At 41.1% G+C, this 57,671-nt stretch carries 51 protein-coding genes (2 of these 51 only partly in view); 17 read left to right on the top strand and 34 right to left on the bottom strand.

The window, feature by feature from the left end; translation table 11 throughout:
• From FD716_RS04150 to FD716_RS04125, 6 genes are all read right to left on the bottom strand, one after another.
• Window positions 1–156, bottom strand: the beginning of a protein-coding gene (locus tag FD716_RS04150) for an RnfH family protein (RefSeq protein WP_139851098.1). Its footprint begins 171 nt before the window's first position; the window shows 156 of its 327 coding nt (coding positions 1–156); it begins with the start codon at window positions 154–156; its stop codon lies off the left edge, out of view.
• Complete coding sequence (locus FD716_RS04145) at window positions 156–1,238, bottom strand: hypothetical protein (protein WP_215895447.1); 1,083 nt, start codon at window positions 1,236–1,238, stop codon at window positions 156–158. The genes FD716_RS04150 and FD716_RS04145 overlap by 1 nt, the downstream gene beginning before the upstream one ends.
• Before the next feature lie 161 nt (window positions 1,239–1,399).
• Window positions 1,400–2,245, bottom strand: a complete 846-nt coding sequence (locus FD716_RS04140; RefSeq protein WP_139851096.1) for a class II glutamine amidotransferase — start codon at window positions 2,243–2,245, stop codon at window positions 1,400–1,402.
• A 100-nt stretch (window positions 2,246–2,345) separates the two neighbouring features.
• Window positions 2,346–3,116: a GNAT family N-acetyltransferase gene (locus tag FD716_RS04135; protein ID WP_139851095.1), complete on the bottom strand. Its 771-nt coding sequence runs from the start codon at window positions 3,114–3,116 to the stop codon at window positions 2,346–2,348.
• A 130-nt stretch (window positions 3,117–3,246) separates the two neighbouring features.
• Window positions 3,247–4,152 carry an acetylglutamate kinase gene (gene argB / locus FD716_RS04130; RefSeq protein ID WP_139851094.1) on the bottom strand — a complete coding sequence of 302 codons (906 nt, stop codon included), beginning with the start codon at window positions 4,150–4,152 and terminating at the stop codon, window positions 3,247–3,249.
• A 10-nt stretch (window positions 4,153–4,162) separates the two neighbouring features.
• Window positions 4,163–5,587: a phosphomannomutase/phosphoglucomutase gene (locus FD716_RS04125; RefSeq protein ID WP_139851093.1), complete on the bottom strand. Its 1,425-nt coding sequence runs from the start codon at window positions 5,585–5,587 to the stop codon at window positions 4,163–4,165.
• 329 nt (window positions 5,588–5,916) lie between these two features.
• Between FD716_RS04125 and FD716_RS04120 the strand changes: the two genes are divergently transcribed.
• Together FD716_RS04120 and rimI are read left to right on the top strand one after the other, a co-directional pair.
• Window positions 5,917–6,543 (top strand): riboflavin synthase subunit alpha, encoded by a 627-nt coding sequence (locus FD716_RS04120; RefSeq protein WP_139851092.1) that lies wholly within the window; start codon window positions 5,917–5,919, stop codon window positions 6,541–6,543.
• A gap of 89 nt (window positions 6,544–6,632) precedes the next feature.
• Window positions 6,633–7,094, top strand: a complete 462-nt coding sequence (rimI, locus tag FD716_RS04115; protein ID WP_139851091.1) for a ribosomal protein S18-alanine N-acetyltransferase — start codon at window positions 6,633–6,635, stop codon at window positions 7,092–7,094.
• 56 nt (window positions 7,095–7,150) lie between these two features.
• Here the strand turns inward: rimI and FD716_RS04110 are convergent, their stop codons facing one another.
• The 3 genes from FD716_RS04110 to FD716_RS04100 form a co-directional block, all read right to left on the bottom strand.
• On the bottom strand, window positions 7,151–7,972 hold the full coding sequence (locus FD716_RS04110) for an arginyltransferase (protein ID WP_139851090.1): 822 nt from the start codon (window positions 7,970–7,972) through the stop codon (window positions 7,151–7,153).
• A 19-nt stretch (window positions 7,973–7,991) separates the two neighbouring features.
• Window positions 7,992–8,726 (bottom strand): leucyl/phenylalanyl-tRNA--protein transferase, encoded by a 735-nt coding sequence (gene aat / locus FD716_RS04105; protein WP_139851089.1) that lies wholly within the window; start codon window positions 8,724–8,726, stop codon window positions 7,992–7,994.
• A gap of 186 nt (window positions 8,727–8,912) precedes the next feature.
• Entirely contained in the window at window positions 8,913–9,566 is a 654-nt protein-coding gene (locus tag FD716_RS04100; RefSeq protein WP_139851088.1) for an OmpA family protein, read from the bottom strand.
• A 254-nt stretch (window positions 9,567–9,820) separates the two neighbouring features.
• Here FD716_RS04100 and FD716_RS04095 point away from each other — a divergent pair, with 254 nt between their 5' ends.
• The 6 genes from FD716_RS04095 (at window position 9,821) to FD716_RS04070 (ending at window position 14,263) form a co-directional block, all read left to right on the top strand.
• Window positions 9,821–10,738, top strand: coding sequence for an acyltransferase (locus FD716_RS04095; protein WP_139851087.1), 918 nt, complete (start codon window positions 9,821–9,823; stop codon window positions 10,736–10,738).
• Between the two features lie 48 nt (window positions 10,739–10,786).
• Entirely contained in the window at window positions 10,787–11,836 is a 1,050-nt protein-coding gene (locus FD716_RS04090) for a preprotein translocase subunit SecA (RefSeq protein ID WP_139851086.1), read from the top strand.
• 121 nt (window positions 11,837–11,957) lie between these two features.
• Window positions 11,958–12,689 (top strand): septum site-determining protein MinC, encoded by a 732-nt coding sequence (gene minC / locus FD716_RS04085; protein ID WP_139851085.1) that lies wholly within the window; start codon window positions 11,958–11,960, stop codon window positions 12,687–12,689.
• A 63-nt stretch (window positions 12,690–12,752) separates the two neighbouring features.
• Window positions 12,753–13,565, top strand: a complete 813-nt coding sequence (gene minD, locus FD716_RS04080; RefSeq protein WP_139851084.1) for a septum site-determining protein MinD — start codon at window positions 12,753–12,755, stop codon at window positions 13,563–13,565.
• 2 nt (window positions 13,566–13,567) lie between these two features.
• Window positions 13,568–13,840 (top strand): cell division topological specificity factor MinE, encoded by a 273-nt coding sequence (gene minE, locus FD716_RS04075; protein WP_139851083.1) that lies wholly within the window; start codon window positions 13,568–13,570, stop codon window positions 13,838–13,840.
• Between the two features lie 135 nt (window positions 13,841–13,975).
• Complete coding sequence (locus FD716_RS04070; RefSeq protein ID WP_139851082.1) at window positions 13,976–14,263, top strand: PA4642 family protein; 288 nt, start codon at window positions 13,976–13,978, stop codon at window positions 14,261–14,263.
• A gap of 63 nt (window positions 14,264–14,326) precedes the next feature.
• Here the strand turns inward: FD716_RS04070 and FD716_RS04065 are convergent, their stop codons facing one another.
• Window positions 14,327–14,710: a VOC family protein gene (locus FD716_RS04065; protein ID WP_139851081.1), complete on the bottom strand. Its 384-nt coding sequence runs from the start codon at window positions 14,708–14,710 to the stop codon at window positions 14,327–14,329.
• Window positions 14,711–15,420: 710 nt separating this feature from the next.
• The gene (locus tag FD716_RS04060; protein ID WP_139851080.1) at window positions 15,421–18,516 is read right to left on the bottom strand and encodes a DNA translocase FtsK; all 3,096 of its coding nucleotides are present in this window, start codon (window positions 18,514–18,516) and stop codon (window positions 15,421–15,423) included.
• Between the two features lie 269 nt (window positions 18,517–18,785).
• On the opposite strand from FD716_RS04060, the gene trxB reads away from it, so the two are divergent.
• The 3 genes from trxB to dut all read left to right on the top strand — a co-directional run bounded on the left by trxB (window position 18,786) and on the right by dut (window position 22,667).
• Entirely contained in the window at window positions 18,786–19,745 is a 960-nt protein-coding gene (gene trxB, locus FD716_RS04055; protein ID WP_139851079.1) for a thioredoxin-disulfide reductase, read from the top strand.
• A gap of 373 nt (window positions 19,746–20,118) precedes the next feature.
• A complete protein-coding gene (locus FD716_RS04050) occupies window positions 20,119–22,158 on the top strand; it encodes a UvrD-helicase domain-containing protein (protein WP_139851078.1) in 2,040 nt (679 codons plus the stop codon).
• A gap of 56 nt (window positions 22,159–22,214) precedes the next feature.
• Window positions 22,215–22,667, top strand: a complete 453-nt coding sequence (gene dut / locus FD716_RS04045) for a dUTP diphosphatase (RefSeq protein WP_139851077.1) — start codon at window positions 22,215–22,217, stop codon at window positions 22,665–22,667.
• 133 nt (window positions 22,668–22,800) lie between these two features.
• On the opposite strand, the gene bfmS is transcribed toward dut, so the two are convergent.
• Both bfmS and bfmR read right to left on the bottom strand, forming a co-directional pair.
• Window positions 22,801–24,435, bottom strand: a complete 1,635-nt coding sequence (gene bfmS / locus FD716_RS04040) for a sensor histidine kinase BfmS (protein ID WP_139851076.1) — start codon at window positions 24,433–24,435, stop codon at window positions 22,801–22,803.
• A 43-nt stretch (window positions 24,436–24,478) separates the two neighbouring features.
• Complete coding sequence (bfmR, locus tag FD716_RS04035) at window positions 24,479–25,195, bottom strand: response regulator transcription factor BfmR (protein WP_139851075.1); 717 nt, start codon at window positions 25,193–25,195, stop codon at window positions 24,479–24,481.
• Window positions 25,196–25,776: 581 nt separating this feature from the next.
• Between bfmR and FD716_RS04030 the strand changes: the two genes are divergently transcribed.
• The 3 genes from FD716_RS04030 to FD716_RS04020 all read left to right on the top strand — a co-directional run bounded on the left by FD716_RS04030 (window position 25,777) and on the right by FD716_RS04020 (window position 30,822).
• A complete protein-coding gene (locus FD716_RS04030) occupies window positions 25,777–28,602 on the top strand; it encodes a ribonucleoside-diphosphate reductase subunit alpha (protein ID WP_139851074.1) in 2,826 nt (941 codons plus the stop codon).
• Between the two features lie 681 nt (window positions 28,603–29,283).
• On the top strand, window positions 29,284–29,400 hold the full coding sequence (locus FD716_RS04025; protein WP_215895446.1) for a preprotein translocase subunit YajC: 117 nt from the start codon (window positions 29,284–29,286) through the stop codon (window positions 29,398–29,400).
• Window positions 29,401–29,538: 138 nt separating this feature from the next.
• Window positions 29,539–30,822 (top strand): ribonucleotide-diphosphate reductase subunit beta, encoded by a 1,284-nt coding sequence (locus FD716_RS04020; protein WP_139851072.1) that lies wholly within the window; start codon window positions 29,539–29,541, stop codon window positions 30,820–30,822.
• Window positions 30,823–31,063: 241 nt separating this feature from the next.
• Here FD716_RS04020 and FD716_RS04015 read toward each other — a convergent pair.
• From FD716_RS04015 to FD716_RS03955, 12 genes are all read right to left on the bottom strand, one after another.
• A protein-coding gene (locus tag FD716_RS04015; RefSeq protein ID WP_139851071.1) for an IS3 family transposase occupies window positions 31,064–32,283 on the bottom strand; the annotation gives its coding sequence in 2 pieces (ribosomal slippage) (window positions 31,064–31,956 and window positions 31,956–32,283; 1,221 coding nt in all).
• Window positions 32,284–32,480: 197 nt separating this feature from the next.
• The gene (locus tag FD716_RS04010; RefSeq protein WP_139851070.1) at window positions 32,481–33,461 is read right to left on the bottom strand and encodes a hypothetical protein; all 981 of its coding nucleotides are present in this window, start codon (window positions 33,459–33,461) and stop codon (window positions 32,481–32,483) included.
• A gap of 16 nt (window positions 33,462–33,477) precedes the next feature.
• Window positions 33,478–33,828, bottom strand: a complete 351-nt coding sequence (locus FD716_RS04005) for a hypothetical protein (RefSeq protein ID WP_139851069.1) — start codon at window positions 33,826–33,828, stop codon at window positions 33,478–33,480.
• A 388-nt stretch (window positions 33,829–34,216) separates the two neighbouring features.
• Window positions 34,217–35,545, bottom strand: coding sequence for an MFS transporter (locus FD716_RS04000; RefSeq protein WP_171476984.1), 1,329 nt, complete (start codon window positions 35,543–35,545; stop codon window positions 34,217–34,219).
• 821 nt (window positions 35,546–36,366) lie between these two features.
• Window positions 36,367–37,071 (bottom strand): arsenical resistance protein ArsH, encoded by a 705-nt coding sequence (gene arsH / locus FD716_RS03995; protein ID WP_139851067.1) that lies wholly within the window; start codon window positions 37,069–37,071, stop codon window positions 36,367–36,369.
• Between the two features lie 5 nt (window positions 37,072–37,076).
• A complete protein-coding gene (gene arsB, locus FD716_RS03990; protein ID WP_139851066.1) occupies window positions 37,077–38,117 on the bottom strand; it encodes an ACR3 family arsenite efflux transporter in 1,041 nt (346 codons plus the stop codon).
• Between the two features lie 7 nt (window positions 38,118–38,124).
• Window positions 38,125–38,598, bottom strand: coding sequence for an arsenate reductase ArsC (locus FD716_RS03985; protein ID WP_139851065.1), 474 nt, complete (start codon window positions 38,596–38,598; stop codon window positions 38,125–38,127).
• Window positions 38,599–38,604: 6 nt separating this feature from the next.
• Window positions 38,605–38,925, bottom strand: coding sequence for a metalloregulator ArsR/SmtB family transcription factor (locus FD716_RS03980; protein WP_139851064.1), 321 nt, complete (start codon window positions 38,923–38,925; stop codon window positions 38,605–38,607).
• Window positions 38,926–38,982: 57 nt separating this feature from the next.
• A complete protein-coding gene (arsC, locus tag FD716_RS03975; RefSeq protein ID WP_139851063.1) occupies window positions 38,983–39,417 on the bottom strand; it encodes an arsenate reductase (glutaredoxin) in 435 nt (144 codons plus the stop codon).
• A gap of 218 nt (window positions 39,418–39,635) precedes the next feature.
• Window positions 39,636–40,337 carry an alpha/beta fold hydrolase gene (locus tag FD716_RS03965; RefSeq protein ID WP_139851062.1) on the bottom strand — a complete coding sequence of 234 codons (702 nt, stop codon included), beginning with the start codon at window positions 40,335–40,337 and terminating at the stop codon, window positions 39,636–39,638.
• Window positions 40,338–40,351: 14 nt separating this feature from the next.
• Window positions 40,352–40,666 (bottom strand): AzlD family protein, encoded by a 315-nt coding sequence (locus tag FD716_RS03960; protein ID WP_139851061.1) that lies wholly within the window; start codon window positions 40,664–40,666, stop codon window positions 40,352–40,354.
• The gene (locus FD716_RS03955) at window positions 40,663–41,373 is read right to left on the bottom strand and encodes an AzlC family ABC transporter permease (RefSeq protein WP_139851060.1); all 711 of its coding nucleotides are present in this window, start codon (window positions 41,371–41,373) and stop codon (window positions 40,663–40,665) included. The genes FD716_RS03960 and FD716_RS03955 overlap by 4 nt, the downstream gene beginning before the upstream one ends.
• A 177-nt stretch (window positions 41,374–41,550) precedes the next feature.
• Here FD716_RS03955 and FD716_RS03950 point away from each other — a divergent pair, with 177 nt between their 5' ends.
• The gene (locus FD716_RS03950) at window positions 41,551–42,417 is read left to right on the top strand and encodes a LysR family transcriptional regulator (RefSeq protein ID WP_139851059.1); all 867 of its coding nucleotides are present in this window, start codon (window positions 41,551–41,553) and stop codon (window positions 42,415–42,417) included.
• A gap of 55 nt (window positions 42,418–42,472) precedes the next feature.
• On the opposite strand, the gene FD716_RS03945 is transcribed toward FD716_RS03950, so the two are convergent.
• The 4 genes from FD716_RS03945 to gabT form a co-directional block, all read right to left on the bottom strand.
• A complete protein-coding gene (locus FD716_RS03945; RefSeq protein WP_139851058.1) occupies window positions 42,473–42,940 on the bottom strand; it encodes a hypothetical protein in 468 nt (155 codons plus the stop codon).
• Between the two features lie 131 nt (window positions 42,941–43,071).
• Window positions 43,072–43,872 carry a thioesterase family protein gene (locus tag FD716_RS03940; RefSeq protein WP_139851057.1) on the bottom strand — a complete coding sequence of 267 codons (801 nt, stop codon included), beginning with the start codon at window positions 43,870–43,872 and terminating at the stop codon, window positions 43,072–43,074.
• A gap of 231 nt (window positions 43,873–44,103) precedes the next feature.
• On the bottom strand, window positions 44,104–45,552 hold the full coding sequence (locus FD716_RS03935; protein ID WP_139851056.1) for an NAD-dependent succinate-semialdehyde dehydrogenase: 1,449 nt from the start codon (window positions 45,550–45,552) through the stop codon (window positions 44,104–44,106).
• On the bottom strand, window positions 45,549–46,832 hold the full coding sequence (gene gabT / locus FD716_RS03930) for a 4-aminobutyrate--2-oxoglutarate transaminase (protein ID WP_139851055.1): 1,284 nt from the start codon (window positions 46,830–46,832) through the stop codon (window positions 45,549–45,551). Before gabT ends, FD716_RS03935 begins: the two co-directional genes overlap by 4 nt.
• Before the next feature lie 391 nt (window positions 46,833–47,223).
• On the opposite strand from gabT, the gene pdxR reads away from it, so the two are divergent.
• Window positions 47,224–48,720, top strand: coding sequence for a MocR-like pyridoxine biosynthesis transcription factor PdxR (gene pdxR, locus FD716_RS03925; RefSeq protein WP_139851054.1), 1,497 nt, complete (start codon window positions 47,224–47,226; stop codon window positions 48,718–48,720).
• 526 nt (window positions 48,721–49,246) lie between these two features.
• Here pdxR and FD716_RS03920 read toward each other — a convergent pair.
• Window positions 49,247–50,671, bottom strand: coding sequence for an amino acid permease (locus FD716_RS03920; protein ID WP_139851053.1), 1,425 nt, complete (start codon window positions 50,669–50,671; stop codon window positions 49,247–49,249).
• 364 nt (window positions 50,672–51,035) lie between these two features.
• On the opposite strand from FD716_RS03920, the gene FD716_RS03915 reads away from it, so the two are divergent.
• Window positions 51,036–52,126, top strand: a protein-coding gene (locus FD716_RS03915) for an IS4-like element ISAba1 family transposase (RefSeq protein ID WP_088631513.1) whose coding sequence is annotated in 2 segments (ribosomal slippage) — window positions 51,036–51,576 and window positions 51,576–52,126 — 1,092 coding nt in all. Because the reading frame shifts where the segments join, the coding sequence is not laid out codon by codon here.
• Between the two features lie 374 nt (window positions 52,127–52,500).
• On the opposite strand, the gene FD716_RS03910 is transcribed toward FD716_RS03915, so the two are convergent.
• The 4 genes from FD716_RS03910 to acpP all read right to left on the bottom strand — a co-directional run.
• Complete coding sequence (locus tag FD716_RS03910) at window positions 52,501–54,678, bottom strand: TonB-dependent siderophore receptor (RefSeq protein WP_139851052.1); 2,178 nt, start codon at window positions 54,676–54,678, stop codon at window positions 52,501–52,503.
• A gap of 57 nt (window positions 54,679–54,735) precedes the next feature.
• Window positions 54,736–55,194 (bottom strand): DUF2946 domain-containing protein, encoded by a 459-nt coding sequence (locus FD716_RS03905; protein WP_267285303.1) that lies wholly within the window; start codon window positions 55,192–55,194, stop codon window positions 54,736–54,738.
• A 382-nt stretch (window positions 55,195–55,576) separates the two neighbouring features.
• Window positions 55,577–57,406, bottom strand: a complete 1,830-nt coding sequence (gene ilvD, locus FD716_RS03900) for a dihydroxy-acid dehydratase (RefSeq protein WP_139851050.1) — start codon at window positions 57,404–57,406, stop codon at window positions 55,577–55,579.
• A gap of 259 nt (window positions 57,407–57,665) precedes the next feature.
• Window positions 57,666–57,671: the end of an acyl carrier protein gene (gene acpP / locus FD716_RS03895; protein ID WP_086190352.1), read on the bottom strand. 231 nt of this gene lie beyond the right edge of the window; only the last 6 of its 237 coding nucleotides appear in the window; the start codon falls outside the window, past its right edge — the gene reads right to left on this strand; its stop codon occupies window positions 57,666–57,668.

Below are 57,671 nucleotides of genomic sequence, written 5' to 3'. Positions count from 1 at the left end.
CCCAAAACGATAATCTTCTGGCAAATTTACTTGCGTGACAATACCGCTTTGCTCAATCGCATCGCTTAGGGTCATGTGTTCCTGAAACGGCACTTCAATATAAAACTGCTGCTCAGGCGTGACATAAGCCACCCAAACTTTTAAAGGCTTCGGCATTACAGCAGTTGCCCGATATACGCAATTATTGCCACGATAATCGCCAAGGGTAAGATCACCCGCACAGCAATACGCCATACGTTATATAGCAACTCATTATTAAAGTTCATGGCCTTACGTAGATGGCTAATTTTCATCATCCAACCCACGAAAATTGAATAGCCCAAGCAAATCACTAAGCCCAGCAACATAAGTACTGAGTTCAAAATACCGTGAATCGCTGGAAGCAGCCATACCAGCAAACCTAGTACCAAAATCGCATACTGAATCAGCACATTGACTTGACGATGTTGGAATTGCTCTCTGGCCATTTGAATCAACAACGCCACGGCAAATATTGCAGTCAATAACAAGCTAACTGCTGGAATTTGAGCGGCAACACCGAAATAACCAAATGCAATCACTGCGAGTAATTGCGCAATCCAAATTGGAAGCGCGGTATGACTGGCCGCCTGTTGTTGCTGTACATTCAACAAACTATTTTGCCAATATAAACCTAAGCCTAGACCGGAAGCGACTAAGGCAAGAATCGTGGCACTGCCCCACTCACTAAACTCTACCGCAGTCAGATGCCAAGGCTGTAAATCTGTACCAAAAACATTAGCCACGACCAAAGAGGCAATCACCCCTAGACCTGCCAATAGAATCAAAATTGGTCGCGCAATAAAAGACAGTGCCAAGGCAAGCAACATTGCGATTGCAAGCACGATCGTGCTATCAAGCGCTAGCGCTGTAAACGGTACACTTAACTTAGTGATATTCGATAAAATTCCACCGGCTAGAAATGGAATGAAAATAATCGCCAACCAAGCAATACCACGCCATCTCGGTGATACATCGGCATCACGGGTGAGGCTTGAAAGTGCATTGAGTGCTGTGGTCTTAGAACGCTTCGCCAAAGCAATTTCTAGATATGCAATTGGCAATGACAGCAATAACATGCTGACCAACCACAATATCCAAAAATCAATCTGACGATCGATTTGTAAACCTAGACTCGGTGCAAGCCCAGCAATAATGATAAAAGATAAACAAAATGCCATGAGCGGCGATAACCATCGAGACATCGTATTGTCCTGCATGACGTGTACCCAGTTAAAATCTAGCGCTATTTTGCCTTTGTCATAGGGGAAAATCAAAGCTTAGCGCTAAAAAACCATTGCAAAAGCCAAAGATGCGGCTAAAAGCGCGTAATTCAAGCTGACCTGAAGCAAAATTTTGTCTTTGACGAGATCGAGTTGCTTTAGTGATCGGCTTTAGTAATGCGTTTTAAACTTGGATCTTGTTGTTCTCGCAGCAAGCGTTCAATCTTGGTCACGGTTCTTTGCACCGGCTTGCCATCTTTAAATAAGATCAGCTCACCGGGCAAAAAGGAATGCCAATGTTCATTGTGCGTCAACGGTTCGGTGGTAATCACCGCAACACGGTCTTCTGGCGTAGTAACTTCACTAAAATCGACTTCTACATCGATATCAATCAACTGTGCAGGCTGAAAAGGATATTCACGTACCAACCAATGTAGTTTTGTCGTATTAAAACTAAATAGAGCTTGTCCATTCGACAGGCAAAAATTCAATGTTCCATATTCAGCAATTTGCGGGGAAATTTCAGCAAGTGTATTAAAAATTTGTTCTAAATCAGGTTCAATATAGCCAAAGCGCTCAACCAGCTGATCGAGTAAATAGCAAAAAGCCCACTCACTGTCGGTATTTCCAACTGGGGTAAATCGTGCAGACAGACTTGGATGAAATTGATGTAAATCACCGTTATGCGCAAAAATCCATTGTCTTCCCCACAGCTCACGGCTAAAAGGATGCGAGTTTTCCAGCGTGATCTTGCCTTGGGTCGCTTTACGGATATGTGCAATCACATTGCGTGATTTGATCGGATAATTACGTACAAACTCTGCAATCGGAGACTCTACAGCGGATTGATTATCCACAAATAAACGACATGCTTTGTCTTCAAAAAAAGCGATACCGAAACCATCAGAATGATCAGATGTAATTCCTGCGCGTTGAGAAAAGCCACGGAACGAAAAGGTAATATCCGTTGGCGTAGCACAATTCATTCCTAATAGTTGGCACATAATAATTCATATAAAAAACAGCTTTTGGTATTGTGCATCAGTCCCCGAGCGCTTGCAAATCTCTTTATTTGCAAACTTTTTTAAAAAACCCTAGGCCACACTACATCATTTTTTTCAGCACAATTTTTTTCATTACATCCGAGACTTGCATAACAACCAAATAATCCAAGCAATTAAAATGTTTGTCATGAAATGCCTGAGTCGAAAGTTTTGCCTGCATCTCTAAATAAACCTGAAACAATTTGGGAATTCGTTCATCTTGCGGAAAACTACAAGCTGGTGGCTTGGGCTCATAGACCTCATGTGCCACTACCTGAACTTGCCTGTTTTCAGGTAATTGCTGAATCTGTTGATGAGTATGATATACACGTGCAAGATTATCTTTTAAATGAATACTCACACAACCAATCAAATGCTTGGCTTTCATTTTCCATAAAACCGTAGGCAGTAAATTCAACCATAAAATCGACAGTGCCCGTCCATTACGATAACGTGGATGCACACAAGTTCGGCCGATTTCAACAATATTCGACAACTGCGAAAATGCGGATAAATCAAATTCTTGCGCACTATAGCTCTGGTTGAGCTGATGGCCCTGAAACAGTCTGAGTCGGGTATAAGCAACAATTTCATTGCTCCATTTATCGCGTAATACCGCATGTTCACAATCTAAATCATATAAGTCTTGATCTAAGCCATTTTCAAATTGAATGCCAAACTGCTTAGAAAATTGTTCTGCGCGAAATTGTTGAACTTGTTTTAATTGTTTTAGATCTTCAACCCATTCAAATCGATATTGAGATTGGTTTTTTTTAGGGCGGACTAAAGGAAAGCTTAAGTTTTGTCGGTATTGATTTAGTTTTGCAAACATAGCGAGGACTCCATTTACTTTTAATAAAGCTATGCAATCCTCATGACAAGATCATGACTAAAAGATAAAGATTAAAATAAGCCACCGTAGTGACTCATTTTTCTGTTTAATTTTTTTATTTAGCTATTGATTATTTGGCTGTCCTCGTACGATTACTAATCAATGTGCCGACACCATGATCGGTAAAAATTTCCAATAAAGTTGCATGAGGAACACGACCATCAACGATATGTGCACTCACAACGCCACCTTTGACTGCATCTAGTGCACAACTCACTTTGGGAATCATTCCGCCATAGATCACACCGGTTTCAATTAAGCGATCAACTTCTTGAGTGCTGAGTCCTGTCAGTAGATTTTTGTTCTCATCCAAGACCCCTGCAATATTGGTCAGTAAAATAAGTTTTTCAGCACCGAGTGCTTCTGCAACTTTACCTGCCACCAAATCGGCATTGATGTTATAGGTATTACCTTGCTCATCAACACCTAATGGTGCAATAACAGGAATGAAATCACTGGCACTAAACATTTCCAGCACATCTGTTTTCACCCCAACCACTTCACCGACTTGGCCCAGATCGATCTGTTTTACAGTGCCATCTTCGAGGGTTTTTTGCATAAATAGCTTACGCGCACGAAGCAAATGACCATCTTTACCCGTTAAACCAATTGCGCGACCACCATGTTGGTTAATCAAGTTCACAATCGATTTATTCACGCTACCGCCCAGCACCATTTCCACCACTTCCATGGTCTGTGCATCGGTCACACGCATACCATCAATTCGATCACTTTCACGGCCCAATTGCTTCAGAAATGAGTCGACTTGCGGCCCGCCACCATGTACCACGATCGGATTGAGCCCCACCGTTTTAAGCAAGACGATATCGCGTGCGAATGAACTTTCTAAAATAGGATCGGTCATGGCATTGCCACCGTACTTAACCACCAACGTTTTACCCGCAAAGCGCTGAATATAAGGCAATGCTTCAGTCAAAATTTGTGCTTTGTCCGTGCCGGTATGCTGATGTGGCATTCGCCTCTCCTCAATATGCATTTAAAATGTCTTGTGCGATCTTAGGATAATGATCATTTAACATGGAAACAAAAGTATGGCGAATTTTATCTAAATTGCCTGCGCTGTCCGCATCAAAACGAACTGTAAAAAATTCGCCCGTATTCGAAGCTCGAATAATGCCAAAACCATGGTCAAAATCAAGCCTTACCCCATCAATTTCACTTAATTCTGCATGATATTGCAGACTTAAGCGTGCAATCTCATTGAGAACAACGTTAGGGTCATTGTTATACGTGCTGATGTAGGTATCTTCAGTATAGTAACGTTCTGGATAAGCCGCCAATAGCTCAGACAATGTTTTATTTGGATATTCACTTAAATATTCCATCACCCGCAATGCAGCATATAAGCCATCATCATAACCGAGTCCACGACCATCATTAAATACATAGTGCCCAGCATACTCGCCACCAAAAATCGCCTGTCCTTTAGACTGTGCAATGTATTGGCGTAAAAAACTGCTTCCCGTACGGATCATTTTGGCATGACCACCGAGTTGTTCAATACTACGACGAACCATGGTTGAACACTTCACATCAAAGACAATTTCACGTCCAGGCAAGCGTTGCAAACAGATTTGTGCCATCAAGGCCAACAATCGATCTGCAGAAATAATGTTCGTATTTTCATCAACCAACACCACACGATCACCATCACCATCTAGAGCAATGCCCAAATCAGCCGAATTGCTAACAATCGCTTGTCTTAATTGATCTAAATGTGCAGCTTGGGTAGGATCTGGAGCATGATCGGGGAAATGACCATTGGGCTGACAACGTAAGGCAATCACCTCACATTGCATTTTTTTTAATAAAATTTCAGCACTTTGCCCAGCAGAACCATTTAAACCATCCAGCACCACTTTAAATGGTCTTTTCAGCTGAATATCCTCTAATAGCGTTGTAATATAAGCTGCTGATCCCTTTGCATTAAATTGCACTTGCGCTTCTTCGACTTGCGGTAACAAATAGTCTTGGTCATATAATGTTTTCGCCATTAACCCAAGCTGTTGAATGGATGCAGGCGTCGGCGGTTCGCCCTTGATCACCCACTTAATCCCATTGTCTGTTTTAGGATTATGGCTGGCCGTCACCATAATGCCATTATTCTGATATTGCCGCGCTGCATAATACATTTGCGGTGTAGAACAGCAGCCAATTTCAATCACTTCAAAATTCCGTTGGAGTACCGTACGTAAAATTTGGCTATATGCAGGACTAGTTAAACGTGCATCGTAGCCAAGTACAATCTGAGTTTGCCCTTTTTCTTTAAATAACTTTGTGAAGGCATGTGCAATCGCGGCAATAACTTGAGCGGTCAACAGTGTGACTTTTCCACGAATATCATAGGCTCTAAAGACATTGAGTGGGAAATGATTAGAAGGTTGGTTCATCAGCAATTTATGTTTCTCCTCAAGGTAGGCCGTCCTTGAGGGGACAGATTAGGCGCAACCGTCAAGTTGCGTTTTAAATTTAATAAGGACGTAATTGATTCGTCAATACGTTCTAAACTATATAACTTTTAAACATTTATTGCGATTTAATTTGTTACAACTGGACAAAAATGCGATTTCGTTGATTCCATTATTTAAGCGCTTAACATTAAAATTCAAAAACGTTAAACCGACAGGATCACACGGCTGTTGCTTCACAAATTTGATCAAGTTGATCCGATGAGGATTTCAGCTATACTTTTGTCGAGCTGATCAAATGAAGAATAGATATGTATACAGGAATAGTTTTAGGCACTGAAAAAGTCGCCAGTCGCACACAACATCAGGGCTACATCTCTATTCTGATTCACGATACGCAAAACTTTTTTAATGATGTATTCCTCGGTGCAAGTGTTGCCATTGATGGTACTTGCCTCACCGTCAGTCAAATTGTGCATGATAAAAAGCTAATTGGTTTTGATATTGCGGACCAAACTCTCAGCCTAACCACCTTAGATAAGCTACAAGCTGGCACAGCTGTGAATATCGAGCGCTCTTTTAAAATGGGTATGGAAAATGGTGGACATAGTCTTTATGGACATATTGAAGGTGTCGCTGAAATTGTGGGACATATCCAACGTGGTGAAACCCTGCATTTAGACCTTAAAATACCCGCTGAAAAAATTAAGTACTTTTTCCATAAAGGCTTTATCGGTGTACATGGCTGTAGCTTGACTGTTAATCATGTGGATAAACAACAACATCTGGTCGCAATTGACCTCATTCCAGAAACCCTGAGACTCACCAATTTAAAATCGCTGCAGCTGGGCGATTTTGTGAACTTTGAAATCGATCAGACTACGCGTACCTTAGTCGATACCATTGAAGGGATTTATCTGAATCGAATGACTGAATAGAAAGTTGCTGTTCACGCCTTTTTTCCTTCGTGTTTTGCGGCAAAGTTCCTATAATGGCAATCACAGTTTTTTAAGATGAATAGGCCATCATGATTCGTTTGATGCAAAAAGCGGATTTAAACCAAGTGCATGCGATTGAAAATCAAGTTCAAACCCATCCTTGGAAGCGACAACAATTTGCTGAATCTTTGGCGAGCTATCAATGTAGCGTGATTGAACACGAACAGAAAGTGGTCGGTTTTTGTATTTTACAGCCTGTAGTCGACGAAGCGAACTTGTTGCTGATGGCCATTGATCCGCAATATCAAGGACAAGGCTTAGGCTTCAAACTTTTAGCGCATGCGATCCAACAATTAAAAAATGAGCCTGTACAAATCTTCCTCGAAGTCCGTGAAAGCAACCACCCTGCGATTGCCCTATACGAAAAATCTGGTTTCCATCAAATTGATTTGAGAAAGAATTACTATCCCTGCGAAGATGGTGGTCGAGAACATGCAGTGATTATGGTCAAAACTTGCCACGATGATTTCGCTGCATTATTTAAGTCTTAATCCCCCAAAAACCTTAATTGCAAGCAACAGACAAACTGACAAATATTTTTCTCAGATCAAGGCTTTTTAACAATAATGTCATTCCATTCAGCAGGTAAAGTGGTCATTAACATACCGCCTAACTGTTGAATTTCCGCTGGACTCAGCACGCGATTTAAACGGCGCCACTGCCCATCAAGTAAAAGTTCAATTGGACTGTATTGGGTTTTATAATTCATTTTATTGGAATGTGGCACCCAATATCCCAAATACACAAAGTCTTGTTCACGTTCCTTAGCCAGTTCAATCTGCTTTAAAATGGCAAACACCCCCAATGAACGATGATTTTGATCCGGATCAAAGAAGGTATATACCGCAGACAGACCGTCATCTAATTGATCACATGTAGAGACACAAAGTAGTTGATCATCTTTCCATAGCTCTAGGAAAAAACTTTCACTACAACTATGAATTAAAAATTTTTCAAATTGATCCTGACTCGGTGGAAACATATCACCATTGGCATGCCGCTCATTAATATAGCGTTCATACAAGTCATAATGCACTTGGGTTGCTTTGATGGTTGGGATGACACGCATGCTTAGATCTTGATTGCGCTTCCATGCCTTTTTTTGGCTGCTGTTCATTTTAAAATCAAGCACTGGGACACGACAAGACAGGCATTGTCGGCATAAATGGCATTCTGGGCGATAAACAAAATCGCCACTGCGTCGAAAACCCAAACGGGATAACGCGGAAAGTGTCACTACATCAATACGATGTACAGGATCTAAAAACACCATGCGTGCTGATTTATTATTTAAATAACTACAATCATGTGGTGGCGTAATATAATACTGCAAATCATCTAATCGGGACTTCGGTTCGTATGAGTTCATAATTATTCGCCTCCGATTATCATTCGGTTAATTTGGCATGCATTGCAATGCGTTCACTCGAAAATACACCTTCTTGATAGCTTTTCCAATCGACTGCAGGCTGATTTACAACATCTTGTAACGATTTAAGATAGTCTTGCCTAGAAACTGTACAAGCACCAAGGCTTAACAGATGATCATTCACCAATTGGCAATCAATCCATTCCAATTCACATGCTTGTCCAATCAACATTAATGTATAAAAAGCCATTTTTGATACATCCGTTTCGGTACTAAACATCGATTCCCCAAAACAGCCCCGCCCGATGGTTACCCCATATAAGCCACCGACCAATTGCTCATCCTGATTCCACACCTCAATACTATAGGCATAACCTGCTCTAAATAATGCGGTATAACCTTGAATAATCTCTTCTGAAATCCAAGTTTCATCGGCATAACTGCGAGGCAAGGCACAACGTTGAATCACCTGTTCAAAGGCATGGTTAATCGTAATCCGATATGACTTTTTCTTCATCGTTCGCAGTAATGATTTGCTGGGATGATAATCTTGTGGCCGGATAATGCAGCGTGGCTCTGGGCTCCACCAACAAATGGGCTCACCTTCAGAAAACCAAGGAAATAAACCGTGGCAGTATGCTTCTAGCAATGTTTCTGGACGTAGATCAGCACCGATGCAAATCAGTCCCTGTTGATCAGGGTCTGCAATCACTGGATCTGGAAATATAAATTCTGATGGGCCTAACATCGTCATAATATAAATTATTAAATTAAATTGAAGATATCTTAGCCCAAGCCATGCAATATACCCAAAAATTGTTTATTCAAAACGTTTCTACTCATCTGATTTCTTTGCAGCCAGAATACTCAGACCTTTTTAGGCAAAAAAAATCTCACCCGAAAGTGAGATTTTTTTTTAAACAGCGATATGGAGATTAGCTTACTTTTTTTCGTAAATGCTGATTTCTACACGGCGATTTTGTTCACGACCTGCAGCAGTTGCATTACTTGCAATTGGATTTTCTGCGCCATAGCCCTGAGCGTTAATACGATTTGATGGAATGCCTTGGCCAGCTAAATAATTCGCAACAGATTGAGCACGTGCTTGAGACAATGGGATGTTGATTGAATCATTACCCGTGTTATCGGTATAACCAGTTACTAAGATTACGCTTTTGTTATCTTCAGCCAATGTTTTAGAAACTTTATTTAAAGTTCCGTAAAAATTAGATTTGATGTTTGACTTATTGGTATCAAAAGTGATGCTGCCTGGCATGATCAAACCAACCGAACCATCTGGATTACGGTTAACTTCTACACCACTGCCTTCCATTTGTTGACGTAATTTTTTCTCTTTATTATCAAGATATAAACCTGCACCACCACCAAGAACTGCACCAATTGCAGCGGCACGGTTATTTTGAGCTGAAGAGTTTGCATTTGAACGTGATAGACCATAACCCGCCAAAGCACCTAAGCCAGCACCGATTGCAGTTTTATCATAATCGCTTAAACCACCGCCTGTACCAGTAGATTGACATCCAGATAGTGCGACCGCCCCGATCATCATAGTAGATATAACTAGTGCACGCATGACATGCCTCCATAAATATAGTGTTGTGTTGGTTATGTGTTGCAATAATGGTAAATAAATCAAACAACCACTATTGACTTTTTGTTAAGGATACTCGTTTCAGTTACAATTTGTAATAAGTAATTCAGCTAATTGTAGATTGTAGCGTCACATTTCATTCACAGTTGTTGATTAAACATTTCTTATTGCTGCAACACCGATTAAGATTACAGCATTCATGATTAAGTTAATACATTGATATTAGGGACTGTTCTATGTCATCACAAAAGCAGAAACAACCTCTACTCAAAAAAATTTCCAAAGGTTTGACTGTAAGTTCAATTATTACTGGCAGCACATTCTTACATGGACCACCGGTTTTAGCGCTCGGTTTTACCAAACTATTTAAAGCTTCTGCAAAAGTTGACGAAACCAACATCAATATTACCAACAGTTGGCTCTCAGTCAACAATTGGTTAATCGACCACGTCTTGCCCGAATTACAGTGGGATATTTCAATTGATCCCGATCTTGAGCTGAGTATGCAAGGTCGTTACTTAATGACCTGCAACCACCAAAGCTGGGTAGATACCACGGTAAATCAGTATTTCGGTTTAACCCGCATGCCCTTGACTCGTTTTTTTACAAAATGGGAATTGATGTTCATTCCATTTGTTGGTCAAGCCTTTAAAATTTTAGGCTTTCCAATGATGAAAAGGCACAGTAAGGCTCGTATCGCCAAAAATCCTGAACTCAAAAATAGAGACTTAGAAGAAGCTCGCCGCGCCTGCCAACAACTCCTCAGTCAACCATTTACCTTATTAAATTATTTGGAAGGCACACGCTTTACAGCTGAAAAACATGCCGCACAGCAATCCCCTTTCCAAAACCTACTCAAGCCTAAAGCCGGTGGTTTGGCTTTGGCCCTCAATATACTTGGAGACAATATCGATGCCTTTGTGGATATGACCATTGTCTATCCTGACGGTGCGCCAGGTTATGGTGATTTTTGGTTAGGTGAGGTCAATCGTATTGCGATCAATTTGCGTAAAATTGAAATTCCAATTTGGGTCAAACAAGGCAGTTATGAAAATGACCCTGAATATCGTGACAAGTTCCAATCTTGGATTGATCAACTTTGGCAAGAAAAAGATCAACTCATCAGTCAGATGAAAGCGCAGTATCAAAACTAGCCGCATAAACACAGCAATAGACTTATATTATTCACCTTAGGGATGGCTATGTCACAACAGACACCACAGGTTAATCAAGCGACACCTGCACCTCAGTACAATACTGCTGCATGGAAGTTATTTCTGATTTACGACATTTTTATGATGGTCATTATTGTCATAAATCTACTGTGTCTAGCTGGGAATGCCTTTTTAATGAGTAACTTTGCTGACTGGCTTTTTGACCAGACTCAGCTGACCCATTATTTGACATTCTATAAGACAGAACTACGCCCTTGGGTGGGTATTACTGAAAGTTGGTTTATTACTTTTCTGATTATTGAGCTCAGCGTACGTTGGTTGATTGCGATTGTGCAAAAACACCATCAACGTTGGTTCTTTTTCCCGTTTATTCATTGGTATGAAGTCTTGGCAATTGCGCCACAATTACGCTTTTTGCGACTCTTACGTGCAGGCGTGATCGCGTATCGTTTAAATGAGCTAGGTTATAGCGTCATTCCTGAAAATATGCGTAAAAAGCTGATGTTTTATTATGGCGTCATCATGGAAGAGCTTTCTGATCGCGTGGTTATTACTGTGCTGGATAACATCAAAGATGAACTGGACCATAGCACCACCCACAGAAAGATTATCCACAATTTAGTCGATCACCATCGCCAACTGTTTGCTCAAGCCTTGTCAGAAATTTTACAAGAAACACTTGCCAATGAACTTCGAGTACAACAACAAACCATTGCGATTAACGTCGGTCAAGTGGTTAATCAAGCCATTGAGGACACGCCTGAGTTGACCCAAATTTTAAGACGCCTCCCCATTGTCGGTTCAATCCTTGAAAATCAACTGCAAAGCATTGGACAGCGACTCGGTGAAAATATCAGCCTTGGACTGATCCAACCACTGACTGAAGGCAATCCGAGTCAACCGAACCCAACCTACACTCTAATTAGTCAAAAAATAAGCCAAATTAACATCGAAAACCAATCACTTGAACAATTAGTTGAGTCTGCAGTTTATGAAAGCTTAGCATCGCTGCGGAAACAGGTTAAAATCAAAAAATGGCAACTTGAACTGGAAAAAGCATCGCAAGCCAAAGAATGATCAAATCATTGAAAATATTTGTATCTTTGCTAGTGAATTCACTCATTTTGTTCTAGGATTTGCGCTATTTCATCTTTTAACCCGATATGATCAGATATCGAGATCTCTTTAAGGAATAACTATGGCTGATATACGGATCACGGGTAGAATGGTTAATTTTACGCGATTAACCTTCGATACAAATGATCATGATGTCATCCGTCAACAGCTCACCCAAATGCTCAAAGAAACAGCATATCAAGGTGCGCTGATTATTATTGATTCAACTGTTGAACAAGAGTTGATTGCGTTAATTCAATTACTGGTCGGTTTAGATCTACAGCCGATGGCTGTAATCGATGGCCTTTTAGGCGATCAAGCCCGCGCAATTCAGTTCCCTGTGATTGCAACCGATCGTCCATTACAACGAATTAAGGCAACCAAAGAACAAGTCGTTGAAACAGCAGGTCCGGCTGCGAATCAAAGCGCTCAAGCTGCGACAGCATTAACCACGCCACTTTCATCTCAGTCCACAACGCATATCACGTCTTATCACAATGAAATCTTAAGAACGGGACAATGTCTGGTTCAAGATCATGGTGATATTATTATCAACGCAGGCATAAACAGTGGTTCGGAAGTGATCGCTTCCGGAAATATACATGTATATGGTACTGTTCGTGGTAGAGTTATTGCTGGCGCAGGCGGCAACATCAGTGCTAGAATTTTTTGTCACTCATTAGCAGCCGAATTGGTTTCGATTGCAGGTACATATTGTGTCGCAGATGATATCCCTGAACATTTGATCAAAAAATCAGTACACATTTATTTAAATGATCAGCAAGAGCTTGAATTCGAGCCTCTTGAATTTTAAAGTATAAAGCAAACACCACAAGAACCCGTTCAGCGGGAAATGACCATAACAGGAGTGGATTCGGTGGCCAAAATTGTTGTCGTTACATCAGGCAAAGGTGGCGTAGGTAAAACTACGACTAGTGCATCTTTTGCAACAGGTTTAGCCCTACGTGGACATAAAACTGTTGTGATTGACTTTGACGTTGGTTTACGTAATTTAGATTTAATCATGGGCTGTGAACGCCGCGTTGTTTATGACTTTGTTAACGTGCTAAATAATGAGGCTCGATTACAGCAAGCCCTCATTCGTGATAAAGATATTGAAAACTTATATATCTTACCTGCTTCGCAAACCCGTGATAAAGATGCGCTAACTGACGAAGGCGTCGCACGTGTAATGGATGAACTATCACAAGAGTTTGACTATATTATTTGTGATTCTCCAGCTGGGATCGAACGTGGTGCAGTATTGGCCATGTACCATGCAGATGAAGCGATTATTGTTACTAATCCTGAAATTTCTTCAGTACGTGACTCGGATCGTATTATCGGTATGCTCGACAGTAAAACAAAAAAAGTTGAGCAAAATGAAGGGCGTATTCGTAAACATTTATGTATTACACGTTTTAATCCTGAACGCGCTGACAAGCAAGAAATGTTAACAATTGATGATATTTCTAAAGATATTCTACGCGTACCAACTTTAGGCGTAATTCCTGAATGTCCGAGTGTCCTTCAAGGCTCAAATGAAGGTAAACCGGTAATTCTTTATGCAGATGCAAACGCAGGTCAGGCTTATGATGATTTGGTTGCTCGTTTTCTAGGTGAAGAACGCCCTTATCGACACATTACAGTAAAACCAAAAGGTTGGTTAGCAAGATTATTTGGAGCGTAAACATGGCAGGTTTTTGGAGTAAACTTTTTAGTAGCGACGATAAACCCTCAAGTGCCCAAACTGCTAAAGATCGTTTAAAAGTTATTGTGGCCTCTGAGCAAGGTTTGGGCAAACGCCTGAGCCAAGATAAAATCGACCAAATGAAAAAAGAAATCATGCAAGTGGTCAATCGTTATGTTCGTGGTGTAGATGAAGAGCATATTCAAATGCAAGTGCGTTCGGAAGCAAATATCGAAATGCTTGAGATGAATATCAATTTACCTGAAGAACGTTAATGCCATAACTGATTAGTCAAGTGTATGGATTCAAGGCAAAATAGCGCGAGTTATTTTGCCTTTTTGCATACATTATGCTGATATTCAATTTAGATCATCAGCCCCTACCGATTTTAAAATTGAGGAGATGCTGTTATGGCACTTTCACAGCCAGCAACATTTAATGAAGAATGGTCAGATGATCGTGTTTTTGCTTACTTAAGCCAACTTCCTCCTGATGGCGAGAATGCAGACTTCCATGTGCTTTATCATGCATTTAAACATATGAGACCTACCGATTATCAACGTCTAATCACCCGTTTTCTGGCAGATGGCCGCGACCTTAATGCGACCAATAACCAAGGACAACGTATTCATGATGTGATTGCGACATTTCCACGGCAATGTGATGACTTCCTAAAAGTATTGGCTCAATTTTCCTAGTCAATAAAAAAGCCCCTGTAACCTCTATTACTGGGGCTGGTTGAATGCTTCACACCTTTTTAGTTAAATCATCATAGGTGTACAGAGTTCTATTAAAAAGCCATTAATATCTTCAACATATGCAATCGACTGTCCCCAAGGCATTCGTTCAATCGCTTGGATTTCTTTCGCACCTGCTTGTTTGGCCTGCCGTAAATCTTGCTCTAATTGATCCGTTACAAAAGCCAATTCAAAGTTTGGAGAATGAATCTCTGCTCGTTGTGGTTTTTTCCCTAAAGAACGAATTAATTCAAATGAACTCAATGCAATGGTCGTTTGCCCACTCTCTAATTCAGCATAGTCGCCTTGCTCGTGTTGAAACTTTAATTCAAAACCGAATGCATTTTTATAAAACTGCACCGTTTTCTTAACATCTTCAACATATAAAATCGTATATGCAAACCTCATTATTATTGATCTCCACAAACTTATATTTAAAATAAAATATTTTAATCGCAATATAATCAATCAATTCTGGATAAACCAAAGCAGCATTGATCAAAGTGTCTTTATATTAAAATTGAGAACTTATATAAACTTAGATACTAAAATTTTAGTCTTTTTATCACATCGTTTCATTGTCGTTTAAATTTCACTGGCATAACGCAAAAACTTAGTGATCACGTACTTTTTATTAAACTCAGGTTAGCGCAAACCCAAGCTCATACTGTCGTAAATAGTCTGAAAACTCAATTAAAAATATTTTCCTTTTCTTTATCTTTTATTAAAAAAATTACAAATATTAAGGTGAGTAAAATTAAACCTATATTGATTCGCATCTCAACACATACGATGTTGCTGAGAACATGCCATCAACCCTGCAATAGGCAAGCCTAAGCATCGATTTAAATTTAATTATCGCGACCACCTAAAATTAAATACAGCAAGCCACAGATATTATAAACTGCTATATAAATATTGCTTTTTAGTACTTCACTTAGTAATTAAACTACTGAAAATAAATTCTGTTTATAATCCTAGGTCATTTCTCTACTTTGCATTGAATATTTAAATATCTTCTCAATGGACATGTGTGAAACCAAACTGTTAGATATAAAAAAGCCACCTCGATATGTCATCTTAGTGGCTTTTTAAGCGAAACAATTTCATCGATAAGCTTAGACCAAAATATCACGCTTACCATTTGGCCCCATCCCACTGACGATGCCATTTTCTTCCATCTGATCAATGATCCGCGCAGCACGGTTATAACCCAGACTAAACTTGCGCTGTAGCGATGAGGTAGATGCTTTACGCGTTTCCAAAACGAAAGAGACACATTGATCATAAAGTGCGTCACGGTCTGGATTACCATCACCATCTTCAAAACCGCGGGAAGATGATTCTTCATCAAAGGGCGTCAAGATTTCATCAATATAATCAGGGTCGCCACGTTCACGCCATGCATCACAAATACGGTTAACTTCATCATCTGAAATAAAGGCACCATGCACACGCTCAGGTTCAATCTTACCAGGGCCAAGAAATAACATATCACCATGGCCAAGTAGATCTTCCGCACCACCCGCATCCAAAATGGTTCTAGAGTCAATTTTACTGTTCACACGCAATGCGGCACGTGTCGGAATATTGGCTTTAATCAAACCAGTGATGACATCCACTGATGGTCGCTGAGTCGCCAGCAAAAGATGAATACCGGCAGCACGAGATTTTTGTGCCAAACGCGTAATCATTTCTTCAGCCTTTTTACCCACTTGCATAATCATATCGGCGAACTCATCCGCCACAATCACAATCATTGGTAACGTGGTTAAACGTGGCGCACGTTGTTGGGTCGCAGAATCACTTGGTTTCCAAGTTGGATCAATCAAATCCTCACCATTGGCGATGGCTTCTTCAACTTTACGATTATAGTCACTGATTTTACGAATTTTGAGGAAAGACATCAGTTTATAACGACGTTCCATTTCATTCACACACCAATTCAGCGCACTCACCGCATCTTTCATGTCAGTGACCACAGGGGTCAGCAAATGCGGAATATCGTTATAGTTGGCAAGCTCAAGCTGTTTCGGGTCAATCAAAATAAAACGCAATTGATCTGGCGTATATTTTAATAACATCGATAAAATCATGGCATTTACCGCAACGGATTTACCAGACCCCGTAGTACCCGCCACCAACATATGTGGTGATTTAGCCAAATCCGCCAGCACAGGATTACCTGAAATATCTTTCCCCATTGCCATTGAAATCAACGCATCAGGGTCACGATAAGCAGGTGTTTCAAGCAGTTCAATCAAGCGAACCATTTCACGCGCACTGTTCGGTACCTCAACCCCAATATACGGTTTACCGGGAATAACTTCGACCACACGCACGGAAGCCATTGACATCGAACGTGCTAAGTCACGTGATATATTGGTTACTTTTGAGGCCTTTACCCCTGGGGCTAAATCAAGCTCAAAACGTGTTACCACAGGACCTGGTTGGGCTTCGATCACTTTGGCTTTGACATTAAATTCTTGTAATTTAATTTCAAGCAATTCAGACAGTCGAGTTAATTGCTCTGCTGTAAAGTTTACTTTTTTATTTACATCGACTTTATCCAGTAAATCTAAACCCGGTAAAGTTGGTAAATCACGACGCTTTTCAGCCACTTGCATCGCACGAGACATCGGACGACCAAAGCGATCGGTTAGCGGTGCATCCAAATCAAATTCGTCTTCAGCAAGATTTTCAGGGTCTTCAGCTGGCTGTCCTGCGGTTTCTAACCATGCATCTCTGAAAGCACCTTTGTCTGTCGACACTCGCTGTTTTTCTTCATCTGAAATAATCGTTTGCGGTAAGGTCGTGGTGATTGGCGCAGTAACAAAAGCAGTCGATTGTGCATAAGCGCTACTTGCTGGAGCAAGGTCAGGGCTATGCTCATCAACAGTCTGATATTCCACGGGTTGTTCTGGCTGTGTTGGTTGCGTCGCCAAAGTCGCAAGCGCATCCAACTCTGTTGCTAAGCGATCACTTTCTGGTTTTGCTGCTATTTCAACATCAAATGGGTGCTGATCATCTTGTTGTATATCAAAGGGGTCATCATTAAATGGGCGATGATGATCCGAGGCTGTTTGTCCATTTGGAACCACTTCAAGCAATTCATCAAAGACTAGATCATTGTCCCAATCCAGTGCAGTTCGATCTTGCTGAGGGATTTGTTCAGCATGAACGATATTTTCATTGACCTGGCGCTGTGCCATTCTCTGCTCATCATCTTGCGCAGATTTTAAGAGTGCATCAATTTCCGAGTTGTGATCATTGCCATGTTGCAAGGCTTTCCAAACTTCACCAGTCGGGACAATACGCTGAGTTTCTCTTTCTAGTTGATGTGCTTTTTCAATGGTTTTTTCAAATTCGGCATCATCTATTGGCGCTTTGAAGCTACTAGGTGACTGACTTGTAGGTGACTGACTTGAAACCAAGATATCATCAAATAAGCGCTCCGCAGCAGGATCATTAATCTGGCCTTGCTCAGCGATAACCGCAGTCGAAGCTAGCGTAGCAGTCTTCGTCGCTGCATTTGAGTTCTGCTGAGCAGTATTGTGATGACGCTGATCAACTGGACTATTTGTCGCTTTAGTTGGCTTGGACGTGGTTTCGGTTAAATCGTATGCCGATTCACTTTCGGGCACATTTTTATAAAAGAGTTCTTGTAAGTACGCTGGCATGGCTTTAAGCATCGCCCACGTTTTATTCCATTGAATTCCGAAGGCTAAGGTGAACAACACCCCACCCAAGGCAACGAGAAAAATAACTGCGCCATAAATTGTCAGTAATTGCGATAAACTTTGTCCAAGCTCATAACCAATAATGCCACCAGAGGCATTATCTAATGTATCAGTCGGAACATTCCACAACAAATACAACAAGCTAGAACAGGTCAATATAATAAAAAATTGAGCTGCATAACGAAATGGATCGCTTAAAAAACTTCGAGGCCACCAGATCTGTATTGCTTCCATAAATAAAAATACTGGAATCAATAAACTCCCCCATCCGAGGAAACCAAACAGTAAATCCGCAATCCAAGCACCTGCAACGCCACTGGCATTGGAGACTTGTTGAGTATCACTGGAAATATGCATCCAACCGGGATCAAAGGGCGTATAAGTCACTGTTGCTAAAAACAGGTATATTCCGAGTGAAATCAAAAAGATTGTGATTAAGAAGCGCTGTGCATAAACACTTGACACCGCAGTCATATACTGTCCTGTAAGCAATAATTCATAAATGTTGTTTTGTTGAAGCGAATTGCTTTCTTCAATGTAGAAATCTTTATATTATGCACCTGTTCAATAAAAAAAGGTGCACGATTATTTAACTGTGTTGTTAATTCTCCAGCACACAGTACGATAGTGCAATTCGATTTAGATGATCAATAATATCAACATTGATGCATCACAACTCAGATTAAGTTTCACGTATAATTTTAGCAAATTCTAGAAGCTAAATTGAAAAAAGGATGGTTAATATGGGTCTTCGTCATTCACGCTTGGTTATTTTAGGGTCAGGCCCTGCCGGTTATAGTGCTGCGGTCTATGCTGCACGCGCAAATTTAGCGCCAACCTTAATTGCAGGTATGCAACTCGGTGGTCAGCTGACCACAACAACAGATGTTGAAAACTGGCCTGGTGATGCTGAAGGATTAACTGGTCCAGCGCTTATGGAGCGTATGCAAGCACATGCGGAACGCTTTGGCACCGAGATGATTTATGACCATATCAATGAAGTTGATTTAAATGTTCGTCCTTTTGTACTTAAAGGCGATATGGAAGATTACAGCTGTGATGCCCTGATTATTGCAACAGGTGCAACCGCACAATATCTAGGCCTAGAATCAGAACAAGCCTATATGGGTCAAGGCGTTAGTGCCTGTGCGACCTGCGATGGCTTCTTCTATAAGAACCAGAAAGTGATGGTGGTTGGTGGCGGCAATACCGCCGTTGAAGAAGCACTCTATTTGTCTAATATTGCCTCACATGTGACTTTGGTGCATCGTCGTGACAGTTTGCGTTCAGAAAAAATTCTTCAGGATCATTTGTTTGCAAAAGAGAAAGAAGGAAAAATCAGCATTATTTGGAATCACGAAGTCACTGAAGTGCTCGGTGAAGCCAAAGCGGGTGTGACTGCGGTTCAACTCAAATCAACCCAAGATGCTTCAACCCAGACCATTGATGTACAAGGTTTATTTGTTGCGATTGGACACAAACCCAATACCGCAATGTTTGAAGGCCAACTTGAATTGCGTGATGGCTATATAGAAGTCAGTGGTGTACGCGGTAATGCGACTGCAACGTCGATTGCCGGCGTGTTTGCCGCAGGTGACGTTGCTGATGATGTTTACCGTCAAGCCATTACTTCTGCGGGTTCTGGCTGTATGGCGGCCTTAGATGCGGATCGTTATTTAGATAGCTTGGCTAAAGGCGCATAACCGTTTAGGCAATGGCGTATAAATAATATGATTTTGCATTTTATTTTATAGCTTTAAATGATCAGTCATGGGTCTCACACAAGTGGGACCTTTTGATTAATTTGCGTTGATTTTTATCAACGATATACGCATCATCGCCCCTTTTCTGGTCTTTACACCCCAACCTCTGCACCATTAGATCGATAATTTCAGTCATGTTTGATTACAAAAACCAATCAAATATATTTTAAAAAACAAGAGCATCCACACAGCACAGCTAAATTGCGTTTAAAAGCAGCATTTTAAATGTGATCTGGCAAATATCTAAGGAAAGGTTAGGCAAGTCATACACAGATGACTATAATCTAGCTCGAAAAACACCGGGGGAAATACCATGTCATCAGCAAGTCAACTCAATGACAAGCAACTTGAAGCTATGAAATATACTCAAAGTCCCTTGTTAGTCCTTGCCGGAGCAGGTTCAGGTAAAACCTCAGTTATTACCAAAAAAATCGCCTATCTGGTTCAGGAAATTGGCATACCAGCATATCGTATTACGGCGATGACGTTTACCAATAAAGCTGCACGTGAAATGAAAGAGCGTGTTTCGAAGTTGATGTCAAAAGAACAAGCCAAAGGCTTATCTGTTTCGACCTTTCATACGTTTGGATTAAATCTACTTCGTCTTGAGCTGAAACATACGCCACTTAAAAATAATTTTTCGATTTTAGATGCCGATGATTGCAAACGCATTCTGATGGATCTCATGCATCGTGATAATTTATCCGGTGCTGAAAGCAAAGACCTGATCGCCAAGGCAATGAAAAAGATTTCCGATTGGAAAAATGATCTGATCATTCCAGAGCAAGCACACACCACCTGCGAAACCGAAGAAGATGTGCAGTTTGCTCATTTGTATCAGCTCTATGAACGCAATTTACGCGCTTATAATGCGGTTGATTTTGATGATCTCATCGTGATGCCGACGCGTCTATTACAAGAAAATGCTGAAGTGCGTGATAAATGGCAAAACCGCACCCGCTATCTTTTGGTCGATGAATATCAAGATACCAACACCGCGCAGTATATTTTGGTCAAGCTTTTGGTTGGGGTGATGGGTCAGTTTACTGCGGTAGGTGATGATGACCAGTCAATTTATGCTTGGCGTGGTGCAAAGCCTGAGAACATGGCCTTGCTGAAAGAAGATTTCCCCAATTTAAAAGTGATTAAACTGGAACAGAACTATCGTTCAACCAGTCGTATTTTAAAAGCAGCCAACCATGTCATTGAAAACAACCCACATATTTTTGACAAAAAATTGTGGAGTGACAAAGGCAACGGTGACGTGATTCGTGTCATTACCTGCCGTAATGATGATGATGAAGCCGAACGGGTGGTGAAAGATTTAATCACGCATAAACTGATGAATGGTAAGAACTGGAAAGATTATGCGGTACTGTATCGCGGAAACTTCCAAGCACGGGTACTTGAAACCCATCTACGCCAAATGCAAATCCCCTATAAGTTATCAGGTGGTCAGTCGTTCTTTGCCCGCGCTGAAATTAAAGACATCATGAGTTATTTAAGGATGATTATTAATCCTGAAGATGACAGTGCTTTCTTACGGATTATCAATACGCCTAAACGTGCAATCGGTCCGGTTACCTTAGAAAAACTCGGTTTGTTCGCACAAGAAAATCATCTATCACTGTTACTGGCGGCATCTGATCAACGTTTGCGTATGGTTTTACCACAAAAAGCGACGACACAATTGGCTGAATTTGCAGACTTTATCAATACATTCACCCGTGAATTATTAGATGATGATGACCCTGTACCGAAAGTCCGCCAAATGATCAATGAAGCTGGCTATATCGACTATTTACGTGAAAGTGCGGCTACTCCTGCGCAGGAAAAAACCAAACTCGACAACGTTGAAGTGCTGTATAGCAGTATTCAAAGCTTGATTAACCGCGCTGAAGATGTCGATGAACGTAATATTGAAAGTGTGATTCGTAAAATGGTGCTGCTCGATTTGCTCGAACAGCAGCAAGAAGACGATGACATCGATAAAGTCAATTTGCTCACGTTACATGCCTCGAAAGGTCTTGAGTTTCCATATGTTTATATTATGGGCTTGGAAGAAGAGTTATTGCCGCACAAGAACTCAATTGCAGCAGAAACCATTGAGGAAGAACGTCGCTTAATGTACGTGGGGATTACCCGTGCCAAGCAGGGTCTAACACTCACCCTTGCAGAGCAGCGTAAAAATGGCGGCCAAATGAAGCAAATGACCGCCAGTCGTTTTCTCGATGAATTACCACAAGATGACTTGGATTGGCTCGGTCGCAAAAAGAAACTGGCTGAAAATATCGATCCAAAGTTACAAGCACAGCAGTATTTACAAAATTTGAAAGCCTTATTAAAGCGCTAAGCGTTTAAAAGGCAAAAGTTTTAGTTTTAGTTTTAGTTTGGAAATAGGTTCTCTACATGAAAGTGCAAGTTAAAATATTAGATACACGTCTCGGCCAAGAATGGCCAATGCCAAGCTATGCAACTACCGGTTCTGCGGGTTTAGATTTACGTGCGTGTTTGCCTGAAGCAATCACGGTTGAACCTGGTCAAACCGTTTTGGTTAAAACGGGTATGGCGATTTATATCGAAGATCCAAACTATGCGGGTTTGGTACTGCCACGTTCAGGCCTAGGTCATAAACACGGCATCGTCTTGGGTAATCTGGTTGGTCTGATTGACTCTGACTACCAAGGTGAACTGATGGTATCGGTATGGAACCGCGGTCAAACCACCTTCACATTAGAGCCAGGTGAGCGTCTAGCCCAATATGTGTTGGTGCCTGTACTCCAAGCTGAGTTTGAATTGGTTGAAGATTTTACTGCATCAGCACGTGGTGCTGGTGGCTTTGGTCATACGGGTCAGCACTAAGCCGATCGATTGATCTGAAGGGCAACTTCAGGCAATACAAGTAAAAAACCAGTGTGCATTTGCCACTGGTTTTTTTATCAATAAGCATTCTACCTGATCATGCTTTGCTGTTGTTTCATCCTTAGGCTTTGCGTTATGAACTATTTTTCTTCTTTTTAAAACGCTGTACTGGCCATGACATGATAAAACGTGCGCCACCCAGCTCAGGGCTTTGATCGACCTCAATACTGCCACCAAACCAGAATGCAATACGACTCACAATCGATAAACCCAAACCATAACCGCCAGAAGCACGGGTACGGCTGTCATCTAGACGCGCAAAGGCTTCAAAAACACGTGCACGATCTTCTTCAGGAATACCGGGTCCATCATCTTCTACACAAACATAGGCCATGCGTGAATTAGGATCGATACCGCCACTGAGTAAAATGCGACTATCACCATAGCGAATTGCATTACCCACTAAATTTTGAATCACACGATGTAAATAACGTCGTTCGGCTTCGACAATGACATCACTCGACAAAGCCGCCAATTGAATATTCATTTTGGTTTTTAAAGCTTCAGTCTCTATCACCACTTGCTCTAGTACATCAACCAAAATAATTTTTTCAAAATCAAGTGAAGGTGTCCCTTGTTCTAATTTTGCATAAGTCATGATTTCGTCAATAAGTGTATTGAGTGCCTCAATATCTTTATCAATCATCTCCGTTTGTTGCAGGCGATGACTATAATCATCTTCATCAGCCAACATTTCCATCGCAAAACGGATACGGGCAACCGGTGTACGCAACTCATGTGATACTGCACGCATTAATTCACGCTGTGCTTCAATCAAACGATGAATATGATCTGACATGCTATTGTAACTTGAGGCTAAGCTTGCCATTTCATCATGCCCTTCTGCAGGAACACGGACAGACATATCACCTGTTTTCATGATATTTAAGGCATCATTCACCTGTCGGATTTTACGTTGCATTGGCACAATTAGGCCGTAAACCCCAAGGCACAGTAAGAACATACTGAGTAAGGTAATGCCTGCAGCCAGCTTGAACGGCATCCAATTAAACATTGGAATTGGTCCCATGACCAAGACACTCCCCGGCACATTCGGCATAGGAGAAACGATAGAAATCGTAGTCCCTCGAACAGAAGCGCTATCTCGATAGAGAATCACACTTTGATCTGAACGCAAGCGTCCAACCTGCTCAGAATCGAGTCCTAAGTCAGCAACCTGTTGAATACCGATGTGATAATAGAAATGCTCTTGGATCTTTTTCAGATATTCTTGTTCTTCACCCGGATAGTAAACCAAGTAATCCCAAATAAAGATCGGTAGAACCTTCATTTGGCGCTCACCAATGGTGTCTACTTTGATATAAATAAAATGTGTGGGATCGTTTCGAATACCGATAATTAAATAGGCAACACTTTTTTTAGCATCATAACGCACCACTGCTTTTTTATTTTCAATGCGTTTTTCTTCGGCTCGAGATAAGTCGATTTTCTTTGATTCTAAATAATAGATTGGCAGCTCTAACAGGTCAGAAGCATCTGAAATCCAATCAATTTTTTGTTGGTGCGTTGGCTGCCGAGCAACCCCTTCACTGATGACAAATGAAATGCCATCAGTCAAGGATTCGCGATATTCCTGTGCGCGCTGATAATTGATAATCTGCACCAGCAAATAACCAAATATCGCAACCAGGACGACCAAGATGACCAGTCCAGCATAGATGCGCAAAAATATACTGTGTTTTAACAAGTCATCTATCCTTTGAGGAAAAGCTTATCGTCCTATTTTTTGATTACATCCCATTGGTTTCTTTGACAAAGAGATATCCTTTACTACGTACGGTTTTGATACGCTTAGGATTCTCTGGATCATCACCAATTTTTGGACGAATTCTGGAAATACGAACATCAATCGAGCGGTCTTGACCATCATATTCAATGCCGCGTAAACGCTCGAAAATATCTTCACGCGATAAGATTCGACCTGCATTGGATGCCAACAACCACAATAAGTCATATTCAGCGCTGGTAAAATCAACCAACTCGCCATTTAAGGTGACTGAACGGCCACCATTATCAATGACGAGATCATCAAATTCAATGCGCTGAGCAACTTCATCTTCAGGAGTTTTGTCAGTTCGTCGTAATAATGCACGAATTCGAGCCAACAACACGCGTGGCTGTACTGGCTTAGCAACATAGTCATCTGCACCCATCTCTAGGCCAAGAACTTGATCCATATCTTCTGTACGTGCAGTTAACATCAGAATTGGTTGATGATAATGTGGACGAACCTCACGACAAACGGTCAAACCATCAGCGCCTGGCAACATTACATCAAGGACAACTAAGTCTGGTTGCTCACTAATAATACGTCGGATTGCACGGTTACCGTCCGGTTCAACACCGACTTCTAATCCGTTACGAATCAAATACTCTTGGGTTAGACGAGCAAGACGCTCATCATCTTCTACAATTAGAATTTTTGGTAACTTTTCTTCTTTACTCATCTATATGCCCCTTCTCTAAATTTTTGATTGTCTATAAATCCGTCAGATATAAGACATTTATAATTTGCAATATACACACGTTTACATTGTAAACAAGACCTCATTCACCAAACTGATACAGGAGCGTATCGTTTTGTTATATTTTTTTTAAGCATTGAATTGTTTGCTTTTTTCCAAATAAAATGCACTGCCCGATCAAAAAATGACGACACGTGTTTTTTTTGACCCCTTGCACATGGATTGTATAGATTGTGAGTGATTGATTTCACTTTTTTTCACTTATCCACATAGTTATCTATACGGGTTAAAAGCAGACTTTGATACACTACGCCTTGCTGTATATGACCTCACTCAAGATACGCATTCCATGCTAACTATTTGTTAAAATCCCGTTAAATTTTTTAGAAAAATTTTTATAAAAATGTCAATATTGATCTAAGCGAAAATTTACCGTATCTTGTGTTCAAAATCGAACTAAACCACTAAGTCTTGTGTTTTGTCCTAAAATGTCGTGGTGACAAAACATCCGATTTATATGGGCAATTAACATAAAAAATGATGCCAATGGAGCGAAGCTGACAATGAGCGCAATCAATACACCTGGTCAACTGCAAGTGATAAAACGCACTGGTGATGTTGCCATTTTTGATGCAGATAAAATTTCTGTAGCAATAGGCAAAGCCTTTCTCGCAGTAGAAGGTCAAAATAGCGCTGATTCCAGCCGAATTCATGACCGTATCTCACAAATGACCGAAATGGTCCTCAATACCTTTAGTCGTCGTTTACCTTCGGGTGGCACGATTCATATTGAAGAAATTCAAGATCAAGTCGAATTGGCTTTGATGCGTACAGGCGAACAAAAAGTCGCACGTGCTTATGTGATCTATCGCGAACAACGTGCCAACGCACGTAAACAAACTGGCGCGAATCACCATCCAACGCTACAAATTACCGATGCCAATGGGCAATTACAGCCGCTTGATTTAGGTGCACTCGAAAAAAGCATCAAATTAGCCGCTGCTGGTTTAGATGGAATCGATGTACAAGCGATTATTGATGAGACCATCAAAAACCTTTACAACGGTGTAAAAGCATCGGATATTGCCACCACCATGATGATGGCAACCCGTACTCGTATCGAACATGAGCCGAACTATACGTATGTGACTGCACGTTTACTCAGTCATGAATTGGTTGCAACGGGTTTAGCATTCTTAGGTTTGCCACAAGATACGCCTGAAGGTGAAGCTTTAGAAACTTTCCTGAAAAAAGGTATTGAGTTAGAACTGGTTTCTCCAGAATTACTCAACTTTGACCTGAAGAAATTGGCGGCTGCGATTAAACCAGAGCGTTCAAACCAATTTACTTATCTTGGCTTACAAACCCTATTTGACCGTTACTTCATCCATTCCAATGGCGTACGCTTCGAACTGCCACAATTGTTCTTTATGCGTGTTTCAATGGGGCTTTCATTAAACGAAGCCAAACGTGAAGAATCGGCAATTGAGTTCTATAACTTATTGTCTAGCTTTGACTATATGGCTTCTACGCCAACCTTGTTCAACGCAGGTACGCTACGTCCACAACTTTCAAGTTGCTACCTCACTACCATTGCAGATGACCTCTATAACATCTATGGCGCAATGCGTGACAATGCGATGTTGTCTAAATGGGCTGGCGGTTTGGGCAATGACTGGACTCCGGTTCGTGCATTGAACTCATACATCAAAGGCACCAATGGTAAGTCTCAAGGTGTTGTACCGTTCCTTAAAGTTGCCAACGATACTGCCGTTGCAGTCAACCAAGGTGGTAAACGTAAAGGTGCAGTTTGTGCGTATTTAGAAACTTGGCACTTAGACATCGAAGAATTCCTAGAGCTACGTAAAAATACCGGTGATGACCGTCGTCGTACCCATGACATGAATACAGCAAACTGGGTTCCAGATTTATTTATGCAACGTGTATTTGAAGATGCTGAGTGGACCTTGTTCACCCCTTCAGAAACCCCAGACTTGCATGATTTAACTGGTGCTGAATTTGCTGAACGCTATGCATACTATGAAGGCATTGCCAAAGAAACCAACATGCTACACAAGAAACTTCGTGCGAAAGACTTGTGGCGTAAAATGCTGTCAATGTTGTTTGAAACAGGTCATCCTTGGATTACCTTCAAAGACGTATGTAACTTACGTTCACCACAACAACATGTTGGCGTAGTACATTCATCCAACCTGTGTACTGAAATCACCTTAAATACAAGCCAAGATGAAATCGCGGTGTGTAACTTAGGTTCGATCAACTTGGTACAACACGTACTTGGTGGTGTATTAAACCGTGAGAAATTGGCTGCAACGGTAAAAACAGCTGTACGTATGCTTGATAACGTTATCGATATCAACTACTACGCAGTGCCACAAGCCAAAACTTCAAACATGAAACATCGTCCAGTCGGTATGGGCATCATGGGCTTCCAAGATGCTTTATATGAAATGGGCATGGCTTATGGTTCTGATGAAGCAGTTGAATTTGCAGATGAATCGATGGAAGTGATCAGCTACTATGCGATCCGTACCTCGAGTGATCTTGCTGTTGAACGCGGTAGCTACGAAACATTCAAAGGTTCATTGTGGGATCAAGGTATTCTGCCAATCGACTCTTTGGATCTTGTTGCAAAAACTCGTCCAGAACGTATGTTCGAAGTTGACCGTACTCAACGTCTGGATTGGGACAGCTTACGTGCCAAAGTACAGAAAGACGGTATGCGTAACTCGAACGTGATGGCGATTGCACCGACTGCAACCATTTCAAATATTTGTGGTGTGTCACAATCAATTGAGCCGACTTTCCAAAACTTATATGTGAAGTCAAACTTATCTGGTGAATTCACCGTAATCAACCCTTACCTCGTTCGTGCGTTAAAAGAACGTGGTCTATGGGATGTGGTGATGGTTAACGACCTAAAACACTACGAAGGTTCTGTGCAAAAAATTGCGCGTATCCCAGAAGAGTTAAAAGCTATCTTTGCAACAGCGTTCGAAGTTGAGCCACGTTGGATTGTTGATGCTGCATCACGTCGCCAAAAATGGATCGATCAAGCCCAATCGTTGAACCTGTATATTTCAGGCGCAAATGGTAAGAAACTGGACTTGACCTATAAAATGGCATGGTTACGTGGCCTCAAAACCACCTATTACCTCCGTGCTTTAGGTGCAACTTCTGCTGAGAAATCAACGATTAATACCGGCGCGTTGAACGCGGTTAAAGCCACTGCTGCACCTGTAGTCGCGGCTGCCGTTGCCCCAGTGAAAGCGGTTGAAGCTGCTGCAATTGATGATGATTTCGCTCAAGCTGCGCCAGTACCATTGGCCTGCTCGATTGATAATCCAGATTGTGAAGCTTGCCAATAAGACTTTTCGGCTATCTAGGTCAAAGTAGATAGCAAAACAAAGCCCTCTTGCACGATGCAAGAGGGCTTTTTTATCACGGATTTGGTCTTAATGTCGTCGCGCTAAATGACAACTTCATCGGGCACGCTCTGAGTTGAGCAAATCATATTTTGGTGCTAGACAAGATTACTTTTCAATTGAAAAAACTTTGATTTTTTTTAGTTTTATTAATTTTTCAAATCATCGAAAAGTGAAAAGACAGTGCGAGTGATTAAATATTGTCACACGTAAAAGCTGAAGCTCAACCTAGGCTAGCTTTTGCTGATTTTAGCGACAGCAAAATAGAGGTCTGATCACAAAAAACACAATATATAGTATTTTTTTTTCTACTATACACAACATTATGTAGTCCTATATAATGGCCGACATTATCCATTCATGCATAACCCATGATGGAAAACCAATTCTGTATCATTTTTTCAAGCGACGTTTTTGGTTTTTATTTAGATCAAAATGACAGGTTTTGAAGTTATCGATACGGTTTAAACATCTATAAATTTTTCGTCATCGATTAATTTTTTTCATGCCCTTAACCCCCGACTTAATCTCGTTAAAAAAGGGGCAGCCCAATAAAGTGATAATCACAGGGTTTGTACGAGATGAGGGAATTGAATCAATGCTTGAGGTAATACCGTGCCACACATGACCCATAACTATATGCTTGGACTAAGTGTGCTGGTAGCCGCCTTTATTTTCTTCTACACGCCAATCGTTTATGCATTTCTAAAATTTCGTAAACAGCGTCAGCAAGATAAATAAAAGGCTTTGCATTGTTGTTTAAATCAAGCTATGAGGCGTAAAAATTAATTTTACTTACACATGGCACCCGTATATTCATGACATCTCCTTGAAGCAGATGTCAGATAAAAGATATAAGTAACGAAGAGAGTATTTGATATGTCTATCCTAAATTGGGACGATTTTGAAGATGATTCGCAGAAACCGGCTACACCTGAACACCAGCCTAAAACCGTCAGCACGCAGGAAACGCCTGCTACACAAGTGGTATCTGATGCACAGTCATCATCGCCGCATGTGGCTGCTGTACAATCCGCTGGAGCCCGTACAAATCGAGCAACAGATCCAGCCGATCCGTTGGCAAGAGCATCTGCATCCCTAGAGCATCTTGATGTTGCGCCTGGTCTAGAAGAACTCGAAATGGGTGCTGGTCGTGTGGAAGTTGATGATAAAGCAATGATCAACTGCCGCGCTGACTTAAACCAATTGGTTCCGTTTAAATACGAGTGGGCTTGGCAGAAGTATCTGGATGGATGTGCAAACCATTGGATGCCACAAGAAGTTAACATGACCCAAGACATCGCACTTTGGAAATCTGAAGGCGGTTTAACCGACGATGAACGTACCATCGTGATGCGTTCTTTGGGCTTCTTCTCCACTGCTGACTCACTGGTTGCCAACAATCTAATTTTGGCAATTTACCGTCATATTACCAACCCAGAATGCCGTCAGTATATTTTGCGTCAAGCATTTGAAGAAGCGATTCACACCCATGCTTACCAATACTGTATCGAGTCTTTGGGCATGGACGAAGGCGAAGTCTTCAACATGTATCGCGAAGTCCCATCAGTTGCACGTAAAGCCGCTTGGGGTCTGAAATATACACAATCGCTCAGTGATCCAACCTTTAAAACGGGTACTCCTGAAACAGATCAAATCTTGCTTCGCAACTTGATCGCATTCTATTGCGTCCTTGAAGGTATCTTCTTCTATTGTGGTTTCAGTCAAATCTTGAGTATGGGTCGTCGTAATAAAATGAATGGTGTTGCTGAGCAATTCCAATACATCTTACGTGACGAATCAATGCACTTGAACTTTGGTATCGATATGATTAACCAAATCAAGATTGAGAACCCGCATTTGTGGACTGCTGAATTCCAAGAAGAAGTCATTCAAATGATTTTGGAAGGTACTATTCTTGAAATCGAATACGCACGTGACACTATGCCACGCGGTGTACTTGGTATGAATGCCAGCATGATGGAAGAATACTTAAAATTCATCTGTAACCGCCGTCTTGCACAACTTGGCTTACCAGAGCAATTTGCGGGTGTGACCAATCCATTCCAATGGATGTCTGAGATGATGGACTTGCGTAAAGAGAAGAACTTCTTTGAAACGCGTGTGACTGATTATCAAACTGGCGGTGCGTTAAGCTGGTAAGGTTTTGAGTTGCGTAGGCGACATATAAGTTTTCCTTAGCGACAAATGAAATTTCCTTGAAATAAAAAATAGAGCCTAATGGCTCTATTTTTTATTACTTGATTGGAGGCGATAACTTTCGGAATTTCGATATCTTAAAGCCTTCAGGTAATGGTCGCTGAATGACAGATAATGCAAGATTTTTGATACATATTTCGAGATTGTTACATTAATGTGTGTTAGCCCCCGTAAAAACGGACAGTTAACTTGCTAATTTTATCGAGCGAAACTCCCGAGGGGATTTCATTTTTAGCCCACTATGCGGATGATTGCAATTATAGTCTTCAATCCAGATGGGTAAATAGCTCATGACTGTTTCTGCATCTGGTACATCACTCAAATAGACATAATCCCGCTTTAAGGTTTTAACAAACGCTTCAGCCATGCCATTGCTTTGTGGGCTACGAATTGGCGTTGTACAAACAAGAAAACCTAATGATTGAGCGAATGTGCGTGTTGATCGAGCGATGTAACAACTGCCATTATCTGTCAGCCATTCAACCCTTTGTGGTAGATGAGAGACTGCACCGAAACGTCGCTCCATACTCTGCACAAGCACGTCACAGACCATTTCACTGCTGATTCCTTCAGTCGTTGCAGCATAGCTCATGATCTCTCGATCACAGCAGTCTAAGCTAAAGATCACCCGTACTTTTTCACCATTCCAACATTTAATCTCGAAGCCATCTGAACACCATCTCTTATCCGACGCAGACACAATGACTTTGCCTTCATGTGTACGATCATTCTGAAGTGGCTCAGATCGAGTTAAAAGTAAATCGCTCTGCTTCATGATGCGGTAAATACGCTTATGATTCACTTGTTTCAATGATATCGTATTTGCCTTTAAGTGACGATTGAGGTGAGCAGTAACACGCCGATAGCCATTGCTCGGTCGTTGGTCACAGATGTCCCGAATCATAGGCAGTAAAATGTGATCCTCTACTTTGTTATACCTCGAACGAGAGATCATGTTTGGCTGCTTTAATCGTCGATAAAGGTTCGATCTCGAAACACCGAGTATTACGGTTACGGCTATTTGCTGTATTGGGTATCGTCTGGCGGCAATAAGGGCATGTGCGATATGTACTTTTTTGTCTGTGCAAGCTCTAAGGCATCTTTGAGAATTTCTGCTTCGACAGTCTTTCGACCTAACATTTGTTCAAGCTGTTTTACTTTTTTTAGTAGTGCGTTGTAGTCTGAAACACTGGCGACTTGATCATTGGCTTCCACAGCAGTTACCCCACCATCTTGCATAAGTTTTTTCCATTTAAACAGTAAACTTGGGGTAATGCCATACTGCCTGGCAACAGAAGAAACGGATGATCCGGGCTGCATGGTCAGGGCAACAAACTGTGCTTTCTGTTGACCTGTATAACGTCTACGACGTTGAACTGATGTAATAACTTCAATACGTTCCATAAGACACTCCTTAACTCTAGTTCTATGCCTAGATCTTAATTTTGAGTGTCCGTTTTAATTGGGGGTTAATACATTTTCTGAATCTAGACAAAGTAAAATATTAGAAGTCTTAGATAGCCCAAAAATCCAAATTATTACCATGCAAGATAAAACGTTAATAAATTGAAAAATAAAGGATATTTTAAAATCAAAAATAATCAAAACGAATTTTTATACAGAAAATAACCAGCAAACAATATAATAAGAATTGGAGAGTAATTAATTAATCTCCATTTTATTATTCTAAAAATATAATTAATTTTAACAACTCTTGCTCTTTCAACGCTCTCCCTTGCTATCGCTTTTTTAATATTGTTATAAATCAAGGTTTCTCTTTCCAATTTATATTCCAAACTACCATAGTCGTTAATCAATCTCCTCAAAACGTCTCTATCTTTTTTAAAATTATTATTAAATTCATTAAAATAAATATCAAACCCATTAGGAATAAAAACATCTTGATTAAATTCAATTTCATCTAACCCAAGAAATATACTTTTCCAAGTATAGATTTCACTATTACTCTTACTAAGTTTAGAATGTCCCTCTTCATTTTTTAGCTCTAAGAATTTAATTTCTTCTTGCTTAGACCAAATGTCATAAACAAAGTCTTCTAATGAGGCTTCTTTTATATTTTCGGCCCAGTTATCATTATCAATTAATAAGCCAATTTTTGTATAGCCATTTAGGGGTATACAAAATTTAGCATAAAATCTTTTAGCCATCTCTTCCTTTTCAGGTCGAAAATCTATTTTATTTACTACTGTTTCTTCAGGAAACTGCTTGAGCCATCTTACTATATAGCTCATGACTAGACTACCGACCCTGTTTCCACGAAGTGACGTAGGATCTACGAAAATAGCGCCAAGACTGTCTGGGCTACTACTAGAGATACTTGCTCTCCCTCCTAATTCACTATTTATTTTTTTGTCTAAACGATAACTTGAACTAAATAAATTAATTTTATATTGTTCATGCTCAGACAGAGATGTGTATTGTACTTCAATCTCTAACTTTGCCTCATCATAGTAATCATTACTTTCAAAAGATGAAGAAGCATAAAAGTGGATTACACCCATTCTCTCATTAGACTTCAAATTATTAATAAAATAGATTATATTTTCATTATAGCTTTGCATTTTTAACCTTTTAAAATTAAAGAGTTTCTATCACAGAAAGAACAGACAAAGAAATTAAACCAACAGGACCTAAAGAAGTCAGAATATAAAATCTAGTTGAAAACTTGCCAACATCTAGAATTTCAAGCATCCTTTTTAAGAAAAGCTCATTTAATAAATAGACAAACAGAACTAAACCGAACATTGAAAATATAAAGGTAGCGCTATAACTAACAATTAATGAAAAAGAGTCTGGCAACTTAGTTAATGAAGTAATTAATTTTTTACTTCCTAATATAATGACGATGATGGCTGCAAATATTGAAATCATTAAATTTAACAATAATTTTAAGAATTCACTTTTCAGCTCTGAATTATCAACATTCATATAATTTCTCACTTATACATTGACCACAAATATTAGTACGAAATTTCACCTAAAAGATCAATACTCTTACCGAACAGGTACGTCAAAATATGTCGCTCAACAAAATGTCATCTTATGTGTCGTTTTCCTAAAAAATGTCAGCTTATCTGTCGTATTTTCATGAAACTGATTGGCACTTAGCTGCCTAAATCTTTGTTTTATAAAAGGCACCAATGTCAACTTATGTGTCGTGTGACGGAGTTGATAAAAAATCCGACTTAGTGTCGGATTTTTTAATATTTAAATCAAAATAATTTCTTTTTGTTCAAACCATTCTTTCTCAATTAGTTTTTCCTTTAGTGCGTTAGGATTTTTTGTATAACAAACAACAGCTAAACAAGATCTTTGATTAAACTGCTGATGTATTTCCTTTAGGAATTATCACTACACATAACCAAGCAATCGCTAAAGGAATAGCCAAAGCAAAGAAATAACCGCTTAAACCAAAAGATAATAAGACTGAACCACCGAGTGCAGATCCTAAAATTGCCCCCATACGTCCCATACCAATTGCCCAACCAGTTGCAGTTGCACGAACTTCGGCAGGATATGAAGCAATAACCAAATAGTTTAATGCTAATTGTTGACCGCCAATACCAAAACCGGCAAGTGCAATCAAAGCAAAGACAATCGCCCATTGTTGGCTAACAATTACTAAACCGAGTGCAACGGCTACAGCGATTCCGCAAGCAAACATAAAGTATAGAATCTTCACGGTATTAATTTTCGGAAGATAATAAGCCAATGGTATTGCAAATAAAATAAATGCTGCATTTACGGTTACAGATGCATAAGGCGCTTCAAGTGGATTTAAACCTGCTTGTTTTAAAATTGTTGGTAACCATGACAACAACATAAACCACGCGATCCAGTTAAAGAAATAAGTCCCCCATACACCAACGGTAGTTTTAAACAAATTCTTTTGGAATAACACCCCAAGTGTTACTGACTTATTGGCCTGCGTATCCGTATTAACTTTAATGTCATCACTGTTGATTTGAATATCTTGTCCAGTGATCTTTTTTAAGATACGTTGAATTTCACTTAAATTCTTAGTATCTGCTTTCTGGCTTAAGAAATCTAATGATTCAGGTAAAAAACAACTTACTAATATTAATAATATAAGTGGAATAAGACCACCAATAAAATAAATACTTTCCCAACCCCAAATTGGCATTATTTTCGCAGCTAATAATCCACCCAACATTGCACCAGCAGGCAAAGCCAATAATACAATTGTGGTAACGACACCTTTAACACGTTGAGGAGCATATTCTGCTGCGAGTGCTAATAAGACTGGTGTAGCCCCACCCATCCCAATACCAGCAAGTAATCTCAAGATAAAAATTTGATCTAGATTTTGTGCAAATCCAGTGAGTAAGGTTGATCCTGCGAAAATTGCAATACATGCCATCAAGGTATTACGGCGACCAATTTTATCTGCAAGGATGCCAAGCATCATTGCGCCAACGGTCATCCCAATGATGCCAGCAGTAAGGACTGGAGCCAAAGCACCAGCTTTAAGTTGAAATGCTTCAATCATCGCAGGACCCGTAAAGGCGACCGCTTGAGTATCAAATCCATCACATAGTGCGATTAAAAAACAAAGAGTAATGACACGCCACTGAAAGTTTGATAAACCTTGATTAACTACCATGTGTATCGGGTTTTTTTGCATATCCCTTGCCATATTCCGTTTGACTTAGAAAAGTGTAATATGCAACTTTTAGCTTGGTTTTACGAGAACTTGATAGGTATAACTTTATATCTTAGACATACACTTTATTCATTTTTTATATCCAATAATTTAAGTGCAAAAAATATCATTTAGATTATTTTTTATAATTTAAGTTTGGTGACTAAATAATTTGTGTATTGATGCTGACTGAAATCATAACGCGATCATATTTTCCTAGATCACTTTATCATCCCCCCGATTTTTTTACTCCCTCAACATCATTTCACTTTTTAACCAGTCTAGAAATATGAGTTTTCTGGAGTCTTCTTCAAGGATAGATTGGAAGAGTAAATAATACGCTGAGCCATTATTATCACTAAAGAACCCATCCTCCAATCCACCGTAAAATAGTCCCAGCCAATATTTGAGATTATTCTAATGGAATCATATGGTCTGTATTTTTAATGCTGACTGAACGCGCATGCTTGCACTGCTGATAAAGTTCGTTGGCTTCTTCTGCGGATCGTAGCTGATCTTCCGCACCAGTAATGCTCCCTTAAACAATCGAGCTTGAAAGTAGAAAATCGAATAACCTTAAATTATGTGGCAAAAACACGTTGAGATTGACTCCCATAAAAACTTAAATGGCTTTGATTTAATTAAAATATTCAATCTCACACTATCTGTCTTTAAACGCTAGATCATATTTCATAAAAAACCCCGTAAGTTGTGTCCAACTTATGGGGTTCAGTTCATTAATGGCGGTTGTTTCTTTAATCGAAATAGCGTTTTTATCTCAATTATTTGCAGGAAGCATTCCCCTATAAACTACGCTGATTCACCCGTTTTGATAATTCTTCAGCAGATTCTTTACGCTCAGAATATCGATCTGTTAAATACAAACTTTGACCACGCGTCAGCAAAGTAAATTTATAGAGTTCTTCCATCACATCCACAATTCGATCGTAATATGGCGATGCTTTCATTCGTCCATCTTCTTCAAATTCTAAAAATGCTTTCGGAATTGAAGATTGATTCGGGATTGTGATCATCCGCATCCAACGCCCTAAAATACGCATCTGATTTACACTATTGAAAGACTGCGAGCCACCATTGACCTGCATGAGTGCCAATGTTTTCCCTTGGGTTGCACGTATTGCACCCCCCGCCAAAGGAATCCAATCAATTTGAGATTTAAAAATAGAACTCATCGACCCATGACGTTCAGGTGAACACCACACCATACCCTCTGACCAGCTCAACAAGCCCTGTAATTCTTTGACTTTTGGATGTTCCATATCCGCATCGTCGGGTAATGGCAAACCTTTAGGATGAAAAATTTTAACCTCAGCACCCAAATACTCAAGAATTCGTCCCGCCTCCATTACCGCCAAACGACTGTATGAACGCTCACGATTCGAACCATATAACAATAAGATGCGTGGGGCATGATCTAGCGCTTTTGCTTGAACTTTTTCTAAGGTAGACGGCTCAAGAAGTTTGATATCAATATTTGGAAGATTCATGACATTTACACCGTTTTAAAATACTTTTTTCTGAGCCATAGGGACACACTGACCAAAGCAATCAAGATTGGTACCTCAACCAATGGCCCAATAATGGTTGTAAATGCGACAGGTGATGCTAGACCAAAAGTTGCAATCGCGACTGCCAATGCTAACTCGAAGTTATTTCCAGCAGCAGTGAAAGAAATTGCTGCCGTTTTTGGATAGTCATTCCCCATCCACTTGCTCATAAAGAAGCTGATGAAGAACATCACAATAAAGTAGATTGTTAATGGAATGGCAATACGAATCACATCTAAAGGTAGACTTACCACATCGCCACCCTTGAGACTAAACATTGCGACGATGGTAAAAAGTAAGGCCAACAAACTTAATGGACTGATTTTTGGTAAAAAAACATGTTGATACCAGTCTAAGCCTTTGGCTTTCACCAAAATCAAACGAGTCAAAAACCCAAGAAAAAATGGAATTCCTAAATAAACCAATACCGCATGAGTAATGGTCCAGAAATCTACATTGATCACTTGCCCTGCAATACCGAAATAGGGTGGCAAGAAGGTTAGGAATAACCAAGCATAAGTACTGAAGAATAAAATCTGGAAAATACTATTAAATGCAACCAAGGCCGCAACATATTGGTTATCGCCACAAGCTAAACCATTCCAAACCAAGACCATTGCAATACAGCGTGCCAAACCAATTAGGATTACACCCGTCATATATTCTGGATCGTTATGCAAAAATACTATCGCGAGCACAAACATCAAAACAGGTGCGATAATCCAGTTCTGAACCAAGGATAAAGTTAAGGTTTTTTTGTCTTTAAAGACCTTGGGGAGCGCTGCATAGTCTACTTTTGCCAAAGGCGGATACATCATCAAGATCAAGCCAAGCGCAATTGGAATATTGACCGAATCAACACTCATTTTATCCAATGCAATAGATGCTTGAGGCAAAAAAACACCTATTGCAATCCCCAAGGCCATCGCAATAAAAATCCATAGCGTTAGGTTACGGTCTAGAAATGACAATCTTTGCTGAGTCATGATGTTCTCATTCAATACTTGAGATCTGATTGATTGCTGCAATCAATTCAGAACGAGACATATTTGCTGTATCTAATGCAAATAAAGCATCTAAACGACGATTGATCTGCTCCACTGTGACTTTAAATGCCGCTAACTTTTCATCTTTAGGTCGATCTAAATGTGAAGGATCAGCCAATCCCCAATGTGCTTTAATTGCACCCCCTAAATAAAGTGGGCAAGCTTCCTGAGCCGCTGAATCGCAAACTGTAATCACGACATCAGGTTGATATTGCTCACAGTCATCAATACTTTTGCTCCACAAACCCGCTGTTGAAAGCCCAAGGTTTTCCAGCGTTTCAATGGTCAATGGATGTACCTGTCCTGATGGCTTACTACCAGCACTGTATGCTTTCCACCCCTCAAGTGCACGACTGTTAAAAAGCACTTCTGACAGAATGCTACGGCAACTATTTCCAGTACATAAAAAAAGAAATTTCATGATTTTTTACTCACAATAACTATTGATTTGAATCGTTTGGGAATCTTTACTTGTTAAAGTTTGACTACAAACCAAGAGATTCAGAACCTCATGACACCACGTTGGGAGTTGTGGGTTAATGCTGTAATACACCCATTGGCCTTGTCTTCTGTCTTGTAAGAGGCCAGAAGAACGCAATAACGCTAAATGCCGAGAAATCTTTGGCTGACTCAGTTGTAACTTTTCAGTCAAATCACAAACACATAACTCTTTATGCTCAGCGACTAAAGTCACGATATTGAGTCGAGTTTCATCTGCTAAGCATTTAAAAAAAATAACTTGGTCCATTCTCATCTCTCATTCGCTTATTTGGATATGCGGATAATTCTATAAAAAAGTAAAAACTTAATTCACAGGTTGCCCATTTTCATCAATCACTTTTTCACCGTCTTCTTTGGTAAATGTCGTCTTTTGCGGTAAAGATAGAATCTCCAATACGCGTTCCGATGGGCGGCTTAAACGAGTTCCCAATTCAGTAACAACAAATGGACGATTAATTAAAATTGGATATTCAAGCATAAAACCAAGCAGCTGTTCATCGCTCAAATCATGACGATCAAGCGCTAAATCTCGATAAGGATCTACATTCTGGCGAATGGCTTCTCTTACCGTTAATTTGGCATCCTGAATCAATTTCACTAATTCTTCATAACCAGGTGGTGTAATGAGATATTCAATAATCGTGGGTTCAATGCCTGTATTACGAATCAAAGCCAACGTATTTCTAGAGGTTCCACAAGCGGGATTGTGATAAATCTTAATTTTTGATGACGTTATCATCGAATTAAACTCAATTGATATTTTATTAGACCTTTATATATGAGTTTTCATATATATGCAATTCCATATATACAGAAATTTCAAATAGTTTTCATCTCTTAATTTTTTGCTCAGTCAACATCATTTCACTTTTTAACCAGTCTAGAAATATGAGTTTTCTGGAGTCTTCTTCAAGGGCAGATTGGGAGAGTAAGTAGTACGCTGAGCCATGATTATGACTAAAAAACCCACGTCCCAACCCACCGTAGAATAATCCCAGCCAATACTTGAGGTTGTTCTAATGGAATCATATGACCTGTATTTTTAATGCTGACTAAACGCGCATGTTTGCACTGTTGATAAAGTTCATTGGCTTCTTCTGCGGATCGTAGCTGATCTTCCGCACCGGCAATAATCAGCGTCGGGCAGTTAATTTTGTGCATATCATAATGACTGCGATCAAGCAGCGACTGTTTCACAAAATTTGCATACCCCAAGTTTTTACCCATCGCTTGGATTGTTTTTATCAGGGTGATGTTATTGGCATGACGTGGATGGAGCGTTTTAATAATCGAGATGGAGCTTAAACCGCGAAAGCTTTCTTTCGTATTGAGTCGAATCGCAGTCAGTTTATGTTCTCTTTGCTGTGCAGTATCTGAGCGTAATGAAGATGCAATTAAAACTAGGCCCGTCACACGTTCAGGAAACTGTTCGGCAATGGAACGTGCAATATACCCCCCCAATGAAAAGCCAATCAATATAAAACTCTCTGGCACCTGTTGTGCAATATATTGAGCAATCTCAGCGATATTGTTCCCTTGCGTTAAACTGGCGCGAACGATATGCCATGTGCTTGGCAAGGCTGCAACGACATCATCCCACAAGCTTCCATCTAACATAAAACCGGGAATCAACACCACTGAAACTTTTTCTTGCTGCATTGCCTTGCAATCCATTAGATAAAACTTTGTCTAAATAAAGCAGCCGCCAAAATACCAGCACTAATCGATACCATCGGTTTTTTGACCACGAGCATTAAAACTGCAGTGGTGAGTAAAGCAAGCCGTGCACCATTATCTCCTTCCAGTGCAATCGGGGCTAACAAGGCAACCAAAACTGAACCCGACATCGCATTAATAAAACGCTGCACTCGGTCGCCAATTGGGATATAGGACATTATCAACACCCCACCCCAACGTGTCGCCAAAGTCACAATTGCCATAATCAAAATAATAACAAATGGATAACTGGTACTAATTTCTAGATTCATGTGCGCTTCTCCTGCCAGAATACGCCAACGATGCCACCAATTAAGGCACCAACCACAACATGGCTATTTTCAGGGAGATAGCGATAAGCCAATAATGAACTTACTGCGGCAATGCTCCAGATGACAAAGATTCGAAAATCTTTTTGTCCACCCACCACCATCGCCAACAGAAAACACGCCATCACCATATCCAGTCCGAACATGCTCGGATTGTGGATCAGATTGCCAAAAGCCAGTCCCAGCCATGTTCCCAACAGCCAGAATAACCACAGCGCAAGCCCTCCACCAAACAACAGTCCCATGCCAGACTCACCACGATTAAATGCCTGAAGCGAGAACGCCCAATTTGCGTCAGAGATGACCAGCAATATGCCATAGCGTTTAAAGGGTGGAAGATGGCGTAACCAAGGATAAAGCGATGCACCCATCAACAAATGTCGAGCATTAATAAAGAATACGGCGACAATCAGTGGGATCAGAGAAACCGTTTGCCCCCATAATTCTAAAGTGGCAAATTGAGATGCTCCCGCAAAAACAGAGGCACTCATCAACATGATGGCACTATTATTCAAACCAACTTGTGTTGCAGCCAATCCAAAGGCAACCCCAAAGACAGCAACAAAACATGAAATTGGCAGGAGTCGCTTAAAACCAGACCAAACTTCAGATCGGTTTAAGCTATAAATTGCTTGATCTGTATTAGACAAAGTCGTTTTCCTTAACAGTTCTTAAACACCTATGTAATTTATATAAGTAAGTATAACCTGATGAAGATTAGGGAAATTTCCCCCTTTATTTCTTGTTAAATTATGAGTGGATAAATAAAGAATGAAAAGCGCATAATCCTCGAATATACTATTCGAAAATCGAATAACTAAAATCTTATGAATTTACAAAATCTACAAATCGATTGGTTAAAGTGTTTTGTTGCCGTGGTTGATACGGGTTCACTGTCAAGTGCAGCACCGGTGCTCTACCGCTCTCAATCTGCAGTCAGCATGCAACTCAAAAAACTTGAAGCAACCTTACATTGTCAACTTTTAATTCGAAGCCATCGGCAGATTCAACTCACGCCAGAGGGTCAACTCCTTTTAGGCTATGCACGGCGCATTTTAGATTTGCATCATGAGACGCAGATCGCCTTCAATGGTGAAGCGCTGAGCGGGCGAATTCGCTTGGGCGTGCCTGATGATTATGCAGGAAAATACTTAACGCCCGTGCTAAAACGCTTTGCACCACTCTATAGTGCAGTTGAAATTGAATTGTACTGTGAACAATCCACCGCTTTAATTCCACGTATTGAAAATGGCGATTTAGATTTAGCCCTGATTTCAAGAGACCATGCACGTCAAGGCACGTTATTGTTTCACGAACCAATGGTTTGGGTTGGCTCGCCCCACTTTGAAATCTGGCGCCAAGATCCTCTTCCCATCGCTGTCTATGAAAGCAGTAGTTTAGCGAAACGTAGCGCAATACATTCATTGGCTTTGCAAGGGCGTCGTTATCGGGTGGTCTATCATAGTTCGAGTTTGGTTGGTCAAATTGCAGCCGTAGAAAGTGGTTTGGCCATTGCAATCGTGACCCAATGTAGTGCTCCGCCTCATTTAAAAATTTTGGGTGCAGAACATGGATTTGGCCCCTTGGAGCCGATGCAAGTTTCAGTCTATCGAAGTACCGCATCGCGTGGGGAAAAAGCCATTGATCACTTATATGAGTTGTTAATTAAAACGCTGCGATCTTCCTTTATTTGATGATCAAGCATCCACAAACACTCGCGCTGCAAGAAAAAATCGCACTCCATTCCGATTAGAACGCTTTAAAATTATAGAGATTCTGGATAAATGTATCGGGAATCACGGCATCAACCGGGAATTTCGAGAATTTGATTAGCAGTGCGGTATTTTTTTCATTGGCACCAAATACATAGATAATTTTCACCTGTGCTCTTTGATCAATGACCTCATAATAAGTGATCTGATCCAGTTGTTTTTTAATTAAGGCACTGCCCCGTTGACCTTCTTGCTCAGCAATCATGGCTTGCGTCCACGCGGTTAAATGGCTGTTGGCATTTGGCATCACATCTCGTATCACCCCAATCCCAATGCCCTGATTTAAATTGGTATAAAACAAGTTGGCGGTTTTTGCTTGTAGCTCAGAATAATCAAGTTTTAAAGGCGTGCTACCAAACATCACGCTATTACTGCTGACGCAAGCTGTAAGCAACAGACTACCGAGTAAAAATAGGCCTAATTTTATTTTTTGATGTAAATACATGATGTTTTCTACTCTCGCTGAATTTATTTAACCCACTCAGCAGTATAAACAATTGGCTTACGAAGTAAGCAACTTAAAATAACAAAGCCCTCAAAAGAGGGCTGTATTAACCTATTGAGGAAGCGGACTTTTTACCCCAGTTTCCTTAAAGTTAAAATCTGCTCACTGCGCCCAAATGGCCCATAAACATCATGTAAAACCGAACTGGTGAGACCAATCCCATCGGTGCCATATTGTTGCACCGTTTCTAAGCCAAGCCATCTGCCTTGTGGCGCACGATACATATGTACTTGTAAGTCAAGATTTGGGAATGCCCATTCAAACTGGCCTTCTTGACGAGGCACAATCCCATTGGCGGTATCCAACATGCCCATCAAATGTACAAAGTCACTGGCGGCATGTCCTTCAACCATTTGTTTTTCATTGTTTAACCACACCACGCCTTTACCAGCACGATGTTGTTCATTTGAGCGCGCTTCAAGTGATTGAATAAAACCACCTGGCCATTTTTCTAAACCCGACCAAAGCGTATATTGATCTGGATGATGTATCGCTTGATCTTCAAGACCAGCCACACTGCTGCTGTCTTGAATACACATCCGCCAAGCACGTGCCACCACACAAGTTTTGCCATTGGCGAGCATTTTCGACTCTAACAATTCAATGGTTCGACCTGCACGAATCACCGATGTTTCAATCGAGAACTCACCAAAACTAATCAGACCAAAAATATCATAACTAATTCGTCCAATCCGCATGTCATCACGTGGTGAAAACTGTTCAAGTTCGGCAGCAAGGAGCCCACTGGCTGGTGCCATATGCTGCTCATGTGGATTCCATGCACCTTGGGCATGAATGTTTGAACAATACTGTGCGGTGACCGTGCCACTGGCATCTGTGCTTCGACTTAATTGTTGATAATACGCAGTCATGATCTGTTGAAACTCCCTTTTCTTCATACTAAATAATGCTAAATCTGAGGTTCATTATGAAGACAACACAATAGAAGATTCAATCACCTTATGCTTTAAAGCAGAACTCATCGGTCTAGTTTTTCATTTATTGAGTTGGATTGCGTCCAAGCGATAGCCCCTTTAGGCTCAATAAAAAGCCAGCCCGCATGACACGGACTGGCTGAGATCAATCAAGGCGATAGCTTTGGATTATTCAGATAAATCAAGGCACATATATTTAATTTCAAGATAATCTTCAATGCCATATTGCGAACCTTCACGACCTAGACCCGATTGTTTGATGCCCCCAAAAGGAGAAACTTCATTGGAAATCAGTCCGGTATTGATGCCCACCATGCCATATTCAAGCGCCTCACCAACACGCCATTGACGCGCTGAACTTTGCGTGAAGATATAAGCCGCTAAACCAAACTCGGTATCATTGGCCATAAAGACCGCTTCATCTTCAGTCTCAAAACGAAACAGTGGTGCCAATGGCCCAAAGGTTTCTTCACGTGCCACGCGCATCGCTTGAGTCACATCGGTCAATACTGTTGGCTCAAAGAAAGTGTTGTCTGCGGCAACACGCTGGCCACCAGCTTGAACTTTGGCACCTTGGCTGACCGCATCTTGAATATGCGCTTGCACTTTGGCAATCGCTTCTTCATCAATCAATGGGCCTTGAGTCACCCCATCTACCCGACCATCCCCGGTTTTTAGCTTGTTCACTTCTTCGATCACGCGCTGACTGACCGCAGCATATACACCGGCTTGAATATAAACACGATTGGCACAAACACAGGTTTGGCCACTGTTACGGAATTTACTCGCCATGATGCCTTTGACCGCTTGTTCGATATTGGCATCATCAAACACGATCACAGGTGCATTGCCACCCAGTTCAAGCGAAAGCTTCTTAATGGTTGGCGCACATTGTTGCATTAAGATGCGACCCACTTCGGTGGACCCAGTAAAACTCAGTTTACGTACCACATCACTTTCACATAGGGTTTTACCCACTGCTACGGCATCCCCACTGAGGGTGATCATCACATCTGCGGGTAAGCCCGCTTGTGTTGCCAAAACCTCTAAAGCATAAGCACTTAAAGGGGTCTGCTCTGCAGGTTTGATCAGCATTGAACAACCTGCAGCCAATGCCGGTGCAATTTTACGGGCAATCATCGCAGCGGGGAAATTCCACGGCGTAATCGCGGCGGTCACCCCAATGGGTTGTTTCAGTACCAATAAGCGTTGCTGTGCTTGCGCCGATGGCAGAATATCGCCTTCGACACGACGGGCTTGTTCTGCAAACCAACGGATAAAGGATGCTGCAGAGCCAATTTCACCACGCGCCTCAGCCAGTGGCTTACCTTGTTCAGCGGTTAGAATCTGTGCTAAATCCTCTTGGTTTTTGAGGATCAATTGATACCAATTCATTAGTAAATCGGCACGTTGCAAGGTGGTTAGTTTTTTAAATGCGGCTTGCGCTTGTTGTGAACGCAAAATCGCTGCTTCAACAGCGGCTTGCGTATGAGTTTTAACCCATGCAAGCGCATCACCTGTTGCTGCATCATTCACTTGGATCGCAGCATTTGAAGCAGGCGCTTCAAATGTGATATCCGCATGGTTTAATAAGGCGTGATATTTTTGATTGATCATGCAGTTTCATTCACTTTATTTGAGGATATTGCTGCAAAGCCTTGTTTTAAAATACTTAAGGCCGCTTGGAATTGCGCATCTGGAATAGTCAATGGATAGAGGAAACGAATCACATTGGCTTTTTTTCCACAGCTCAACAATATCAAGTTTTTACTCATCGCAAAATCTTGAATCGCCTTGGTTTGTTCTGCTGTTGCTAATTCAACCGCAATCATCGAACCCAAGCCACGAATATCACGTACAAAGCTATGCGTGTCTTTTAAATCTTCAAGCACATCAATCAATTGTGCTCCAAGTTTATTGGCACGATCACAGAGCTTTTCTTCTTCAATCACCTCAATGACTGCATGTGCTGCCGCCACAGCCAATGGATTCCCGGCATAAGTTCCGCCTAAGCCACCTGGATTCGGTGCATCCATGACATCTGCACGCCCCACCACCGCTGAAATTGGGAAACCACCACCGAGACTTTTTGCCATGGTCATCATATCGACTTTCATTTCAGGATGATGATCCATCGCAAATAATTTGCCTGTACGCGCAAAACCAGTTTGGACTTCATCGGCAATCAATAAAATACCGTGTTGATCACAAATCTGACGTAAGCGAATCATCAATTCTTGTGGTGCAACATTGAAACCACCCTCACCTTGTACAGGCTCAAGCACAATCGCAGCAACATCATGTGCCGCAATATCGGCACTGAAAATTTCTTCTACGCTTTCAATCGCATCATCAACTGAAATACCATTAATCGCGACTGGATAGCGCGCATGAAATACCCCAGATGGCATCACGCCAAAATCACGCTTATACGGTGCGGTTTTACCAGTCATCGCCATGGTCATAAAGCTACGACCATGAAAAGCGCCACCAAAAGTAATTACGCCATGACGTTTGGTGGCAGCACGTGCAATTTTGATTGCATTCTCAACTGCTTCTGCACCAGTGGTAAACAATGCTGCTTTGGCCGGGCCTTTAATTGGTGCACGTGCAATAATTTTTTCAACTAAGCTGATATAACTTTCATACGGTGCCACTTGATAAGCAGTATGAGTGAACTTTCCAAGTTGTTCAGTCACTGCTGCCATAATTTTTGGATGGCGATGTCCAGTATTTAATACTGCAATTCCACCAGCGAAATCGATAAATTCACGACCCTGCTGATCCCATAATGTTGCGTTCTCGGCACGCTCTACATACCAGTCGCACATCACGCCAACACCGCGTGGCGTGGTTTGTTGTTTACGTGCATTCAGTGCTAAGTATTGATTATCCATTTTCATACCTCTGATTATTTTAACCATGCATTTGGGAGCGCCTGAATCGTTCAACGGCAAAGTCTGACTTTGCTTAACATCGCGATTCACTTCGATGTTGTTCGACTCAATGTTGCTCAATTTGATAGCTCTAATGTCGCGCGTTTATCAGGGAGTGACCAGTGCCACTTCTTATACTTGATTAGGAGCCAATTTCATTGTTAAATCATTTTGTTGGCGCAGGATAGAGTGCAGCTTATACGTGCTACTTTTTACCCGCTTAATTTCAAAATAAACCATGCAATCATAAACTTAGTAATTCAATATAAAATCTCAAAGCGCCATTCTGCGAATTCGTGTATGGTAAACCACGCAATTAAAATGGATTTTTCAAATATCAGGAGAGTGTTTTTTGCGCAGCTTATTGGGTGATCATCTATTACAACGCCTACAACAACAAACCGAAGGTGCGCTCTATCATCGGGTATTCAGATGCCTCAGAGACACCATCACTGATGGCGTTTTGGCACCCAAGACCCGCTTGCCTGCATCGCGTGACTTGGCCAAAGAGCTACAAGTTTCCCGCAATACCATTCTCAATGCCTATGAGCAATTGGGAGCCCAAGGCTATGTGCAGGCCATGACAGGCAGTGGCACTTGGGTTGCAGAAACCTTGCCAGAAAATTATTTGAATGTTCCTCGAAACGAAGCTGCCCCCAAAAACAAAAGTAGTTTTGATTTAAAACATCTATCGCAGCGTGGCACAGCATTTTTACAACATGCTGCGTCTTCACCCTATCAATGGGGAGCTTTTGTACCAGGTATTCCCGATGTTACCGAATTTCCGCATGCCGAATTTAGCAAAATTCAAATGCGTTTAAGTCGTCAGGCGGATGTTTCAGGACTGATCTACACCAGTGATGGCGGCTGCCTTGAGCTTAAACAAGCACTGGCCGAATACCTGCGTGTAGCGCGTTCAGTCCGTTGCGATGCGGATCAGATCTTAATTACCGAAGGCATTCATCAAGCCGTCGATTTTATTTCACGTGCCTTGTGTGATTTAAATGACCATGTTTGGATCGAAGATCCGGGCTATTGGGGCGCACGTAATATTTTGCGTATGAATGGCCTCACCATCCATCCAATGGCGGTCGATCATGAGGGAATGATTCCAGATCCAGATGCCCCTATTCCCAAGTTAATTTCCCTGACCCCCTCACATCAATATCCATTGGGTTCACATTTAAGTTTGGCACGTCGTCGACAAATCTTAGAATTAGCGCGGATTCATAAAAGTTGGATCATTGAAGATGACTATGACAGTGAGTTTCGCTTTTCTGGTCAGCCTTTCCCATCATTACAGGGACTCGAAGAAAATACCCCAGTAATTTATATGGGAACCTTTAGTAAAACCATTTATCCATCACTGCGTATTGGTTATATGGTGGTGCCGAAAAATCTGGTTGCAGCATTAAGAGTGATCTCTGCCGAGTTATATCGCGGTGGGAATATGCTCACCCAACGCACCTTGGCTGAGTTTATTCAGGAAGGTCATTATGCCGCGCATATTCGACGCATGCGTTTGTTATATGCCAAACGTCGTGCATTTTTAATTGAACTGATTGAGCGTTATTTAGGGCCTGACTTTGTGCATGAATATAGCCATGAAGCAGGTTTACACTTGGTGTTAAAACTCCCCGATTATGCCGATGATGTTTCGATTACCCAATTGGCCTTGGTGCGTGGGGTTAAAGTTCGCCCACTGTCGCAGTATTTTGATCAACCATCGCAGCAAAGTACCCGTGGCTTATTACTGGGTTTTGCTTGTGTTGCTGAAAAAGAAATGCTGATGGCCTTTAGTGTCTTAAGACAGTGCCTCAAAGAACACGATATCTTCCCTCAAAAATAAAATAACCTGCTTCCCAGTTGTGCAATATATTCCACATCTAAGATAAATACTGCCGTTTTTGATTGATGAAACTATGTTTGAAAGCCCCTTCTCCCGTTGGGCATAGGTATCTACACAAATATTTAAGAAATATATGTAGTCGAAATATGTAATCTATTTGAGCTTAATACAAGGTATTTAGGTCCTGTTTAGATTTGGAATTTAGGGCTGAATGCAAATTTCATTGAATTTCAGAAATCCCCAATCTCCCCTAACCCCTCTTTTCCAAAGAGGGGGACTTTTTTGGGAATTCAAAGCCTAGTTTATGCTACACAACGCTCCTTCCTTAGAAAAATGGATGAGCAGCGTTGCTGCGCAAGGATGGATTGCTTTGAATCGTAATCCATATATCAAAAGATGTGTAGATACCTATGCCCGTTGGGGGAGAAGGCTGGGATGAGGGGCATTTGAATCATGAAGAAATCTTAACTGACGAGCATTCGGGCTAGGGGAAATTTTCTCGTTTCACCACGCCACGGAATTACTGCTAAAAATAACTGCGTTCAAGTTTTTGCGGTTGTAACAGTTTCTTCTTGGCTTTGCTCTGTACCAGAATCCCGATCAGCATCACCATAAATGCCGCAATGCCTGTCGATAATACCAATACCCGATATTGATCTAAAAAAGCCATCGCGATCAGTGAAATGGAAATAAAAGCAATCACCACATAACTCAGCCAAGGGAATAACCACATTCTAAGTTTAATCTCTTGTCCCTCACGCTCCATTTTACGGCGGAGTCTGACTTGTGAAATCGCAATCACCAAATAAACCAACATCGCAATCATGCCCGTGGTATTCATTAGCAGATCTAAAATCTCCCTCGGTTGAATTGCATCGAAGAAATTCATGCAGGCAATCGCGAAGGCAATAAAACAAGAGGCCAACACTGAAAATACAGGGGTGCCATTGGCGCGGGTTTTTTGGAACAGTGCTGGGGCATCACCGCGCTTTGACAGTGAATATAACATCCGCGATGCAGTATAGTGACCCGATACAAAACAGCTACTTACTGAAGTAAGTACCACAAAGTTCATAAACCATTGCGCCCCTGGAATACCAAGAATTTCAAAAGTCCGTCGATATGCACCATATCCAGTTTGCGCCAATAAAGGATCATTCCAAGGCACAATACACACGATCAAGAAAATCGAACCAATATAAAAAAGACAGATTCGCCAGACCACAGATTTAATTGCACGGCGGGTTTGTTCAACAGGATTTTTAGATTCAGACGCTGCAATGGTGACAATCTCTGCACCAAGAAAGGAGAACATGACCCCCAATAAAGCAATAATCACCGGTCCAATGCCATTCGGCATAAAACCACCATGTGCTGTAAGTTGACTAAAGCCATTGACCTGCGCCAAAGGCCATAGTTTGGTAATTGCTAAAATACCAATGATGATAAAAATAACAATCGCAACCACTTTAATCAGCGCAAACCAAAACTCGACTTCACCGTATTTACTCACCTGCATAAAGTTAATGCAGATTAAACCGATGGTCATGAGCATGGTAAAGACATTGACACTGATCAATGGAAACCATTCATGCAAAATTAAGCCCGCAATATAGGCTTCCCATGCCATGAGTAAAACCCAAAACCACCAATATAACCAACCAATGGTAAATCCTGCCCAGCGGCCAATCGCACGATCAGCATAGGTTGAAAAAGAGCCTGTATCAGGAGAAGTTGCGGCCATTTCACCGAGCATTCTCATAATAAAAACCACCAATGCACCACCCGCAAAATAAGCCAAAATGGCAGCGGGTCCTGCTTCTGCAATAATACTGCCAGACCCGACAAATAATGCTGCACCAATCACACCCGCAATTGACATCATGGTTAAATGCCGGGTTTGCAATGAGGCACTCAATTGATTAGAAGATTGTTCTGTATTTTTCTGCATATGTGATTCATTCCATGAATAACTTGTCATTATTTCGCGAAGATCAAAAGCAACATGCGAGATAACATTTTTAAAGTCATTTTAAATTGATTTAAAATGACTCAAAAACTAGAGCGACGTTGCATGATCAAAATGATGGCCGAATACTGACGCTGCTTATCGAACAATAAACAGGGCTGCATCATTTATTTGACGTTAGATTTAGCGGTTTAATTTCAGTTGAGCATAGAACATCAACACTCAGCCGAAAATGAACTGAATGGGATTATGGATCCACAGTAAATGTATAAATTCTCTGTACACGACAAAAATAGATAACTCATTGAAATAATGTCATAATAATTGTTTTCTAACGACGAATACTATGACACATCTCAATGAGTTATATCTTATCTTAAACAAATATCTAAAATGGAACAAGTCACATTTAAAGTGCTTTGCGCTCATCATGCTTGTGATTATTTTAAAGCAAACATGTAATCTTTCTTCTGCATCTAAAGCCTTGCCCATCAAGTGCTTACCACAATCATTTTATCGACGTATGCAGCGCTTCTTTGCAGGTCAGTATTTTGATTATCGTCAAATTTCTCAGTTGATTTTCAATATGTTTTCATTCGACCAAGTGCAACTGACTTTAGATAGAACCAATTGGAAATGGGGAAAACGAAATATTAATATCCTGATGCTCGCAATCGTTTATCGTGGAATAGCGATACCTATCCTTTGGACATTGCTTAATAAACGTGGAAATTCAGATACGAAAGAGCGTATTGCTTTGATTCAACGCTTTATAGCCATTTTTGGTAAAGACCGTATTGTGAATGTGTTCGCAGACAGAGAGTTTATCGGTGAGCAGTGGTTTACATGGTTAATTGAACAAGACATCAACTTCTGCATTCGTGTTAAAAAAACTTCATTGTCACCAATCATTTAGGAAAGAATCATAAAATTAGTGATTTATTTCGCCATCTTAAAGTTGGTCAAATTGAATGTCGTAAACGACGGATTTTGGTTGGTCGGGTGAAACTATATATAAGTGCACTACAGTTAGAAAATGGAGAGCTTTTACTCGTCGTTTCTCCTCAGTTTAATGCCAATGCTATTCAGGATTATGCATTACGCTGGGAAATTGAAACCTTATTCAGTTGTCTCAAAGGACGCGGGTTTAATCTTGAAAATACGCGCTTGACAGACCCTAGACGAGTGAAAAAATTGATTGCGGTGTTAGCTATAAGCTTCTGTTGGTGTTACTTAACGGGTGAATGGCAACATGATCAAAAAAAAGTGATAAAAATAAAGAAGCATGGACGACTCTCAATGAGTTTATTTCGCTATGGTTTAGACTATGTTCAAATGGCGATTCAGCGTTTAATTGGTTTTGGGAAAAAAGAAGAGTTTAAGGAAATTTTGGCAATTTTAAGAAGGCAGAACCCTGATAGGATAAGGGTTCTGTGAAATTTGTCGTGTACAGAGGTATAAATTAATCCTTGAGCGCATCTCTGATCAGTCATTGCAAATCTCCCTGCTTGTCTTTTAAAACAGATTAAAATCTATTATTTAATATTATGTCATCGGGTTATTCCTCAACCCTTGTGCATACAGTCTGGTTCTTTTAGCGCGACATTTGATTGCGCAAAACAAACTGCATACCCTCAATATTGCCCTTTTAAATACGCTAAACGAGTGCCACTTTTAAATTTTATGAGGGAGCCATTTGCACAATCAACCGATCTGGCAATATTTATAATAAAAAGCTAAACATATAAATGATAGAGGGAGCCATACGCCTATGGCTCCCTCTGCAAAATACGAGACTGCTGTCTTATCGCTTAAAACCGATAGTTCAAGGACAGAATATAACTACGCGGATCGGCATAGGTCGATTGCAAAACATTGGTTCGGTAATGACAATTGCCAATATTATTTATATTTAAGCCCAAACTTGTATCGGCATTCATTTGATATTTTACTAACAGATCAGCCACAGCAAAGGCTTTTTGCTGATGTGCGACATAGGCAGCTCCGGTTTTTGTGGCATCAAAAATATCACTTTGCCAGCGGAGTCCACCGCCAATACGCCATTGACTTAAACTCGCAGGCAATTGATAAAGCGTATGTAATTTAAACATTTGCTTTGGAATTTCTAAATTAATTCGTTTGCCTTTATCCAGCGTTGTGGCCTGCGTATAGGCTGCCTGTAAACTCAATGCCGGTGTTAATTGCCCCAGCGCTTCAAGTTCAAACCCAGAAGTGATCGCCCCTTTTACCGCACGATAATAGGCATAACCATTCGGTCTTCGCCCTTGAAATTCGAGACTATTTTCTAAATGGGATTCAAAATAGGCCGCACTCAAATTTAAGCGATCTTCATTGAGACTGGTTTTTACTCCAACTTCATAGCTATTGCCTTCTAGTGGCCCAATCGGTGACTTATCCAACTTCTGTGCCGTTTGTGGTCTAAAAATATTGCTATAACTGGCGTAGGCAGAAATATTTTGATTGAGATCAACGATTAGCCCAGCATAAGGGGTCACCACATTGTGCCCTGAGAAATCATGGCCTACTTCGCCATTTTCCAGCGACAAAATATCATAGCTCGATAGACGCAGCCCTAAAATGGCATGCACCGTGTCTAATAGGTTGAGGCGGGTGGCTGCAAAGACACCATGTTGACTGGTATTGGTGAGGGTAATTGCGCGATGACCGGTTTTTAGGTCACTCGGAACAACCACATGACCATTCCATGTGTTTAAATCGACCCAGTCTTTTCCAACGGTATAGCTATATACATCATTTGAGTTAAAACTTTGATAGCTCGCTCCCACAACAAAATCATGCTGCCGCCCCCAAAGGCCGTAATTTCTATTCGCAGATAGATCAACCCCATGCGACACCGCACTAAGCTGTTTCATCCCTGCATAAACAGCACCGCGATGTTGGGCATAATTTGCGGTTTGTGCTGAATAAGCAATTCCCCCCCAAACAGCATCCGTATTTTGCTTTAAATAATTATAATTAAAATTGAGATGCCAACCATTTTCAAAATGATGCTTAATATCGACAAAGGCATTACTGGTTTCAGTATGATTATAGGTCCAACGTGGTGCCGCATTATCTCGTGGCGATGTTGTCGATTTTAAACCATTGGCAAATAGGGTTTGACCATAAACGCTTAAACCATCCTGATCGCCTTTTTGATACATTGCGCCCAGATTAATTTGAGTCTCTGGCGTGGGATCAATCGCCAAGGTGCCATAAAATAATCCAGTTTGGCTCTCCCCCCAATGCATAAATGAGTTTTGTTGATTATAGGCAATCACACTACGCCCACGAATGGTTTTATCTGCATTTAACGGGGACTGCAGATCGAGTGTTTCTCGAAAACCGCCCCAAGCATGATCAAAACTGTTCGCACTCAGATTTAACTGACCAGTGGGCTGCATTGCCGTTGCCAGTTTTCGACTGAGATCAATACTGGCACTTGGATTACCTGCCCCAGTGCTCAGTACATTTACCCCTTTCACCACGGTGATTTTCTCATAAATGGCGGGATTTAATTTAGCAACACTTAAGCCCATTTGATTATCGACTGCCGCCGAACTGGCAATTCCATCAATCGAGATATTGGTAATTGGGGTGCCACGCGCATAAAACATGCTGGACTCACCACGCACGCCCATTGCACCAACGGCCCCATAACGACGTTGATAGACACCCGGTACTTGCTCAAGTGCATCCGCCATGGTTGAGATTTGCTGATTTTGGATTTGCTTTGCGGTGATCACACTCACCGCTTGCGGGGTTTGTTTAAGCGTGAGATCTAATTTGGTCGCAGCTTTAGAACTTAAAATCGTGGGGAGATTTTCAACATCGCGCGTTGCTTGTACCGTAATAATCGGCAGCTCAACAACTGAAGTGGGCTGAGCCGCATAACTTTGTGCTGTTGCCAGCATTGAAATGAGTGTAATTGATTGCGTTAAAATCGTTTTTTTAAATATAACAGACATCTGACTTTCCAAATTCGAGCCAATAAAAATCGTTGGGCACTGCCCAAGCTTAAGATTTCAATACAGAACAAGAACTGGAAATGGCGGTGCACGGCCTTGTGGGTGTAAATAAAGCCGTTGTAAAGCAAAGTACACGGCTACAAACTGTTTTTTAAAATTTAGTAGCCGTATATAGATGCGCACCACACTGGCTTTCGCACTTAAATCGAGTCCGCTGATTAAGTTGCTATAAACCGTACAGTAAGGACAGTCATGCCCAGCCGAGCGATGTTGATGATCCGTGGACTTTTGTGGATGGTGCTGATGTGTTGTAGAAGCTCTTGATACATCATGCTGTTGTTGTGCAGTATTCTGCGAGCTTCGAGTTAAATCGGTAGATTGTTGCGTTGGACCAAGATGGTTTAGCGCAATTTCGGCAATCGTCACACAGACCACAGAAATTCGCATTTGCTCTGGTAATAGTGGCTGTAAAAATACAGCGATTTGTAGCAGCATTGCGATCAATGCAACACGCAAACCGACTCTCACGCGTGGTTAAACCCCGTCAAACTTTGCGCGCCATTCTAGCACTCAAACACCGCAAAAATTAGAGCTACTACCATGAATATTAAAATTATTTTTATATAAAAATAAGTAACTTATATCATTTTAATCATTTTAAACCAACCCAGTCACCAAGTATAAATATCGTGTTTTCATCCGCAACTTAATCGCTATTTCATCGTTGAATTTCAACTTATTTTTATATCGTTTTAGCTGTATCAGTCTATTATTCTAGACTGTGAAAAAAATCAGTAGCAACGTTCTCAAATATCCGTTTTATAAAATGCAACTTATAAATAAAAAAGGCTTAAGCACATTGCTTAAGCCTTTTTTGAGCTAAAGGATATAAATCCTTTTAAACGATACGAACAGCACCTTTGGCCGCACTGGTGGTATGTTGTGCGTAGATTTTAAGTGCTTTAGACACATAACGCTGACGTTGTTCTTTTGGCTGCCAGCCGTGCTGCTCTTGCGCTTCACGGCGTGCTTGCATGGTTTGCTCATCTATTTTCAAATGAATCGAGCGATTTGGAATGTCGATTTCAATGATATCGCCATCTTCCACCAAACCAATGGCACCGCCCTCAGCTGCTTCAGGTGAGATATGCCCAATCGATAAACCTGACGATCCACCAGAGAAACGACCATCGGTAATTAAGGCACAGTCTTTACCCAAACCTTTCGACTTTAAGTAGCTGGTTGGATATAACATTTCTTGCATACCCGGACCACCACGTGGGCCTTCATAGCGAATCACCACCACATCGCCTGCGACAATTTGATTGCCTAAAATTGCTTCAACCGCAGCATCTTGGCTTTCAAATACTCGGGCTTGACCGGTGAATTTAAGAATCGACTCATCCACACCTGCTGTTTTCACAATACAGCCTTCAAGTGCGATATTGCCTGACAATACAGCCAAACCACCGTCTTGCGAGAAGGCATGTGCAGCTTGACGAATCACGCCATTTTCACGGTCGCCGTCAAGTTTTGAATAATAACGATTTTGTGAGAAAGCCACTTGCGTAGGTACACCGCCCGGTGCTGCACGATAAAACTCATACACATCTGGCGCTTCAGTCAGGATGATGTCCCATTTGTTGATCGCATCTTGCAAGGTTTTTTCATGTACCGTTGGCACAGAAGTATCGAGCAAATTGGCACGGCTTAATTCACCTAAAATTGCCATAATCCCACCGGCACGATGGATATCTTCCATGTGCACATCTTGTTTCGCGGGTGCAACTTTGCAGAGTACTGGCACATGACGTGACAGTTTATCAATGTCTGCCATAGTGAAGTCAACTTCGGCTTCATGTGCAGCAGCCAACAAGTGCAATACGGTATTGGTTGAACCACCCATCGCAATATCTAAAGTCATTGCATTTTCAAAGGCCGCTTTAGTCGCAATCGAGCGCGGTAAAATACTGCTGTCATCTTGTTCGTAATAACGTTTTGCAAGTTCAACAATCAGCTGACCTGCCTTTAAGAACAACTCTTTACGTTTGGCATGCGTGGCTAGGGTTGAACCATTCCCCGGCAACGATAAACCCAAAGCTTCGGTTAAACAGTTCATCGAGTTTGCCGTGAACATGCCTGAACATGAACCACAAGTTGGGCAAGCAGAACGCTCAATCGCTGCAACTTCTTCATCAGTGTAGTTGTCATCTGCAGCCACGACCATCGCATCCACCAAATCAATGGCTTTTTCACTGCCACGAATTTTGACTTTACCTGCTTCCATCGGACCGCCAGAAACAAAGACCACTGGAATATTAAGACGCATTGCCGCCATCAACATTCCTGGGGTAATTTTGTCACAGTTCGAAATACATACCATGGCATCAGCACAATGCGCATTCACCATGTATTCAACAGAGTCCGCAATGAGATCACGTGAAGGTAGCGAGTACAGCATGCCATCATGCCCCATCGCAATGCCGTCATCGACTGCAATAGTATTGAACTCTTTGGCAACACCACCGGCAGCATGAATCTCTGCAGCAACCAATTGACCGAGGTCTTTTAAATGCACATGGCCCGGAACGAATTGGGTAAACGAGTTGACTACCGCAATAATCGGTTTCCCAAAATCTTCATCTTTCATTCCTGTTGCACGCCACAATCCGCGTGCGCCAGCCATATTTCTTCCATGTGTCGATGTTTTTGAACGATAGTCAGGCATGTTATTTTTCCACAATGTTTTGCTCGAAATGAATACTACAATTCACTTTAGCGACGTGATACTGATCAATCACACTGATCAGTCGAAATTTGCTCATATCATACAATAACTGAGCAGTTAAAGAATAATTGGCAGCGAAACTTTTCTGCTGTATCGAAAAAATAAACCATAATCATCCAAATACTTGGACTAAAAATTTTCCCATAAAAAAAGCCACCGCAATGGTGGCTTAATTTTATGTCTATTAAAAAGTGAGTGATTAACC

Source organism: Acinetobacter pullicarnis (assembly GCF_006352475.1).
GTDB classification, from domain to species: domain Bacteria; phylum Pseudomonadota; class Gammaproteobacteria; order Pseudomonadales; family Moraxellaceae; genus Acinetobacter; species Acinetobacter pullicarnis.
The sequence above is the reverse complement of the archived record's forward strand: the minus strand, read 5'-3'. Positions and strand labels throughout refer to the sequence as shown.

What these genes read in the sequence shown, in the direction of transcription:
- arsB (WP_139851066.1), bottom strand. Translation starts at nt 38,117, where the DNA reads ATGACTCAGCAAAGATTGTCATTTCTAGACCGTAACCTAACGCTATGG.
- FD716_RS04060 (WP_139851080.1), bottom strand. Translation starts at nt 18,516, where the DNA reads ATGACTGCGGTGTCAAGTGTTTATGCACAGCGCTTCTTAATCACAATC.
- gabT (WP_139851055.1), bottom strand. Translation starts at nt 46,832, where the DNA reads ATGGATAATCAATACTTAGCACTGAATGCACGTAAACAACAAACCACG.
- FD716_RS04145 (WP_215895447.1), bottom strand. Translation starts at nt 1,238, where the DNA reads ATGCAGGACAATACGATGTCTCGATGGTTATCGCCGCTCATGGCATTT.
- rimI (WP_139851091.1), top strand. Translation starts at nt 6,633, where the DNA reads ATGATTCGTTTGATGCAAAAAGCGGATTTAAACCAAGTGCATGCGATT.
- FD716_RS04050 (WP_139851078.1), top strand. Translation starts at nt 20,119, where the DNA reads ATGTCATCAGCAAGTCAACTCAATGACAAGCAACTTGAAGCTATGAAA.
- minE (WP_139851083.1), top strand. Translation starts at nt 13,568, where the DNA reads ATGGCAGGTTTTTGGAGTAAACTTTTTAGTAGCGACGATAAACCCTCA.
- dut (WP_139851077.1), top strand. Translation starts at nt 22,215, where the DNA reads ATGAAAGTGCAAGTTAAAATATTAGATACACGTCTCGGCCAAGAATGG.
- FD716_RS04010 (WP_139851070.1), bottom strand. Translation starts at nt 33,461, where the DNA reads ATGCAAAGCTATAATGAAAATATAATCTATTTTATTAATAATTTGAAG.
- FD716_RS04135 (WP_139851095.1), bottom strand. Translation starts at nt 3,116, where the DNA reads ATGTTTGCAAAACTAAATCAATACCGACAAAACTTAAGCTTTCCTTTA.
- FD716_RS04125 (WP_139851093.1), bottom strand. Translation starts at nt 5,587, where the DNA reads ATGAACCAACCTTCTAATCATTTCCCACTCAATGTCTTTAGAGCCTAT.
- FD716_RS04070 (WP_139851082.1), top strand. Translation starts at nt 13,976, where the DNA reads ATGGCACTTTCACAGCCAGCAACATTTAATGAAGAATGGTCAGATGAT.
- FD716_RS03910 (WP_139851052.1), bottom strand. Translation starts at nt 54,678, where the DNA reads ATGTCTGTTATATTTAAAAAAACGATTTTAACGCAATCAATTACACTC.
- aat (WP_139851089.1), bottom strand. Translation starts at nt 8,726, where the DNA reads ATGACGATGTTAGGCCCATCAGAATTTATATTTCCAGATCCAGTGATT.
- FD716_RS04110 (WP_139851090.1), bottom strand. Translation starts at nt 7,972, where the DNA reads ATGAACTCATACGAACCGAAGTCCCGATTAGATGATTTGCAGTATTAT.
- FD716_RS04030 (WP_139851074.1), top strand. Translation starts at nt 25,777, where the DNA reads ATGAGCGCAATCAATACACCTGGTCAACTGCAAGTGATAAAACGCACT.
- FD716_RS04090 (WP_139851086.1), top strand. Translation starts at nt 10,787, where the DNA reads ATGTCACAACAGACACCACAGGTTAATCAAGCGACACCTGCACCTCAG.
- FD716_RS04000 (WP_171476984.1), bottom strand. Translation starts at nt 35,545, where the DNA reads ATGCAAAAAAACCCGATACACATGGTAGTTAATCAAGGTTTATCAAAC.
- FD716_RS04020 (WP_139851072.1), top strand. Translation starts at nt 29,539, where the DNA reads ATGTCTATCCTAAATTGGGACGATTTTGAAGATGATTCGCAGAAACCG.
- FD716_RS03945 (WP_139851058.1), bottom strand. Translation starts at nt 42,940, where the DNA reads ATGTATTTACATCAAAAAATAAAATTAGGCCTATTTTTACTCGGTAGT.
- arsC (WP_139851063.1), bottom strand. Translation starts at nt 39,417, where the DNA reads ATGATAACGTCATCAAAAATTAAGATTTATCACAATCCCGCTTGTGGA.
- FD716_RS03965 (WP_139851062.1), bottom strand. Translation starts at nt 40,337, where the DNA reads ATGCAGCAAGAAAAAGTTTCAGTGGTGTTGATTCCCGGTTTTATGTTA.
- FD716_RS03920 (WP_139851053.1), bottom strand. Translation starts at nt 50,671, where the DNA reads ATGCAGAAAAATACAGAACAATCTTCTAATCAATTGAGTGCCTCATTG.
- FD716_RS04025 (WP_215895446.1), top strand. Translation starts at nt 29,284, where the DNA reads ATGACCCATAACTATATGCTTGGACTAAGTGTGCTGGTAGCCGCCTTT.
- bfmR (WP_139851075.1), bottom strand. Translation starts at nt 25,195, where the DNA reads ATGAGTAAAGAAGAAAAGTTACCAAAAATTCTAATTGTAGAAGATGAT.
- FD716_RS04095 (WP_139851087.1), top strand. Translation starts at nt 9,821, where the DNA reads ATGTCATCACAAAAGCAGAAACAACCTCTACTCAAAAAAATTTCCAAA.
- argB (WP_139851094.1), bottom strand. Translation starts at nt 4,152, where the DNA reads ATGCCACATCAGCATACCGGCACGGACAAAGCACAAATTTTGACTGAA.
- FD716_RS03950 (WP_139851059.1), top strand. Translation starts at nt 41,551, where the DNA reads ATGAATTTACAAAATCTACAAATCGATTGGTTAAAGTGTTTTGTTGCC.
- arsH (WP_139851067.1), bottom strand. Translation starts at nt 37,071, where the DNA reads ATGAATCTTCCAAATATTGATATCAAACTTCTTGAGCCGTCTACCTTA.
- trxB (WP_139851079.1), top strand. Translation starts at nt 18,786, where the DNA reads ATGGGTCTTCGTCATTCACGCTTGGTTATTTTAGGGTCAGGCCCTGCC.
- FD716_RS03980 (WP_139851064.1), bottom strand. Translation starts at nt 38,925, where the DNA reads ATGGACCAAGTTATTTTTTTTAAATGCTTAGCAGATGAAACTCGACTC.
- FD716_RS03960 (WP_139851061.1), bottom strand. Translation starts at nt 40,666, where the DNA reads ATGAATCTAGAAATTAGTACCAGTTATCCATTTGTTATTATTTTGATT.
- FD716_RS04005 (WP_139851069.1), bottom strand. Translation starts at nt 33,828, where the DNA reads ATGAATGTTGATAATTCAGAGCTGAAAAGTGAATTCTTAAAATTATTG.
- FD716_RS03940 (WP_139851057.1), bottom strand. Translation starts at nt 43,872, where the DNA reads ATGACTGCGTATTATCAACAATTAAGTCGAAGCACAGATGCCAGTGGC.
- FD716_RS04100 (WP_139851088.1), bottom strand. Translation starts at nt 9,566, where the DNA reads ATGCGTGCACTAGTTATATCTACTATGATGATCGGGGCGGTCGCACTA.
- minC (WP_139851085.1), top strand. Translation starts at nt 11,958, where the DNA reads ATGGCTGATATACGGATCACGGGTAGAATGGTTAATTTTACGCGATTA.
- FD716_RS03935 (WP_139851056.1), bottom strand. Translation starts at nt 45,552, where the DNA reads ATGATCAATCAAAAATATCACGCCTTATTAAACCATGCGGATATCACA.
- ilvD (WP_139851050.1), bottom strand. Translation starts at nt 57,406, where the DNA reads ATGCCTGACTATCGTTCAAAAACATCGACACATGGAAGAAATATGGCT.
- FD716_RS04065 (WP_139851081.1), bottom strand. Translation starts at nt 14,710, where the DNA reads ATGAGGTTTGCATATACGATTTTATATGTTGAAGATGTTAAGAAAACG.
- FD716_RS04120 (WP_139851092.1), top strand. Translation starts at nt 5,917, where the DNA reads ATGTATACAGGAATAGTTTTAGGCACTGAAAAAGTCGCCAGTCGCACA.
- FD716_RS04140 (WP_139851096.1), bottom strand. Translation starts at nt 2,245, where the DNA reads ATGTGCCAACTATTAGGAATGAATTGTGCTACGCCAACGGATATTACC.
- FD716_RS03985 (WP_139851065.1), bottom strand. Translation starts at nt 38,598, where the DNA reads ATGAAATTTCTTTTTTTATGTACTGGAAATAGTTGCCGTAGCATTCTG.